The sequence below is a fragment of the Arthrobacter sp. SDTb3-6 genome, assembly GCF_013376095.1.
Classification (GTDB): Bacteria; Actinomycetota; Actinomycetes; order Actinomycetales; family Micrococcaceae; genus Specibacter.
The window spans coordinates 57,672-114,886 of record NZ_JAAMFN010000002.1; the positions used below are offsets into that span (position 1 = coordinate 57,672).

Sequence of the window (57,215 nt, forward strand, 5' to 3'; positions counted from 1 at the left end):
TCCGGGTGGGAGCCGGCACCCCGGGGCTGCACGCTGGAGCACGTTTCCGTCGGTGCCAGCACCATCGGGGCAAACGTGCTGCCGGCGGCCGCAGTGTTTGCCAGCGCGGCCGGTGAGATCGAGTTTCTGGGCCGGAGCCGCGAGGCGGCACGCCACGCGGAGCTTGCCCGCCGTTTGGCGGAGCTCGACGCCCGGCTGGCGGCATGGGCGCTGCGCCGGCCCCTGGAACTGCTCAAGCAGGGCGATGACGCGCTCACTGCCGCGCGCGTGGCCCTCTGGCTGGCCGCCAACCCGAGACCGGGGATCTACCTGCGGCAGTTGTCGCTTCCGGGCGTGCACACCAAGTTCGTGGAGACGCACCGCCGGCTCATCGACGAGCTGCTGTCCACACTGGAGCCGGGGCGGGTCCTTGGCGGGAAGAATTACGCCCGGCGGCACGGTTTCCTGGCAGCGCCGGACCGGGTCCGTGTGCGGTTCCTGGATCCCGCCCACGCGCCGGCGCCCGGCATGGCGGACGTCGAGGTCACGGCCGCCTGCTTCGCTGCGCTGGACCTGGACGTGGACCGGATCATCGCCACCGAGAACCTGGTCAACTTCCTGGCCCTGCCGGATGCGCCGCGGACATTGGCTGTCTTTGGCGGCGGCTACGGCTTCGAAGGGCTGGGCGACGCCGCCTGGCTGCGCGGCACCGAGGTGCTCTATTGGGGCGACATCGACACCCACGGCTTCCATATCCTGGACCAGTTGCGCGCCCGCCACCCGCACGTGCGCAGCATCCTGATGGATGAGGAAACGCTGATGGCCCACCGCGCCTTTTGGGGCCGCGAGGACACGCCGACACATGCGGCCCTGACGCGCCTGACCGCTGAAGAGTCTGCACTGTACGCGGCCCTGCAGGCCGGCACGTTCGCGCCGCTGTTGCGCCTGGAACAGGAACTGCTGCGCTGGGACCATGTGCTGGAGCGCCTGCCCTAGGCCGTTGGGCCGGGGTGCCCGGTTCCGGCAGTTACCCGGGGTCCCCGGCCGCCGCGGCAATGGCCTGGCGAAGTGCGGCAAACCTGGCACTTTCCTTCCCGATGCTGGCCACCTCCCGGGGCACATACCCGGCAGCCTCAAAGTCACCGTCCAGTGCCGCACAGGCCTGCCGGAAGCGCCCAATCGCGGCGTAGAACGCCTGCCGCCGGGGTGACCGTTCCGCCGCGGACTGTTCCGTGGACCCGCAAAAATAAGAGATGTACTGCTTGGCCTGCATGGGTACGGGCACGTCCTCGCACAGTTCCCGCAGCTCCCCCGCGGCTTCCTCGAGTTCCTCACGGCGTGCTTCCGGGTCAAGTCCAGTCATGCTTCCATCATGCACCAGCTACGGCCCCACGTTCGCCGATGCCGGCTGCACCGGTTCCCGCGCCGGTTCCTGCGCAGCTTGCTGAGCCGCTTCCCGCGCGGCGGCGGCATTCGCGCGGGCGCGTCCCCGGGCCGCCCCCAGCACCAGGTACACCACCGCTCCGGTCAACACGCCCCAAAACGGTGCCACGACGCCAAAGGGCGCAATGCCCGAAGCGGTGACGATCAGGGTGGCAAAGGCGGCCTCGACGGCGGCCGGTCCCTTGCGCTCCGTCTTGAGCATGTCCAGCATGGACGACTGCAGGGCCCCCAGCAGGGCCACCCCTGCCATGGCCGTGATGAGCTCGCGGGGAACCGCCGCAAACAGGTCAAGGATGGTGGAACTGAACAAGCCAAAGCCGATGAAGAACACGCCGCCGGCGGCCCCGGCAACATAACGTTTCGCGGGATCCTCGTGGGCCTCGCGGCCACAACAGATTCCAGCCGTAATCGCCGCCAGGTTGATCGCATGGGAACCGAACGGCGCAAAAAGCACACTGGCCACGGAACTTCCGCCGAGCAGCAGCCTGTCATTGGGCTCGTAGCCACTGGTCCGCATCATGACCAGGCCCGGCCCGTTCTGGCCGGCCATGGTCACAATGAGCAGGGGAATGGAAATGCCCATGACGGCCTGGATTGAAAACGTGGGAAGCGTGAACACCGGCTGGGTCAGTGCAAGCGTCAGCTCGGGGCTGTGTGCCTGCCCCACCGCCACGGACAAGAAAACGCCCGCTCCCAGCGCCACCGGCACTGCGTACTTCGGGCACAGGCGGCGGGCCACAAAATACGCCGCCACGAGTCCGCCGGCAACCACCGGGGAGGCCAGCACGGCACCGGTGGCATTGAGCACGAACGGCAGCAGCACCCCGGCCAGGACCGCGGCCAGGATCGGCCGGGGAACCGCGGCCAGCAGACGGCCAAACAATCCGGTCAGGCTGAGCACCAGTCCCAGCAGGCCGGCCACAATGTAGGCGCCAACGGCATCGGAAAAGCTGTAGTTTCCCAGCACCGTCAGCAGCAGCGCCGAGCCGGGAACCGACCAGGCCACCACGACGGGCTGCCGGGTGAACAGGCTGAGCACCAGGCCCACGATCCCGCTGCCCACCGAGACTGCCCAGACCCATGAAGCGGTCTGTGGCTGGCTCAGGCCGGCCCTTTGGGCGGCCTGCAGGATGACCAGCATCGGACCGGCATAGGAAACCGCCACCGCGATGAGTCCGGCACAGACGGCACTGAGCGAAAGATCGCCCAGCAGCCCGGGGGCCCTGCCTCGGACGGCGGCTCCCGCCTTTTTGCGTTCCGGCACGATGTGGCCGCCTTTCCGATGGTGGGAAACCGGTCGCAGCTGCGCCCCGGGCGGCGCGTGGCCGGACAGAAGTTGCGGGGCACGGACCGTGTCCGGCCCAACGTTACGGTGCCGGGGAAACACAGACAAATACCAAAAAAGTCATGATTCATACCTGAAACACACTATTGAGGAACCCCTGGCCAAGCCTAGGCATATGTCCAGTGTGAGGTGCCCCACATGATGTCAAGGTGGACTCCATGGTCTTTCCACCCATCGGGTGGACCAGGGCGTCAGCGCCACTACGAAGGATGGAGCATACCATGACTGAAACTTTAGACACCGTCTCGGCCCTGCTGGACGACGCACTCGTCGACAGCCCGGAGACCGGCAAATTCCGCGCCAACCGAAGCATCTTCACCGACGAGGAAATCTTCGAGCTTGAGATGAAGCACATTTGGGAAGGCAACTGGGTGTACCTGGCCCACGAATCCCAGATCCCCAACGTCGGTGACTACCTCACCACCAACATCGGCCGTCAGCCGATTGTCATTTCGCGCAACAAGGAGGGCGTGCTCAACGCCATCATCAATGCCTGCAGCCACCGCGGGGCGATGCTTTGCCGCCGGAAGACCGACAACCGCACCACCTTCACGTGCCCGTTCCATGGCTGGACCTTCAACAACTCCGGCAAGCTGCTCAAGGTCAAGGACTCCCGCGGCGCCGGCTACCCCGAGGGGTTCAACAAGGAAGGCTCGCACGACCTGACCAAGGTGGCGCGCTTCGAATCCTACCGCGGCTTCCTCTTTGGTTCACTGCGCGAGGACGTCAAGCCCCTGGAAGAACACCTGGGCGAATCCACCAAGATCATCGACATGATCGTGGACCAGTCCCCGGAAGGCCTTGAAGTCCTGCGTGGTTCCTCCACCTACACCTACGACGGCAACTGGAAGCTCCAGGCTGAAAACGGCGCCGACGGCTACCACGTCTCGGCCACCCACTGGAACTACGCGGCCACGCAGGCGCGCCGCGCGTCCGGCGAGTCCAGCAACGAGACCAAGACCATGGACGCCGGCGGCTGGGACAAGCAGGAAGGCGGCTACTACTCCTTCGAGAACGGCCACCTGCTGCTGTGGACCCAATGGCTGGATCCTGCCAACCGCCCCCTGGCCGAGAAGCGCGACGAACTGGTTGCAGCCCACGGCGAGGCGAAGGCCGACTGGATGATCGGCATCTCCCGCAACCTCTGCCTCTACCCGAACGTGTACCTGATGGACCAGTTCTCCTCGCAGATCCGCCAGTTCCGCCCGGTCGCCGTGGACAAGACCGAGGTCACCATCTACTGCATCGCCCCCAAGGGCGAGTCCGACGAAGCCCGCGCCAACCGCATTCGCCAGTATGAGGACTTCTTCAATGCCTCCGGCATGGCCACCCCGGACGACCTGGAGGAATTCCGCTCCTGCCAGAAGACCTACATGGCCACCGCCGCCAAGTGGAACGACCTCTCCCGCGGCCAGGCCCACCAGATCACCGGCGCTGACGAGAACGCCAGGAAGATCGGCCTCGAGCCAATCTCCAGCGGGGCGCGCACCGAGGACGAGGGCCTGTACCCGATCCAGCACGGCTACTGGCTCAAGACCATGCGCAATGCCGTTGCCACCGAACAAGCCGCCGCAGCGAACTAGACGTAAGGAAGCACACCATGACCGCCATAGCCACCACCGAGTTCCAGGCCAGCACCGGAACGGTGACACTTCAGGACGTCAAGCAGTTCCTCTACCAGGAGTCCCGTTTCCTGGACGACCGCGACTTCGACCGATGGATCGACTGCTACCACCCCGAGGCCACTTTCTGGATGCCCGCCTGGGCCGACGACGATGCGCTCACCGAGGACCCCCAGCGGGAGATCTCGCTGATCTACTACGCCAACCGCGGCGGCCTGGAAGACCGCGTTTTCCGCATCAAGACCGACCGCTCCTCGGCCACCAGCCTGCCCGAGCCCCGCACCGGGCACAACGTGACCAACGTGGAAATCGTTGCCAGTGACGGCGACAGGGTCGATGTACGTTTCAACTGGTTCACCCTGTACTACCGCTACCAGAATGTCGACACCTACTTTGGCACCTCGTTCTACACCATCGACTATTCCGGCACCCAGCCGGTGATCATGGCCAAGAAGGTTGTGTTGAAAAACGACTTCATCCACCACGTCGTGGACATTTACCACATCTAACCAGTCCCCGTCCCGTGAAGGGGCCCGGACTGGTTGCGGGGGCGGCGACGCCCCCGCAACATTTCCAGGTACCAACGGCCGTACCACCTGCACTATTTTGAAAAGAGCCCCCCTCATGACCTATCAGGTTGCCCTCGCCTTCGAGGACGGCATTACCCGGTTCATTAAAGTTGGACCGCGCGAAACCGTTGCCGACGCCTCCTACAAGGCCCGCATCAATATTCCGCTGGACTGCCGCGACGGCGCCTGCGGCACCTGCAAGTCCTTCTGCGAGTCCGGAAAATTCGACGGCGGGGACTACATCGACGAAGCCCTCACCGAAGACGAGGCCGAAGCCGGCTACTGCCTGCCGTGCCAGATGGTCCCCGAGTCCGACCTCGTGCTGCAGATCCCCACCACGTCCGACGTCGCGAAGACCGCCGCAACCACCTACTCCTCGACGTTGACCGAGATCCGCCGCATCTCCGAAACCACCTACGCCTTCAGCCTTCACGTCGAAAACCGGGGGGACCTGAATTTCCTGCCCGGCCAGTACGTGAACATTGAGGTTCCGGGCTCGGGCGGGCAGACCCGCTCCTACTCCTTCAGCTCCGGCCCGGAAGTGGAGACGGTCTCCTTCCTGATCCGCATCACCGACGGCGGATTGATGTCCACCTACATGCGCGACGTGGCCCAGGTCGGGGACGCCATCAATTTCACCGGCCCGATGGGCAGCTTCTTCCTTCGCGAGCCCAAGCGCACCTCCCTGCTGCTGGCCGGCGGCACCGGCCTGGCCCCGCTGCTGGCCATCCTGGAGAAACTTTCCGGCATGTCGAACCCGCACCCGGTCCACCTCATCTACGGGGTCAACACCGACACCGACCTGGTCGAAATCGACGTCCTCGAGGACTACCGGGCGCGCATCGAAGGCTTCACCTTCGATACCGTCGTCGGCGACCCGGCCAGCAGCGCGGAAAAGAAGGGCTACGTCACCAACCACTTCCAGCCGCACCACCTGGCCGACGGGGACGTGGACATCTACCTCTGTGGCCCGCCGCCCATGGTCGAGGGTGTCCGCCGCCATCTGGAGGGGGAGGGCATCAAGCCGCAGAACTTCTACTTCGAGAAGTTCGCCCTGGCGGTTGTCCCCGATGCCGCCCCCGCACCGCAGGCGCCGGCTGCCGCAGCTCCGGCAGCGGAAGCAGCAGAGCCGCCGTCCACCCTGCCCGCCTATGAAATCGGCGAGGAGCACGCAACATTCCAGGCGCAATTCGACGCCCGCATGGCCTTGGAACTGGCCATCGTTGAACTGACCATGGGCAAGCTGACGCCCGAGCAACTGGTCGAGTTCAAGGTCCTGGCCCAATTGGCCGGCAAGACCCTGGACGGCGAGAAGTTCGTGAACGCCGAGGAATTCACCGTCACCAACGAGGCATTCCACCAGTTCCTGTTCAGCTGCGTCGGCAACGAACACCTGTTGCAGGCCTACAACCGCCTCGAGGTCCCCGCCACCATGGCCAAGGTCCTGCGCCAGGAGCACTGGATTGACGGGGCCGTGGACGCCGACCACCTTCAGATCGTTGCCGCGTTTGAAAACAACGACCTGGCCGGCGCCCGCAAGGCGATCATGGCCCACAACGAGCACGCCAAGGCAACCATGGCCGCAGCCTCCAAGGCGGGTGCCAAGTGAGCGCCAACGCGAACGCCACTGCGGCCGCCGGCCTGCCCACGTCCTTCCACGCGGACCGGTTCTCCGGCAAGGTCGTGATGGTCACCGGTGCCGCCCAAGGCATTGGCTGGGCCGTGGCCCGCCGCATTGCCGCCGAGGGCGGGGAACTGGTGCTGGTTGACCGGTCCCCGCAGGTCCACACGGTGGCCGAGGGCCTGCGCAGCCACGGCGTGCACGCGCTGAGCGTGACCGCCGACCTGGAGGCCTTCGAGGGTGCGATGTCCGCGGTCGTCGCCGCACTCACCGAACACGACCGGATCGATGTGCTCGTCAACAACGTCGGCGGAACCATCTGGGCCAAGCCGTTCGAGCACTACTCCCCTGAGGAAATTCACCGGGAAATCCAGCGCTCGCTTTTCCCGACCCTGTGGATGTGCCGTGCGGTGTTCCCTGAAATGATCAAGGCCGGCGGCGGCACCATCGTCAATGTCTCCTCCGTGGCGACGCGCGGGGTCAACCGCGTCCCCTATGGCGCGGCCAAGGGCGGGGTCAAGGCCATCACCTCGGCCCTCGCAATGGAGGGCGCTGCCCATTCCATCCGTGTGGTGGCGACGGCACCCGGCGGCACCGAGGCACCCGAACGTGTCGTCAAGCGGGGTCCGGCCCCCGAAGGCGAACAGGAAAAGGCCTGGTACCAGCAAATCGTGGACCAGACCGTCGACTCCTCGTTGATGAAACGCTATGGCAACCTTGACGAACAGGCCGGCCCCATCGCGTTCCTGGCCTCCGATGAGGCGTCCTACATCACCGGAAGCGTCCTTCCGGTGGCCGGAGGGGACCTGGGCTAGCAGGTCCTTCCCTTCCCCACGCATGGGGCGGCCTGTGGCCGCCCCATGCGGCATTTTCAGCACCCAGCCATTCCACGGCCCGCCGTCCGGAGCCAACTTTCCGGGCTACGGCCTCCACACCGCAGGCACCCGCCTGTGGAGCTTGTTCGTGCCCAGACACCCGCACAATGCCGTGCGCCCGGGCCCATGAGTCAACGGAGCAAATCGTGAAATCACCGGACCAACGTGCCGCCAGGAAACAACAAAGCACCATCCTCTGGGTGGTGGCCATAGCAGCCCTCGCCCTCGTGTTCGACGGATACGACCTCGTAGTCTACGGAACTGTGGTTTCCACGCTGCTGGGCGATCCAACCCAGCTCGGCGAGATCGGTCCGGCCACCGCCGGCGTCCTGGGCAGTTGGGCGCTTCTGGGCGTCATGGTCGGCGCGTTGGCCACGGGCGCCATTGGGGACTACCTCGGGCGCCGCAAGATCATGATCACCGGCATCACCTGGTTCTCCCTGGGCATGGGCCTGACCGCACTCGCCCCCAACGTCATGGCGTTTGGCGCCCTGCGTTTCGCCACCGGGCTGGGGGTCGGCGCACTGGTCGCGACCGCTGGCGCGATCGTGGCCGAGTTCGCCCCCCAGGGCAGGCGCAACTACTACAACGCCATCGTCTACTCCGGCGTCCCGGTGGGCGGGGTGCTGGCGTCGCTGCTGGCCATAGTCCTGTTGGACGCCGTCGGCTGGCGCGGGCTCTTTCTCATCGGCGCCACACCCATTCTCTTCCTGCTGCCCATGGCCCTGGCCAAGCTGCCGGAATCCCCCGAGTGGCTGATGGCCCGCGGCCGCACCGAGGACGCCTGGCGCGTCTCGATCCGCGCAGGTGTCCCGGTCCCCGTCCCGGAGGCCGCCGCCGCCACTGCCAAGGCACCGGTTTCCGCATCCTCCGGTGCCAAGATCGGCTTCCGCGCCCTGGCGACCCGGAAATATGCGCTGCCCACCATCCTGCTGGGCCTGATGAGCTTCGCCGGACTGATGCTGACCTATGGCCTGAACACCTGGTTCCCGCAGATCATGTCCCAGTTCGGCTACGGCAAGTCCTACTCGCTCGCTTTCCTGCTGGTGCTTAATGCCGGTGCCGTCTTCGGCGGGTTGGTTGCCTCCGTGGGCGCCGACCGAATCGGTGCGAAGCGCGTGGTGGCCACGACCTTCTTCCTTGCCGCGGTGGCCATGGCACTGCTGACCATGCAGCTTCCCCTCGGCATCCTGCTCGGGCTGGTTGCGGTGGCAGGCGTGGGCACCATCGGCACACAGGTGCTGATCTACGGTTTCGTCTCCAACTATTACAACAGCGCCGCACGTGGCGCCGGGGTTGCCTGGTGTGCAGGGTTTGGGCGGCTGGGCGGCATCTTCGGCCCACTCATTGGCGGGTTGCTGATGGCGGCGGGCGTCCAAAACCACATCGCCTTCTACGTCTTCGCCGCAGTTGCTATCGTTGGTGCATTGGTGACAGCCTTTGTCCCATTGCACCACTCCGAGACCAAGCGGCCGGCCGCCCCTGCGGCCGTGGCCGCCGCGTCCAGATGACCACAGGCCGGGTGAAATACCGGCGGTGGGGCTGCCCGGACAACGTTGGCCGGGCAGGCCCGGCCACACCTAGTGAAAGGCTGGAAACGGCGCCTCCATGCACCAACAACGATCGCAGGCGTTCCTGGCACGGCTGTTGCACCTGGCCGAGTCCGGCGCCGCCCAGTTGGTGGTGGTCAGGGGTCCGGCCGGCTGCGGCAAAAGCACGCTGGTCCGGCGTTTCCTGGACACCAACAAGCATCTGGCCACCTGGAACTCCGCCGGTGCCCGCTGGGAAAGCGGCATCCCGGGTTCCGCCCTTCAGGAGCTGCTCCCCCCGGCCCCGGAAGCGCCGGACGTCGCGCTGGGTGACAGGCTGCTCGCCTTCCTCCAGGAGGCCGGCAAACACACCGGCATCCTGGTGGTCGAGAACCTGCAGTGGACCGATGGCCAGTCGCTGGCCGCGCTGCTCTTTGCCTGGCGGCGGCTCCGGGCCGAAAAGCTGCTTCTGGTCCTCACCCTCCGCGAGGAGGAAGCCGCCTTCATGCCGCATGGCGCACGCGAGTTGCTCGAAGCCGCACACGGCACCACGCTCGAGCTGGAGCCTCCCACCCCGGCCGGTCTCCAGGAGATTGCCGCTTCGCGCCTTGGGGCCGAACTCTCGGCGGCCGCGGCCGACCAACTGTTGGCCTACACCGCCGGCAACATCGAGACCGCACTGGAGCTGATCCGCGAAAATCCCGGGCACACCTGGAACCAGCTCAACCAACGCTTTCCCGCGCCCCGGGCAGTGGCCGCCGAGGTGGCCGGGCTGCTTGAAACGCTCTCGGTCCCGGCCCGCACCTTCATCGAGGCGGCAGCCGTCCTCGGCCGGCAGCCGCGCCTGGACATGGTCGTCGCGCTGTCCGCCGCCGGGGATCCCCTGCCGCTGATAGAGGAATGCGTGTCAACGAAACTGGTGGAGGTGGCCGGCAGCGGCGGAAACCACTCCGTGCGTTTCAGCGGGCACATCCACCAGATGGCCGTCTATCATTTGATCCCGCTCTCGCGGCGCCTCGCACTGCATGCCGCCGCTGCTGCCCTGGGCGAGTTTGCGGGCGATCCCCTGGCCCACCGGGCCGATGCCACGCTGCTCTCCGACCCGGGCCTGGCCCACCAGCTCGAAAGCCGCGCCCAGGAGCAGTCTGCCCGCGGGGAATGGTCCTCGGCTGCGGCCTCCCTGCACCGCGCGGCACAACTTGCCACGGATGCCTCCCAACGCGGGCCCCTCCTGCTCAGGGCCGTCGATGCCACGGTGGCCGCCGGTGAGCTGCCCCGCGCCCTCTCCTTTGCCGGGGAACTGGCCGCCATGGCCAGCAGCCCCACCCGGGACCTGCTGTCCGGCTACATCGCCATTCTCCAGGGCAGGTCGCTGACCGCCGACCGCTGGCTCACCAGGGCCTGGGCCGGGGCCGAGCAGACCGGGGACACCGAGCTCATGGCCACCGTTGCCCAGCGCCGCGTCCTGCACTCGCTGGGCCGGCTGGAAGGGGACGCGCTGGTCGAATGGGCCGAGCGGACGGCAGAACTCAGCGCCCCTGAAAGCACGCTGTCCGTGGAGGCCTCAGCCATCCAGGGACTGGGCCTGGGCATGCTGGGCCGAAGGCGTGCCGGCGAGGACATCCTGACGCGCATGCTTTCCGCCCTGCCGTCGGGCGCCCAGCGCCAACGCGCCGAAATGGCCATGGGCTGGCTGCACGTGGCCGGGGACCAAATTGAGACTGCCCGCCACGAACTGGCCAATTCCAGCTCCACGGACTTCAGCGAGGGTTCCCACCGCATCGCCCTGTGGGCCCGTGCCTGGCTGGCCAGGGCCCACTATGCCGCCGGGGACTGGGACCAGGCGCTGGAAACCCTGCGCACCGGTATCGCCCTCCAGGAAAAGTCGGGCATCGAACTGATGCGTCCGCTGCTCCACCTCACCGCGGTGCAGATCCACTCGATGCGCGGGGAACCGCTCGAAGTCGAGGGCCACCTTGCGAAGGCCTGGGCGCGGACCGGCAGCTACGAGGTCATGCAGGTGCCCTACCGCATGGCCCGGGCTGAGGCCGCCCGCGCCCGGGCGGACTATGACGAGGTCATCCTGGCGCTGGAACCGTTGCTGGCAATGGACCGCTCGCACGGCATCGACGAACCTGGGTTCTGGCCGTGGCACGACGTCTACGCCGACGCGCTGGTGCGCAAGGAGCGCCTGGACGAGGCGGGGGAATTCCTGGCTCCGCTGCTGGCGCAGGCCCGGAAGCGCAGGCACCGCTCCAGCATCGCCCGCCTGCTGGTGGTGCGCGCCCAGCTGTTGGCGGCACGCGGCGACCTGGAAGGGACGCACGATTGTTTTGAGGAAGCGCTCACCTCGTTGCAGGGCCTGACCCTGCCGGTGGTGCGGGCCAACGTTGAATACTCGTACGGGCAGTCGCTGCGCCGTGCGGGAAAGCGCGGAGACGCTGTCGGGCCGCTGACGCGTGCGCTGGCCGGCTACACCCAGTTGGGCGCCACCATCTACATCGAGCGGTGCAACCGCGAGTTGCAGGCCACCGGCATCAGTGTTCCGCGCCGGGACACTGCCGACTGGTCCACCCTGACCGCCCAGGAAAAAGCTGTCGCGGCGCTGGTGTGTGCCGGGGCGAGCAACAGGAAGGCCGCCGAGGAATTGTTTATCGGGACAAAGACCGTCCAGTACCACCTGACGCGGATCTACGCGAAGCTGGGCGTGGCCTCACGCACCGAGCTCGCGGCCCGCTACCGCGACTCCGACAAGTAGGCCAAGGCCGCCACGACGGTGCGCAATGTCAGTGCCGGTGGGTGCCTAGCGGCTGGAAGGACTGTGCACCGGCAAACCAGCTTTCACCCCGGCGCTCCCCGAGCTGTTCACCGAGGCGGTGGAACACACCCGCGTGAAAGATCAGCGGGGCGGCATCGCAGACTGTCAGCGAGCGGACTTCGCCGACCACAATGACGTGGTCGCCGCCGTCGTAGTTGTTCCAGGCCCGGCATTCCAGCGTGGCGGCATTGCCTGCCAGCACCGGGACCCCGCCGCGAAGGTCCCATTCCGGCCGGCCGTGCGTGGGCCGGCCGGCAAAGTGCCGGGCCACCTCCAACTGCCTCTCCGAGAGGATGTTGATGGCGAAGGACGATCCGTCCAGGTGCCGGGCTGTCCGGGAACTGCGCGTCAACGTGATCTGGGCCAGCGGCGGATCCATCGAGACGGCTGCGAAGGCGGTCACCATGGCGCCGTAGGGCTTGCCGTCGGTGCCTTGGGTGGTGACCACTGTGACGCCGGTGGCGAACCGGCCGAAGGCGCTGCGCAATTGGCGGGCATCCATGGTGGCCCGCACGGCTTCCTGGGTCATGGCTGGTCCTCTTTCACGTCGATGCACCCCTGGGGTGCGTGGGCCTGGTTCTTGGGCCTTCCCGGCGGCGTGGGCCGTGGGACTGCCGGGGAATGGGAACGGCGGGGCTCCCGGACATTTCGCCGGGAACCCCGCCGTCGCGACAGGCCGAAGGCTACTTGGCTTCGGGGTCGAGCACGAAGTCGTAGGTGACCTGCTTGCCGTTGCCGGACTCGGCCGGCTGGATGTCAAGCAGGAGTTCCGGCTTCACCGCAGTGGCGATGTCGTCGTCATTGTGCGCGTCGCCCGGGAAGTAAAGCTGTGCGGTCAGCAGTTCGTGGCCGGGGGCCGAGACCTTCAGGTGCAGGTGGGCCGGGCGCCATGCGTGCCAGCCGGCCGCGGCAATGAGCTGTCCGCAGGCACCGTCGGTCGGGATCTGGTACGGGGCCGGCTGCATGGTGTCGATCTGGAATTTGCCCTCCGCGTCGGCAATGAACGTGCCGCGCAGGTTCCACTCCGGGATGTTCGGGGCGAACTGGGAGTAGAAGCCCTCTTCGTCGGCGTGCCACAGCTCAATTTTGGCGTTCTTCAGCGCGGAACTGTCGGTGGAACGGACCTGGCCCTGGAACAGCAGCGGCGTGCCCTTCTCGTCGTCGCGCATGGAGATCTTGGCCGGGGAGTCCTGCGACGGGGAGCCGGGGACGTAGTACGGACCCTCGATGGAGCCCTTGTTGCCTTCGCGGTGGCTGGTGGCAACGTCCTCAACGGAGTGTTCGAGCCAGACGTCCAGGAACAGCGGCCATTCGCCGTCGTCGCCGACCTTGATCAGCCAGGCCTTCAGGGCGTTGAACTCGTCATAGCTCACGCGCTCTTCGAGCACGATGTCGTTGGCGGCCTTGATGAGCTTGCTGGCCAGCAGGTTGACGCGCTCGACGTCGGCGGCGATCGCGCCGGTCTTGCCGGACTGGCGGAAGCGGTCGGTGGCCGCGTTCCCTGAAGCTGCGGCGCTTGCCGTGGTCTCGGTGGTCATGGTTACTCCTTCGTAATCTCCTGCTGGAGGGGTTTTGGTGTGCTGGGACTAAATCACATGGTGCCGTGATGGTTGTCACAGCGGCTTTCCATGCATTCAATCTATGTCTCTTATTGAGCCGTGTGAAATACTTTTTTCCGCCTGATTCAGATGTTTTACATATCAGTCGGCGGGGAAGGCAAGCCCGTCCCGCCCGATTAGCGGATCGAATTCGGGTGCTTGGCGAGCGGGGTGACCTTGATGCGCATGTAGGGGTACATGGGGAAGCCGCTGAGGATCTGGTGCAGCTCGTCATTGGACTCGACGTCGAACAGGGAATGGTTTGCGTATTCCCCCACGATTCGCCAGATGCCTGCCATCTTTCCGCTGCGCTGCAATTGTCCCGAGTACTCCTTCTCACGGACCTGGAAGTCCGCAATTTGCGCCTCGGTCAGGTGGGCCGGGAACGATACGTCCATGCGGGCGAGGAATTTCATGCTGTTCTCCTGGATAGGGCGTGGTTGGGGGTTAGTTTTGGCGGTAGCGCGCGAGCTTGTCTTCGTCGATGCCGGCACCGACACCCGGCACGTTGCGCACGGAGATCCGTCCGCCGCTGATCCGGATGGGTTCGGCGATCAGGTCGTCCGACATGTCCAGGAAGTTGGACAGTTCCCCGGCGCTGCGGGTGGTGGCCTCGTGGGCGGCGCCGAAGGTGACGGTGGCCAGCGATCCGATTTGTGTGTCGATCTGGTTGCCCATGGTGACATCCACACCCAGTCCGGCGCACAGGCCCAGGATTTGCCCGGCCTCGGTGAATCCGCTGCGGGCGGTCTTGATGCAGATCGCGTTCGATCCCCCGGCGAGCAGTTCGCGCGAGACGTCCCCGGCCGTGGGAACCGACTCGTCGCCGACGATCGGGATCGGCGACTTCTCCACGAGCCTGCGGCGGCTCATGGCCTCCTTGGCGTCGCACGGCTCCTCAAGCTTGGTCAGGCCCAGGCCCTCGGTACGGCGCAGCACCTCAAGCGCCTCGTTGGCGGTCCAGCCGCGGTTGGCGTCCAGGTAGATCTCCACGTCGTCGCCCAGCCCGGCGCGCAGCACATGGCAGGCCTCGATGTCCAGGGCCAGCGGACGGCGCCCCACCTTCAGCTTGAAGGTGGTGATGCCGTAATCCTCGCCAAAGCGCAGCGCCTCCTCGAGCAGTTCCTCCGCAGGGCGGAAACCGAGCATGTGCGAGACGCGCATGGAATCGGCATAGCCGCCGAGCAGCTTGTGGACGGGGGTGCCCAGGGCCTTGCCCAGCAGGTCCCACAGCGCAATGTCAATGGCACCCTTGGCAACCTGGTTGTGGATGGTCCGGTCCAGCACCTCGTGCACCTTGCCGCGGTCCAGCGGGTCAAGTCCGATCAGTTGCGGGGAGAAGACCTTGTCGATGATGGACATGATCGAGTCCTGGGTTTCCCCGTAGGTGTAGGGGCGCGGCGGGGCGTCCGCCTCGCCGATGTGGCCGTCGTCGGAGTGGATGCGCACCAGCACGTGTTCGGCATCGGTGACCTCCCCGCTGGCAAATTTCAGCGGGTGGGCATAGGGGATTGAATAGGGGATCGCTTCGATGCGTTGGATCTTCACGACGGGTTTCCTTCCGTGGGGGCGGGGGTCTCAAAAAGGTCCAGGAACTTGTTCAGCAGGGCTGTCTCGCTGCCCGTCTTCCACGCCACGGCCAGGTCGACGGCGGGCGCGTGCCGCAATTGGCGGAAAACGATGCCCTGGAGGGCAAACATGCGCCGGGCAGTGGGGACCAGGGCCACGCCCATGCCGGCGGCGACGAAGGAGAGCAGGGTGGAGGTCTCGCGGGTTTCCTGCACGACCTGGGGGCTGAAGCCGGCCTGGCGGCAGGCTTCGGTGGAGATGGCGTTGACCGCGGACGTCAGCGGATAGGCAATGAACGCCTCCCCGGCCAGGTCCGCGAGGTCCAGCAGCCCGCGGGAGGCCAGTTCATGGTCTTCGGGCAGTGCCACGACCAATTCGTCCTTCTCCAGGAATTTCAGGCTCAACTGGTTTGACCGGATCGGCGGGCGCAGCACGGCCACGTCCACGCGCTGCTCCTCCAGGGCGATTTCCATTTCCGGGGTAAGCATTTCCCCATGGACGCTCAGGCGCAGGCCGGGCATGTACTGGCGCGCCGACTGCACAATCAGGGGCATCAGCCGGTAGGTCGCCGTGCCGGAAACCCCGACCCGCAGGACGCCGCTGGCGCCCTCCCCCACGAGCTTGACGTCCTGTTCGAGCTTGTCGATCTCCGCCAGCAGCAGGCGGGCGCGGGCCAGCAGCAGCTTTCCGGCCTCGGTGAGGTCCACCTTGCGCGTGGTGCGCACCAGCAGCTGGGTGCCCAGCTGCTCCTCCAGCTGCTTGATTTGTTGCGACAGCGGAGGCTGCGCCATGTGCAGGCGCTGTGCGGCGCGGCCGAAGTGCCGTGCCTCGGCCACGGCAATGAAGTAACGCATCTGACGCACTTCCACGTCGTCCACCCTCCGGTCGTGGGCACCGTTGTGCTCCACTGCCAGATTAGGACGCAAAGATTACTTATGAGAAATACATATATCGGCTCGATTCAGAGCTTTGAACTATCAGTGCGTGCCGGCAGAGCCCCGGGGACGGGAGCGGCGGCCGACTCCTCGATGTAGCGCTTGGGGTTGATCATGACGGCGCCGGTCATCATGACGACCAGGCACAGGCCCAGCGTGGCGAACGACCACGTCCAGGACCCCGTGGCGTCGTGGATGGTGCCGAAGAACAGCGGCGCTATGCCTGCCCCCGCGTACCCCACGCCCTGGCTGAAGCCGGAAAGCACGGAGGAGCCGTGCGTGGTCCGCGAGCGCAGGTTCACCATCAGCAGTGCCGTGGCGAAGGTGCCCTGGCCCAGGCCGGCAGAGGTGACCCACAGCCAGGTCCCGGCAGTGGGCGCCAGGTAGAGGCCCAGGTGCCCGATGGTCCAGAACATGGCAAAGAGTGAAATGGCGATGATCGGGTTCTTCATGCGCGGCACCCACAAGGGAACCAGCAGGCTGACGGGCAGGCCCAAAATCGCGAAATAGGCCAGGGCCGAGCCTGCCGCTGCCGGGTCCAGGCCCTCGCCGGCCAGGTAGGGCGGCAGCCAGGTGAAGTAGACGTAGGTTTGTGCCGAATTGCCGGCCAGGAAAATGGCCAGCCCCCACGCCACCCGCGAGCGCCACGGCACCAGCTTCGGTACGGCGGCCTTCACGGCCGCACCGGGGCCGGTGGAGGCAGTGCCGGGTGCCCGGCCGGCGTCGTCCGCGGCGCTGCGGCGAACCTGTCGGTCACGCAGGGCCTGCGCGGCCCACGGGAGCAGCACCAGGAAGCTGACCGAGGCCCACAGGCCGATGGAGACGCGCCAGTTGGTGAGTCCGGCCACCGGGACGGCCAGCTGCGGGCTGGCCGCCGTGCCCACCGCCAGCAACGTCACGTAGCCGGCCGTCACCACGCCCACGCGGTCCGGGAAGTACTTTTTCACCAGCGGCGGCAGCACCACATTGCCGATCCCGTAACCGGCCATGACCACGGCGCTCCAGCCGAGGAACGGCCACACCTGCCCCGTGGCCGCGCGAACCAGCTGCCCCACCACGGCCAGCACGACGGCGGCCACCAGCACCCTTTCGAGGCCAAAGCGGCGGATCAGCACCGGCGTCAGCAGCCCGAACACGGCGAAGATGAGGGGCGGGAGCATGGCCAGCAGGCCGATCGTGCCGGCGTCGAAGCCCAGTGCGGAGCGCAGCTCCCCCAGCAGGGGTGGCACCACCGAGACGGCCGCACGCAGGCTCACGGCCATGACCATGATGCCCAGCAGCGCCCCGATGCGGCCGGTCCACGGCTTCTTCACAAGATAATTGCTCACTTGACAAGAGTAGTCACTGCCACGACACCACCCGGGCAGGTCTTGTTGACCGGCCCCGGGAGCGGACATACATTGGGAATTGGCCGCCACCCCTGCGGTCCACCCGCCCCGGCCGCCCCCGGCCACCCACGGCAAGGACGCCCATGGACGCAGCACAGCAGCCCGCACCGCCCACCACCCGGGAGGCCTGCCTGGCCGCCGACGCCGCCGACCCGCTGCGCCGCTTCCGCGACGACTTCCTGCTGCCGGGCGGTGTCATCTACCTGGACGGCAACTCGCTCGGGGCCCGGCCGAAGGCCTCCCTGGACGTGGCCGCCCGCGTGCTCGAGCAGGAGTGGGGCACGGGTCTGATCCGCAGCTGGAACACGGCCGGCTGGTTCGGGCTGCCGGGCCGGCTCGGCGACAAGCTGGCTGCGCTGGTCGGCGCCGGCCCCGGTGAGGTGGTGGTCACGGACACCACTTCACTGAACCTGTTCAAGTCGCTGGCCGCGGCGCTGCGCATCCAACAGGCTGCGGACCCCGCCCGGAAGGTGATCGTGACCGAACGTGACAACTTCCCCACGGACATCTACATGGCCGAGGGAATCGCGGACTTCCTGGACCAGGGGCATTCGGTGCGCCTCATCGATGCGGACCTGCCGCTGGAGGACGCGCTGGGAGCCGACGTGGCCGTCGTCGCCCTTTCCCATGTCAACTACCGCACGGGGGCCATGTGGGACATGGCGTCCACCACCTCCCTGGTGCACGACGCCGGCGCCCTGGTGGTCTGGGACCTCGCCCACGCGGCCGGTGCCGTGCCGGTGGACCTGCGTGGCGCCGGGGCGGACTTCGCGGTGGGCTGCACGTACAAGTACCTCAACGGCGGGCCCGGCTCACCCGCGTTCATCTGGGTCAACGCCCGCCACCAGGACCGGTTCTGGCAGCCCCTCTCCGGCTGGTGGGGGCACGCGCGGCCGTTCGCCATGGAGGATGCCTACGAGCCGGTGTCGGGGATCGGCCGGTTCCTGTGCGGGACACAGCCGGTGGTGTCGATGGCGCTGGTGGAATGCGGGCTGGACATCAGCCTCGCGGCGGACATCGGCGCGGTGCGGGAGAAGTCCCTGGCGCTGGCGGAGCTGTTCATCGCCCTGGTGGACGCCCGGCGCGGGGACCATCCGCTGGAGCTGGTCACGCCGCGGGACCCGGGACTCCGCGGCAGCCACGTCAGCTACGCCCATCCCGAGGGCTATGCCGTCATGCAGGCCCTCATTGCCCGCGGCGTCATTGGCGACTACCGCGAACCCCACGTGCTCCGCTTCGGCATCACCCCGCTGTATCTGGGCCGGGCCGACATCTGGGACGCCGTGGAGGCACTGTTCGACATCCTCGACAACCGGCTCTGGGACGCGCCGCAGTTCCGGGAGCGGCTGGCTGTCACGTAGCGGCGGTCCCGCCGAGATCGGGGACAAGCCGCGAGAAAGGCGTCAACCAACACCGTTCTCGCGGCTTGTCCCCTTCCTCGGCGAAAGCGGTAGGGACGGCCCGTTATCCACAATTGCCGATCCCGGCCTTGAAGCCGTGACGGGCCCGCGGAAGACTCTGCCCATGGGAGACGAGAAACTGCTGGAGCGGATCGGGCGCGCGTGGCCGGCGGGCGCGCCGGTGGCAACCACGGCCCAGCTTGCCGCCGCCGGCGTCGGCGACCGGGTGCTCGCCGCCGCGTTGAAACATGGCTGCGTGTACCGCCTGCGCCGGGGCGCCTACGTGCAGGCAGCCCTGTGGCACGAACAAAAGCCCTGGGACCGGGACAAGCTGCGGCTGTATGCGCACATTCTGACCGCACGCGGCAGGCCGCGGTATTCCTACTTCAGCGCGGCCCGCCTGCACGGCCTGTTCATCTGGAATTGCGGGCCCAAGGTGCATGTGACGGCATTCTCCGCCGCCTCGGGAACGGGCACCGCGAGGGACGTCGTCCCGCACCACGACGAGCTGCCGGCCGGAGACACCTGTACCATCCGCCTGCGCAACGGCATGGAGGTGGTGGCCACCACGCTTGAACGCACTGTTGTCGATTGCGCCCGCATGGGCAGGATCGCCGAAGCCGTCGTCATCGGCGACCACGCACTGCGGCGCGGCGCCCGGCTCGAGGCCATGTGGGCCATGCTTGCGGCAGGCACCGGGCGCCGCGGCGTGCGCCGGGCCGCAAAGGTCCTGCGGGCACTCGACCGGCGGAGCGAGTCGCCCGGGGAGAGCCGGACCCGCCTGATCATTGCGGCAATGGACATCCCGCAGCCGGAACTGCAACTGGAACTGCGCGTTGACGGGCACCTGTACCGGCCGGACTTTGCCTGGCGGGAACAAAAAGTCATCGTGGAGTTTGACGGCGATGTCAAGTATTTCGACTTCGGACCCACCCGGGAGGTCCTGCTGGAGGAGCGGAAGCGGGAGAAGAGGCTCATGGAGGCGGGCTGGCGGTTCGTCCGACTGGAGTGGCGGGACCTGTCACGGCCGGCGGACGTCCGGCGGCGGATCCTCGCCGCGCTCGGCTCGATGCAACCCGCCGCCGCAGCCTAAGTGCCGAGATCGGGGACAGGCCGCGAGAAAGGCGTCAGCCAACACCGTTCTCGCGGCTTGTCCCCTTCCTCGGCGAAAGCGCGGCCCGGCCTGCAGGATCGTGCAGAATTCTGCCACCGGCGTTCTAGGATGGAGGCAGCATCTGCGAAAGGAGCCGCACGGCATGGATGCAGCACAGCTTGGCGCCGCCCTGCGTGCCCGGCGCCGCGAACTGGCGCTGACCCAGATTGAGACGGCGGACCTCGCCGACATTTCCACGCGCGTGCTCAGCGACCTGGAAAACGGCCGGGAAACCGTGCGGCTGGACATCCTTTCCGCCGTGGCCAACGCCCTGGGCCTGGCCGTGACGCTTGAGGTGCAGGCCCCGTGAAGAACCCCGAGGACGCCAAGAAGATCCACCACGCGGTGGTCTACAAGCAGGGGCGCCCCGCCGCGACCCTGGTCCGCCACGCGCGTGCCGGCGTTGTTTTCTCCTACCTGCCCGCCTACCTGAACTCCGGCGGCCCGGCCATCGCCTCCACCCTGCCACTGCTGGACATGCCGGTGACGCTGGCCCACGGCAGCGTGCCGGCGTTTTTTGCCGGGCTGCTGCCGGAAGGCGAGCGCCTGGCGAAACTGCGGTGGGCCGTGAAGACCACCATCACCGACGAATTCTCGCTCCTGCTGGCGGCCGGCCAGAATCCCGTGGGCGACGTGCGGATCGTGCCCGCCGGTGACCCCCTCGAGGACGTGCCGCCGCTGCTGGCCGTCACCAAGACGATGGACACCGTGCACTTTTCCAGCTATGCCGCCATCCCCGGCCCCGTGGACCCGTCCGCGCTGCCCGGCCTGCAGGACAAGGCCACCGCCTCCTACGTCCACGACAAGGACACCTCCCGGGCCTACATCCTCAAGTTCAACGACGGCAGCCACGCCCGCCAGGTCGAAACCGAATACCTGATGCTCAACAAGGCGAAGGCGCTGTCCATCCCGGTGGCCGCATCCCGCCTGGTGTACGACGCCGAGCGCCAGGCCGCCCTGCTCGTCTCCCGTTTTGACCGGTCCCCGGCCGGGCCCCTCGCCACCGAGGACGGCGCGCAGCTGCTGGGCCTGCCGCCCTCTCGCAAGTACAGCGTCCCGGCCGAGGCGGTGGCGGCTGCCGTGGCGGCCATGTGTTCGGCCCACGTGCTCGCCGCCCGCAACGTGTTCCTGCAGTTCCTGTTCGGCTGGCTGACCGGCAACGGCAACCTGCACGCCAAGAACATTTCGGTGGTCCGGCACCCGGACGGGGAATGGTTTGTGGCTCCCGCCTATGACCTGCAGTGCACGCTGGCCGCGGAGATTGAACAGGGCTTCGCCGCCGGCGTGCCCGGCGGCATCCTCACCGAGCTGACCGACGGCGACCCCTCCCGCGACCCCGGCATGGCGCTTCCGGTGGGAGGCAGCGCCGGCAGCCGGACCGGGCTGGGACGCAACGACTGGCTGCGCTTTGCCCGCACCCTGCACCTGCCCGAGCGGCTCGCGGCCAAGAGCATTGACAAGGCCCTGGCCGCGTCCGCGCTGACCGCGGCGGAGCTGCCGTTTGGGCCGGACGTCAGCGCCGCCGTCGTCCGCGTCCTGGGCATCCGCCGCGCGGCCATGCGGCCGTAACACAATCCACACGCCCGACCAGTTTTTTTACTGACGGAATGACGGTAAAATAGGGGCATGCCACGAATAGCCGCCCCCACCAACGCGGCGCAGCGCGAGCAGACGCAGCGCAAGATCCTCGACGCCTTTGGCGAGCTGCTGTTCAGCCACGGGCTGCCCGGTCTCACCATGACGGATGTCGCCCGCACCGCCGGCGTCGGCCGCACCGCCGTATACAACTACTATGCCGACCTTGAACAGCTCCTGGTGGCGTACGCGCTGGATGAAACCGGCCGCTTTGTCACGGAGCTGAAGGCCGACCTGGACAGCCTCGGCAACCCGGTGGACAAGCTTGCACTGTATGTCCGTTCCCAGATGGAGGACCTCAGCCGCCGCCACCTGCCGCCGGGGCCCGCCATGCGTTCGGTGCTGTCCGGGGAGTCGTTTGCCAAGCTGGCCGTCCACGTGGGCGAACTGAACCAGCTGCTTGCGGACATCCTGCGCGAGGGCATGGACCAGCACTTCCTGCCCGAAGCGGACGTCGACGGGCTGGTGCAGCTGATCCACGGCTCCCTGACGGCCAGTGCCTCCCGGCGCAATCCCGACACCCCGGACGAGGACCGTGCGGCCGCGGCCATCCGGTTCATCCAGGCCGGGGTCGGCGCCGTGTTTGACGACGACGGGCGCCCCGCCACCATCGCGTAGCAGCCCGGCGGCGTCAGCCTTTCGCGGCGGGCGTTGCCGGCTTGGCGGTGGGCGCCGCAGGCGTGGGGCCCAGCCGCGGGCAGGAGAGCGGCCCCGGGGTCTGGTCCACCTTCCTGGCATCGATCAGGCCGTCATAGCTGCTGGTCACAATGAAGTCGACGGTGGCGTCCTTGCGGCTGTCCTGCACGTACTCGGCACCCTGGACATTGCGCTGGAGGTTGAAGGCGGCGGCCCGCCCGGCAGCGCCGGAGACCACCACCACGGGCGCGTCGTACGGGGTGCTGCCGTTGGCAACCGCCTTGACCTTGTAGCCGCGTTTCTTCAGCTCAGCCGCAACCTGGCCGGCCAGGCCTTCCTCGCTTCCGCCGTTGTACACGTTGACGGTGACGGTTTTGTTCGCCGGGTAGTCAAAGGGCCCGGCCGGGCAGCTGTCGGGCGTGGCCACCGGCCTGGGCGTGCCGAAGTGGAGCACCAGCTCGCCGCGCTGGATCATCCCCGCCACCACCACGCCGGCCACCACCAGGGCGAGCAGCAGCACCAGGGTCACGCCGTGGGTTATGCGCCGCCGGACGGTCCGGGCGGAGTATTCGGCCGTCTCCGGCTCGGGAAAGGCCTCCGCGAGCCCTGCAGCGTCAATGACGTGGTGGCCGTGCCAAAACTGCACGTCCTTGGACCGTTTGCGGGCCAGGCGTTCCTCATACGCTGCATCCTTGACCTGGCGCTTCGCTTCCCGCGCGGCCCGGCGCGCCTGGCGTGCGGTGAGCTGGACGTCGTCGTCCGGGGCACCGTCAGTCATCGATCACCAGCACCCGGGCGTGCAGGATGGTGCGCTGGTGCAGCGCGGTGCGCACGGCCCGGTGCAGCCCGTCCTCCAGGTAGAGGGTGCCGCGCCACTGCACCACATGCGGGAAAAGGTCGCCAAAAAACGTTGAGTCCTCCGCCAGCAGCGCCTCCAGGTCCAGCTGTGCCTTGGTGGTCACCAGATCCGCCAGCCGCACCTGCCGCGGGGGCACCGACGCCCAGTCCTTGGGCGTTACATGGCCGTGGTCAGGATAGGGGCGTTTGTCGCCAACTGCTTTGAAGATCACCACACCAGACTATGGAGTGGGGCTCCCCATGGGAACTTCACCCGGTCCGAGCCGCGGGTGTGTTGCCAAATGGTTACAGTCAGGTTCGGCCCCCGGGGGCGAAGGCTGCAATCATGGTTCCATGACGAGAGAAACCCCGCCGCTGGCCCTTTTGCTGGACGTGGACGGCCCCATTGCCAGCCCCGTGACCCGCACCGTGTCCGCCGAAATCATCGCGAGCCTGATCGCCCTGGTCCGCGAGGGCATCCCGGTGGTGTTCAACACCGGGCGTTCGGACGCCTTCATCGCCGAGCAGGTCATGGGCCCCATGATCGAGGCCGGCATGCCCGCCCGTTCCGTGGTGCACGCCATTTGTGAAAAGGGCGCCACCTGGTTCAGTTTCACGGCCAACGGCCCCGGCACCGTCCATCTGGACCGAGAGCTGGCCATGCCGGCAGCCTTCGCAGACGATGTCCGCACGCTCGTGGCCACAAAGTATGCCGAGTTCATGTTCTTCGACGAAACCAAGCGGGCCATGGTGTCCGTGGAGCAGCAGGTCACGGTGGACAGCGCCGGCTACCTGGCCCAGCAGGACCGTTTCGACGCCGACGCCCTGGAGCTGCTGGCCCGCCACGACCTCGGCGCCGTCCGCCTGGACCACCGCGCCCCGGCCTCCTCCGGGCGCGTGGACTACCGCGTGGACCCGACCATCATCTCCACCGACATCGAATCGGTCCGGCTCGGCAAGGACCTCGGCGCCAGCCGGGCCGTGGAACTGCTGGCCGGGCAGGGCATCGTCCCCGAGGCGTGGCGGACCATGGGGGACTCGAGGACCGACTACGCCATGGCCGACTGGCTGCACCACCAGGACCACGAGGTCAAGCACGTGGACGTGCGCCCGGCCGACGGCGTTCCCGCCAAGCCCTACCCCATCCTCACCTCGGTGGACCTGGGCCTGGACCGGAACTTCATCCACGACGACGCCGGCGCCGCCTTCCTCAAGGCCTGGCTCGACGCCGTCACGGCCTAGCGGGCGAGCGCTGCCTCCACCGCGGCCACCAGCTCGGGTGAGTCGGGCGCAACCGCGGAGGCAAAGCGGGCCACGAGCGCGCCGTCGTGGTTGAGCAGGAACTTCTCAAAGTTCCACCTGACGGGCTCGGCACCGCCATCCGTGAGGGCGGCAAAAAGCCGGTGGGCATCCGGGCCGTTGACGTCCGCCTTGGCGGCCAGCGGGAAGGTCACACCGAAGTTCTTGCGGCAAAATTCGGCAATCTCGCCGTCGGTGCCCGGTTCCTGTCCGCCAAACTGGTTGCAGGGCACGCCCAGGATGACCAGCCCGCGGTCCTGGTACTTTTCATGGAGCGCTTCGAGGGCGTCGTACTGCGGGGTGAATCCGCACTGCGAGGCGACGTTGACCACCAGGACGGCCGTGCCGCCCAGGGCGGCGAGGCTGCTGGCGGTGCCGTCGTTGAGGGTCAGGGGAATGGTCTGCAAGGTTTCTGTAGTCACGTTTTGATTCTATGGCCCGGCGGTTCAGTTGTTGCGCCCGCGCGCAGCCACGGCCCACGTCCCCGCCGGCGCGCCGTCCCGGACCACCACCAGCTCGTCGGCGAGGTTGACCGCGGCGCACACGTGGTTGGGCACGGCCTGCAGGATGTCCCCGCGGCGGGGCATCGGGACGCCGTCGGGAATGGCGACGGTGGCATGGTGCTCGGAGAGGGCCGTGATCCGGGCGCCGGGCATCCCGAGGATCCGCCCGCCGCCGGTGGCCCAGGCTGGCTGGTCGGCCCCGAGGACCTTGCTGCCGGCGTCGAGGATCACGCTGCGCCCGGTGCTGCTGACCACGGTTGCGACGGCGGTCAGGGCCACGTCGTCCCATCCGCAGCTGCCCAGTTCCACCTGTTGGGCGTCGTTGAAGGCGTACACGCCGGGGCGCAGTTCCGTGAGCACGCCGGCGTCCGCGTCCGCAGCGGTGGGGGTTGACCCGCCACTGACGGTGCCTGCCGGGATGCCGGCGGCCACCAGGGAGGCCGCCGCCGTGGCGAGTGCCGCCGCCTCCTGGCCGGCTGCCGGCCCGCGTTTCCCCGGCCCATAGCCGTGGCCGGGGAAGGTGAAGACGCCCGCCACGGCGAGCCCGTGGTCCAGGGCCGCCTGCGCCACGGTGCCGGCGTCGTCCGGGCGGCAGCCGCTGCGGTGGTGGCCGCTGTCCACTTCCACCACCACCTGCACGCCGCAGCCGGCGACGGCCTGCCCCAGCTCGCGGGCAGCTTCCACGGAGTCGACGCCGATCCGCAGGGCGGCACGGGCGGCCAGCGACTTGATGCGCGCCGCCCGTGCCGGGGTGACCCACAAGGGGTAGGCCAGGAACAGGTCCGTGCAGCCGGCAGCGGCGAACACCTCGGCCTCGCCCAGCGTGGCGACGGTGAGCCCGACGGCGCCCAGCTCCAGCTGGCGCCGGGCAATTTCGGGCACCTTGTGGGTCTTGGCATGCGGCCTGAGGGACAGGCCGGCCGCCGCGGCCCGCCCGGCCATGGCCGCGAGGTTGCGGTCCATGACCTCCGCATCGACGCACAGGAACGGCGTGGAGGGAAATTCGGGGGCGGCAAAGTTCGTCTGGTCCATGGCACCATGATGCCATCCGCGCCGGTGCGGCCGGTTCCAGGGCGGAAGAAATGATCCACCGCGGGTGCGGACGCTGTTTAAGGCGGCGACGTCACGGCCATGGAAAAGCAAAAAAGTGGTCCCGCTCCATGCCTGGGGCACGGTGCGGGACCACTTTTCATTCTGTGCGGAGGATGGGGGATTTGAACCCCCGAGGGCGTTAACCCAACACGCGTTCCAGGCGTGCGCCATAGGCCGCTAGGCGAATCCTCCAGCTGCCGTGGCGAACACGGCAGGTTCAAGAGTACCTGACGAAGTGCCGAAGTCACGAATCGGGGCCTGCCGGTGCGGGCGGAGGGCAAGAAAGAGGGGTAGTGGGGCCCCGTTCAAGCTCCACTACCCCCATTTCCCATGCGGTCCATCGGAAGGCAGACCCTCTTGCTGGGGACTGGCGCCGTGGCGCCTGTCCCTGCACTCCGCCGCGGTGCTCCCTCCGCGGGTGGCGTGCATTCGCAACTTTACAACATTGTCACGCAGCTGTGACATATTGCGGCAAATATTTCGCGAGTTGAAACATGGGCGGTTTGGCGCGGCCGCGGACGAACCCGGAAAGGCCCGCAGCCGCGGCCGGGCGGCCCGCCAGGGTGCCTTGACCGGCGTCGTGTCCCACTACCGCAGGCCGTGCCGGACTGCCAGGGCGGCGGCAACAAAAGCGGCAATGGCAAAGAGGAAGGTCAGGATCCACAGCAGCGCCTGCTGGTCGCCGTGGTGGCGCACCTTCTGGGTGCTTTGCGTCGAGAAGGCCTCGACGCGCAACATGGCGGATATGCCGCAGATAAAGGCGAGCGCCATGAATATCCATTGAAAAATTCCGTAGATCATTTTGACCGTCATCTCCTCATGGCCTCGGGCGGCAGGGGCAGGTCGGCCCGGGACCTTTTTCGCAGCTGTTAAAGAAGGAGCGTCCCTCTCGCGAACGTACCACCCCGCCCTGAAAATTGGTATGGCACGGGCGCCGGTCCCTGCCCCGGCACGGATTCGCCCGTCCCGCGTCCGTCGGGTAAGCTGATTCCCGGCCCCTCATGTGGCGTCACCCTGTGAACTCCCCCAGGACCGGAAGGTAGCAAGGGTAAGCGGGCTCTGGCGGGTGCATGGGGGGTCTTTATTTTTTCCCTGGACTTATCCCCAACCTCGCCCGATTCCGCCGGGGCGACGGGCGGTTTGTCAGGCAGATTGGATAGGGTTTTATCTGTGAGCGCACCAACAGCCCTTTACCGCCGGTACCGTCCCGATTCCTTTGCGGACGTGATCGGCCAGGAGCATGTGACCGCCCCGCTCATGGCCGCCCTGGAAAAGAACCGGGTCAACCACGCCTACCTGTTTTCCGGCCCCCGCGGCTGCGGAAAGACCACGTCCGCCCGCATCCTGGCCCGCTGCCTGAACTGTGCGCAGGGCCCCACCTCCCACCCGTGCGGCGAGTGCGACAGCTGCATCGAACTGGCGCGCGGCGGTGCCGGTTCCCTGGACGTCATCGAGATTGACGCGGCCAGCCACGGCGGTGTCGACGACGCCAGGGACCTGCGCGAACGCGCCACCTTCGCCCCGATCCGCGACCGCTACAAGATCTTCATCATTGACGAGGCCCACATGGTGACCTCGGCCGGCTTCAACGCCCTGCTGAAGATCGTTGAGGAGCCGCCGGAGCACATCAAGTTCATCTTCGCCACCACGGAGCCGGACAAGGTCATCGGCACCATCCGCTCGCGCACACACCACTACCCGTTCCGACTCGTCCCGCCGGAGCCCCTCATGGCGTATCTGGCACGGTTGTGCGAACAAGAGGGTGTGCCGGTGGCCCCCGGGGTCCTGTCGTTGGTGATCCGCGCGGGCGGCGGTTCGGTGCGCGATTCGCTCTCGGTGCTGGACCAGCTCATGGCCGGTGCCGGGGCGGCGGGCCTGGACTATGAGCTTGCCGTCGACCTGCTCGGCTATACGCATGCTTCCCTGCTGGACGACGTCGTGGAGGCCCTCGCCGCCGCCGACGCCGCCACCGTGTTCAAGTCCGTGGACCGCGTCATCCAGACCGGGCATGACCCCCGCCGCTTTGTGGAGGACCTGCTGGAGCGCTTCCGCGACCTCATCATTGTCCAGGCCATGCCCGAAAGTGCGCACGCCATTTTGCGTGGCACCCCCGACGAGCTGATCGCCCGCATGCAGACGCAGGCCGCGCAGCTCGGCGCCTCCGAACTTTCGCGCGCCGCCGACGTCACCAACAGCGCCTTTAACGAGATGACGGGCGCCACCTCGCCCCGGCTGCACCTGGAACTGCTCGGCGCACGCCTGCTGCTGCCCGGCGCCGACGCCTCCGCCCGCGGCATGGCGTCCCGGCTGGATGCGATGGAACGGCGCCTCAACTATGGCGGCGCCCCGGCCGGCACGGACTCCGGGCCGGGCCTGGAGGCTGCCGCCACTGCCCCCAGTACGATGCCGACCCCCATGGACGCTCCCCCCGTCGCCCCGGGCGGCGGGCTGGCTGCCGTGCGCGCCCAGCTCGCCAAGGCCAAGGCCGACGCCGGCGCGCAGGTTGCCAGCCGCCATCCGGAAAGGGTGCAGCATGCCCCGGTGCCGGCAGGGGAAGCACCGGTGCCGGCTGGGGAAGGACCGGTGCCGGCTGGGGAAGGACCGTCGGGGGTACCGGCCGGTCCTTCCGGCGAGCCCGAGGAACGGCAGGACCGCCCGGATCCGGCACCCCACCGGCAGCCCACCTGGGGCGACCTCGATGTTGCGCCCGCTCCAGAGCCGCCCGCTCCACAGCCCGACGCCGGGCCATGGCACACGACTGCCCCCTCCTCCCGGCTGGCGGACGCAGGGCACCGCGCGACTCCGCGGCAGCAGGCATCGGCGCCAGCGGCCGCCCCGCAGGAAACGGCAGTCGGTGAACCGGCAGCACCGCCCGTGCAGCAGGCCTCCGCACCCACAGGTCCGGGCCCGGGTCCGGCCTCCGGCGGCACCGGCATCGAAGTCATTCGGCGCGCGTGGCCGGAAATCCTGGCCAACCTCAGCAACATCCGCAAGGCGTCGTGGGCCATGGTGAACCAAAATGTGGTGCCCCGTGCCTTTGATGGCGAAACCCTGCGGGTGGCCCTGCCCACCACGGCACTGATCCAGACATTCGGCAACAGCGGCCACGCCGAGAACCTCCGCCAGGCCATCCACACCACCCTGGGCATCAGCTGCCGGCTCGATCCCATCACGGGCGACGCCCCGAACCCGGGATCGAGCGCTGAGCCAAACCCAAAAGAACCGGCTGACCCGGGGCCCCCCGGCAGCGCCGGCCGCCCTCCCCTGGGCCAGGCCCCTGCCACCGCGGCAGCCGGCAACACGCCGCCTTACGGCGCTGCACCGGCCATGCCTGCCCCCGCCGGCCCGTCGGCCGGCGGCACCAGCCCGTCCCCTGCCGCGCAGCCGCGCCCCACGGCGCCCGTCCCTGCCCGGCAGCCGGACCTGGCACCTCAGCCGGCCCGTGCCCAGGCCGTTGCACCCTCTGCCGCCTCTCCCGCCGTGGAAGCCACACCCACGCCGCACCCAGCTCCAGCGGCAGCTCCAGCGGCAGCGCCGGCGCCCGCCCCCTCCGCACCGGAGACCCGGAATGGGCAGCCGGCAGGCGGGGCCCGCCCCGGTGTTCGCGTGTCGGAGTGGGACGGGCCCATCCCCGAGGAGCCGTCGTGGGACGACGAGCCCCCGTTCGACGACTGGTCGGAACCCGTTCCGCCGCAGTTCCGGGAATCGGCGCCACCGCCTGGCGGACCGCATCCGGCCCGGGCGCAACAACCGCCGGCCGCACCGGGGCAAGCCCTCCCCGCCCCGGCACCTTCCTCTGAGCCGGCCAGGGAACAGCAACCGTCCGCCGCGGCCGTCGCCGCCCAGGCAGGCAGCGCAAACAGCGCAACCGGGCCTGCCCCGGCAGCTGCACCGGAACCCTACCGGCCCAAGGTTTCCCCCATTTCCGCATGGACCACGGGCTGGGACATGCCCTCCGACCAACCGTCGGAGGCACCCGCATCAGCGCCGGAAGAACCTGCGGTGCCCCGGCGCAGCCAGCTGCTGGCAGCCCAGGCAGGGCAGTCCGCCGGCCGGAACAACCAGCAGGACGCCCCCCAGGACTGGGGCGTCTCCCTGGGCGGCCCGTCGCGAAACACCGTGGCCGATCCCGGCTGGGGCGCCCCTGCCGAGGCGCCCGACTGGGCCACGCCCGCACCGTCCCCCGCCGGTACTGCCGCCCCCGGTGCGAATTCCGCCCAGCCGGGGACCGGCAGCCGGGACCTTGGCAGCACTGATGCCGCCCCGGCGGGCACCACACAGGCACCACCCGGCGCACCCGCGGCCGCCCCACGACCGGGCACGCCCGCAGCCGCCCCACGAAACGGCGACACGCCCGCAGCGCCAACGCGCGACGGCGGGCAGGACGTGTCGGGGGGAACGCCGTCGTCCGAGGCACGGCAAGCCCCGGCAGCCGGCGAAAAGCTGAGCATGTACCAGCGCCTCTCCAACAGCGCCGAGGCCCAGGCCGGACGGAGCCGCGTCCAGGCACGGCCGGCGGACGCCCCGTATGTTGAGGACGTGCCGAGCGAGGACGACGTCACCATCGAGGAATCGGGCGTGGCCGGCCAGGCCGCCGTGGAGCGTATCCTTGGCGGGCAGCTGGTGGAGGAACGCCCCCTCCACGGCAGCAGCTACTGACCGGCCGGCACTTCCACCCACCCGTTTTGGATCCAGGAGAATTGAGTAAAAGTGTACGAGGGAGCAGTCCAGGAGCTCATCGACGAACTGGGGCGCCTGCCCGGAATCGGCCCGAAGTCTGCCCAGCGGCTGGCCTTCCACATCCTGGAGGCGGACACCGAGGACATGCAGCGGCTGGTGCGGTCCATCATTACGGTGAAGGAACGGGTCAAGTTCTGCACGATCTGCGGCAACGTCACCGAGCAGGAAACCTGCAACATCTGCCGGGACGAGCGGCGTGACCCCACCGTCATCTGCGTCGTGGAGGAATCCAAGGACGTGCTGGCCGTGGAACGCACGCGCGCGTTCCGGGGCCGGTACCACGTGCTCGGCGGCTCCATCAACCCGATTGCCGGGATCGGCCCGGACCAGCTGCGCATCCGCGAACTGCTCACCCGGCTCAACGACAGCAAGATCGAGGAGATCATCATCGCCACCGACCCCAACCTGGAGGGCGAGGCGACGGCCACCTACCTCTCGCGCATGCTCAAGACCATTGGCATCACCGTGACCCGGCTGGCCTCGGGCCTGCCCGTCGGCGGCGATTTGGAGTACGCCGACGAGGTCACCCTGGGCCGCGCCTTTGAAGGCCGCCGGAACGCCCTGACGTAGTCGGCCCTATCGGCCTGCAAGCCCGGCCAGCCGCTCCTTCGTCGGCGTCCCGGGCGTGGGTACGTACAGCACAAAGTGCAGCTCCGGCGCGTCGGAGGGCACCAGCCGGTGCTGTTCAAACACCAGGCTGCCCACGGCCGGGTGCAGGAACACGCGCTGCCGCGAGGCGAACCCCTGGACTCCGCGCCCGCCCCAAATGCCGGCGAACTCCGGGCTGGCCGCGGAGAGCCTGTCCACGAGTGCCGTGTGCTCCGGCGAACCGATGCGGGAGCCGGCCTCGGCCCGGAACTCGGTCACGAAATGCCGCGATGTCACCTCCCAGTCCGGCAACATCTGCCGCAGCTGCGGGTCGGTAAAAACGAGCCACAGCAGGTTCCGTTCGGAGGGGTCCACCTGGACGATCCGTGAGTACAACAGCGCGTACGCGGCGTTCCAGCCGGCAATTCCCCAATCCGGGGCGACCGCGAACGCCGGAAAATCCAGGGCATCCAACAGGGCCTGCAAATGGGGCGGGATGTCATCAATGGCCCGGGACCCGGACGCGTGCACGGGTGCGTGTCCGCCCAGCGCCAGCACGTAGTCCAGTTCGGCCACGCTCAGCCGCAACACCCGGCCCACTGATTCGAGCACCTGGCGCGAGGCGTTGATGTCGCGCCCCTGTTCAAGCCACGTGTACCAGGTGACGCTGACGGCGGCGAAGGCGGCCACCTCCTCGCGGCGCAGTCCCATCGTCCGGCTCCGCCCAATGGGAGGCAGGCCAAGGTCCGCCCGAAGCAGCCCGGCGCGGCGGCCGCGGAGAAACTGGCCCAGCTCCCGGCGTCGTTCTTCATTCATTGCTCCTAATCTAGCACCGCCACTACTAGTATTGGCGCCGTCTTCTGCGCGGGCGGGAATGCTGGTTGACTGTCACCATGCCTCCTTTACGCTCACGCACAGTCACCCACGGCCGCAACATGGCCGGCGCCCGCGCCCTCATGATGGCCTCCGGCGTCGCCAAGTCGGACATCGGCAAGCCGATCATCGCCGTCGCCAACTCCTTCACCGAGTTTGTCCCCGGACACACGCACCTTGCCCCCGTAGGCCGGATCGTCTCCGACGCCATCCACGCAGCCGGCGCCATCGCCCGCGAATTCAACACGATCGCCGTGGATGACGGCATCGCCATGGGCCACGGCGGCATGCTCTACTCGCTGCCCTCCCGCGACCTGATCGCCGACTCGGTCGAGTACATGGTCAACGCCCACTGCGCCGACGCGCTCGTGTGCATCTCCAACTGTGACAAGATCACCCCCGGCATGCTCATGGCCGCCATGCGCCTGAACATCCCCGTCGTGTTTGTCTCCGGTGGCCCCATGGAGGCCGGCCGCGTCACCCTGACCGACGGCTCCGTCCGCTCCCTGGACCTGGTGAACGCGATCTCCGACGCCGTGGACGAGGCCATCTCCGACGCCGACATCAACCTCATCGAGGAGAATGCCTGCCCCACCTGCGGTTCCTGTTCGGGCATGTTCACGGCCAACTCGATGAACTGCCTGACGGAAGCCATCGGCCTGTCGCTGCCCGGCAACGGCTCCGTGCTGGCCACCCACACCGCCCGGAAGGCGCTGTACGAGCGCGCCGGGGCAACCGCCGTCGAACTGGCCCGCCGCTACTACGAGGACGACGACGACTCCGTCCTGCCGCGCAACATCGCCACCCCGGCGGCGTTCGACAACGCCATGGCGCTGGACATCGCCATGGGCGGCTCCACCAACACGATCCTGCACCTGCTCGCCGCGGCACAGGAAGCCGGGGTGGACTACGACCTGGCCGACATGGACGCCCGCTCCCGCCAGGTGCCCTGCCTGGCCAAGGTGGCCCCGAACGTGGCCGGCAACAAGACCTACTACATGGAGGACGTGCACCGCGCCGGCGGCATCCCCGCGCTGCTGGGCGAGCTGAACCGCGGCGGGCTGCTGCACCAGGACGTCCATTCCGTGCACGCCGGCAGCCTGAGCGCCTGGCTGGACGACTGGGACATCCGCGGCGGCAAGGCCACCGGGGAAGCCCGGGCGCTGTGGAATGCGGCCCCCGGGGGCGTGCGGTCCTCGACGGCATTCTCGCAGTCGAACGAGTGGACCTCGCTGGACACCGACGCGGCCGGCGGCTGCATCCACGACGTGGCCCACGCCTACTCGAAGGATGGCGGGCTCGCGGTGCTGCGCGGCAACGTGGCCATGGACGGCGCGGTGGTCAAGACGGCCGGCGTCGACGAGTCGATCTGGACCTTTGAGGGCCCGGCCGTGGTCTGCGAATCACAGGAAGACGCCGTGACGAAGATCCTGGACAAGACCGTCAAGGAGGGCGACGTCGTCGTCATCCGCTATGAGGGCCCCAAGGGCGGACCGGGCATGCAGGAAATGCTCTACCCGACCTCGTTCCTGAAGGGCCGCAGGCTCGGCAAGGCCTGCGCCCTCATTACCGACGGCCGCTTCTCGGGCGGCACGTCGGGCCTGTCGATCGGCCACATCTCCCCCGAGGCGGCCGCCGGTGGCACCATCGCCCTGGTCGAGGACGGAGACCTGATCCGCATCGACATCCCCAACCGCTCCCTGGAGCTGGTAGTGGAGCAGTCCGTGCTGGATGCCCGCCGCGAACGGCTCGAGGCGACCACGGGGTACCGGCCCGCCAACCGCCAGCGGGTCGTGTCCGCCGCGCTGCGCGCCTACGCGTCAATGGCCACGAGCGCGGACAAGGGTGCAGTGCGCCAGGTACCGGAGAACACGGTGCTAATGAAGGCCCCGCAGACCGCGGCCGCCGTCGGCTAGCCACCCCGGCCGGACTTCCGGGCAGGGTGCAAAAATGCGCCCGTCCCCCACGAATGCGCCCCGTCCACAGGGCGCATTTTCGGGAGGCGGGCGCATTTTTCGATGCGTGGCCGCGGTCCGGTGTCCGTCATGTGGACGCCCCAATTCCAGATCAGCAGCGCGCTGGGTCTAAACTGGGTGCAACTGCCCAACGCGCCACCTTTGCCGCACAGGCCGCGCGCGTGGCGCTGTTCGGGGGCGAACGGCAGCGAATGAATTCCCGTAAATAGATGAGTGTGCACCCATGAGCTTGATCGTCCAAAAGTACGGTGGATCGTCCGTGTCCGATGCCGCGGGCATCCTCCGTGTTGCCCGCCGCGTGGTGGCGACCCAGAACGACGGCCACGAGGTGGTGGTGGTGGTGTCCGCCATGGGCGACACCACCGACGAACTGCTGGACCTCGCCGGGGAAGTGGCCGAACACCCGCCGGCGCGCGAACTGGACATGCTCATGACCGCCGGCGAGCGTATTTCCATGGCGCTGCTGGCCATGGGCATCAGCGCCCAGGGCGGGGTGGCCCAGTCCTTCACGGGCAGTCAGGCCGGCATGATCACCGACGGGATCCACGGCAAGGCCCGGATCATCGACGTGGACCCGCACCGCGTGCGCACCGCCCTGGACAAGGGCAAGGTGGCCATTGTCGCCGGCTTCCAGGGCATGAGCCGCACCACCCACGAGATCACCACGATGGGCCGCGGCGGCTCCGACACCACCGCCGTTGCCCTGGCCGCAGCCCTGAATGCGGACGTCTGCGAAATTTACACCGACGTGGACGGCGTGTACACGGCCGATCCGCGGGTTGTCTCCACGGCACAGAAGATCAGCAAGATCTCCAGTGAGGAAATGCTGGAAATGGCGGCCTCCGGCGCCAAGATCCTGCACCTGCGCTGCGTGGAATACGCCCGCCGCTTTGGCCTGCCCATCCATGTGCGGTCGTCCTTTAGCGACCATGAAGGAACCTGGGTGCTGCCCAGCCCCGACGACAAAATCAAGTTCACAGAAGGAGTTGCCTTGGAGCAGCCCATCATCTCCGGCGTGGCGCACGACCGGTCCGAAGCCAAGGTCACCGTGGTAGGCGTGCCGGACATTCCCGGCAAGGCAGCCATGATCTTCGGCATCATTGCCGGCGCGCGCACCAACATCGACATGATCGTGCAGAACATCTCCACGCAGGGCTCGGGCAAGACGGACATCTCCTTCACCCTGCCCATGGTGGAGGGCGAGGAAGCGCTGGCGGCCCTGCGCGGCCGGCAGTCCGACGTCGGCTTTGAGGACCTGATCTACGACGACAAGATCGGCAAGCTCTCCCTGATCGGCGCCGGCATGCGCTCCAACCCGGGCGTGTCCTACAGCTTCTTCAAGGCGCTGTCCGACGCCGGGGTGAACATCGACTTGATCTCCACCTCCGAGATCCGCATCTCCGTGGTGACGCGCGCGGACCTGCTGGACACGGCCGTGCGCGCCGTCCACCAGGCCTTCGGGCTCGACGGCGAGGATGAGGCCACCGTCTACGGCGGCACCGGCCGCTAGGCTGACGCCCGGGACGGGCAGCACACCAGGGGTGCCGGCCGCATGGTGGCGGCCGGCACCCCTGGTGCATTTCATCCCGCCCCGTCAGGCGGTTTCTTCGTCCTTTTCAACGGCGTAGTGCTGCCCGTCGGATCCGGTCCGCTGTTCAAAGTGGGCAAGCTGTTGTTCGCTTGCTTCCTCAAAGGCATCATGGCGGTGCACCACGGGGGCGTCCGAGTCACCTTGGTCGGCGGGGCCAAAGACCTTCTGGAACTTTTCCGTGGCGTGCATGAATTTGATGACGAACTTCTCGTCGCGAGCCATCATCAACACCCCCTCTCCGGCTGGACGCGTGTGATAGCTATCCCATAATCCTAAACGACCCGGACCCAAAAAGATAATAAAAATATGCCCTAATTGACGGCCGAAAATGCCGCGGCCCCGGCTATCGCAGGGAACGGTCGCCAGGGTCCTTGGGCACCAGGTAGCTTGTCCCGTCGGCGCGCGTGACGGTGGTCCACTGCGCCGTTGCTTCCTGCTGGCGGGCCAGCAGTTCCTTGTTTTCAGCTGTCATTTCATGGTCCAGGGGGCTGCTGTGGGCCGGGCCGAAGATGAGGCGCAGGCGGCCGGTGAAGCGCATGAACCGTTGGACCCGGGAGTTGTCTGCCATGGTGGGGTAATCCTTCACTGTGGAGGCGGCGATGGCATCCATAGTACCCTTTTACTTAGTGCACTAAGTAATTTCCGCCCACCCATTCAAGGAGACTTCCGTGTCCGCCCAGGAAAACGACCTGCTGCTTGAACGCCAACTCTGCTTTGGCCTCAGCGTCGCCTCACGCAGCGTCATTGCAGCCTACAAGCCGGTGCTCGCCAAACTGTCGCTGACCCACCCGCAGTACCTGGTCATGCTGGCGCTCTGGGAGCAGGCCCCGCGCCAGGTCAAGGACATCGGCGCCGCCCTGCTGCTGGAGCCGGCCACGCTGTCGCCCCTCCTGAAGCGGCTCGAGGTTCTGGGCTATGTGAGCCGGCACCGCTCGGCCGAGGACCACCGCGCCCTGGCCGTGGACCTGACCCCGGCCGGTGCCGCCCTGCGCGGGAAGGCGTTGTCCGTGCCCGGGACCATGATGGCGCGCCTGGGCCTGGACCGGGAGTCCGCCATGGCCCTGCACCACAGCATGATGGCACTGATCGAGGCCGCCACCCGCGTCGACGCCATGGCGGATAATTAGACCATGACCCCACCCGCGCCGGAGCTCCTTGACCAGGACACGTGGCAGGCCAGGGAGGCCGCCCACCACGAGCGTGTGGACCGCTACGCCGTTCCCTATCTGGCGCGCCGTTCCGTCGGCCGGAAGCACCCCGTGGAGGATTTCCTCTTCACCTACTACACGCAAAAGCCCGGCCAGCTGCGCCGCTGGCACCCCGGCGCCGGCGTGGTTCTCCGCGGCCAGGGGGCCGCCGAGCGCCTGGACTGGAGGTTCTACCGCCCCCACCCGGGTGCCGGCGTCGGGCTTGACGCCGGGCAGTTTCTGGCACAGCGCAGGAAGGCCGTGGACTTTGCCCGGGTCATCCTGGGCCGCACGGCCGCCCGGCCCGCGCAGTTCGGCTGCTTCGGGCTGCATGAATGGGCCATGGTGTACAGGCAGGAAGCGAACCAGGTCCGGCACGAGTACCTGGACCTGCGGCTCGGGCCGGCCGGCACGGACGCCGTGGTGGAGGAAAGCAGGATCCGCTGCACGCACTTCGACGCCTACCGTTTTTACACGCCGCAGGCCGCAGGGCTCAACGAGCTGCGGCCCACGCGGGAGAACCAGCGGGACCTGGAACAGCCCGGCTGCCTGCACGCCAACATGGACCTCTACAAGTGGGCGTACAAGCTCTCGCCCGCGCTGCCCAGCGAACTGGTCATGGACTGCTTTGAACTGTCGTGGCGGATCCGGGCCATGGACATGCAGGCCTCCCCGTACGACCTCGCCGAGTGGGGCTATCCGCCCATTCCCATCGAGACGGCGGCCGGCAAGGCGGACTACGTGGCCCGGCAACGCGCGTTCAGCGCCGAGGCGGAAGTGCTGCGGGCCCGGCTCAGCGAGGCCCTGGACCGCCTCGACGCAGCCCCCTGACAAACGCTCGGTTGCAATCGGGGCGCTTTCCCGCAACGCCCGGTTGCAACCGGGGCACTATTTAGCAACGCTTTCGCCGCTCGCGCGGGAGGGTTTGCAATAATCGCCCCGATCGCGCGGAAGGGTCGGGAAAAACACCCCCGATCGCGCGGGAGGGTTGTTCACGCGAGGGCGGCGGCGAGCCGGGGTGCCAAACGCGCGGCCATGATGGCATAGCCGGCCGTGTCCGGGTGCAGGGTGTCGGGCAGGCGCTCGAAGGCCTCCTGCGCCGTGAGCACGGAGGCGCCGTCGATGCAATGCAGGCGTGAATCGCCCCGACGGCGCAGCTGGGCGACGACATTGGCGGTGGCCGCCCGGTAGTCGGCGAGCGTCCAGCCGACGGCGTTGGGCTTGTCCTCGCGCGGCAGGGACAATACGGGGCTGATGACCACCATCGGCACGTGCGGGTGTGCCCGGCGGACCGTGGCGATGAAGCCTTGCACGGCGCCGGCGTACGTCCGTTCGGAGAACGTGGCCGCGTTGTAGCTGTTGATGCCAACGCACAAGGAGATGATGTCGGCAGGTGTTTGGGCGATGGTGTCCGCCGCGGCGGGGTCCAGCTGGCACTCCCCGGCCAACCCCAGGTTGGTCAGCTGCCACCCGTTGCGTGCGGCCACGAGGGCCGGCCAGGTCTGGGTGGGTCCGTCGGCCTGCTGGCAGTGCGTGATGGAGCTGCCGTAGGTGATCCACCGCGGCCCCTCCTCGAGGGCGGGGGTGACGGTCCCGCCCTCGAACGTCGCCTGCTGCAGCGTGAAATCGCCAAAGTGCGGGAGCCACAGAACAACGGTTGAATGTGGCGGCACATCCGCCAGGTCGACCTCGTGGAGGTGCGGTCCCGCCGCCGGGAGACGATGCATGCGCCGGCCGTTGACCACGACGTCGTAAGGAGCACAGCCTTCAGCCCCGTGGCCGGCAACCGTGAGCGTGCCGCCATTCGTGCGCCAGCCGGCACGGACGCCGGCGGGCATGGCGGCCCGGTTGGCCAGGCCGTCGGTGGACGGCGGCAGGTAGCCGGAGGGGTCCAGGCGGAGGAAATGCCGGGCACCGTCGTCGTCCGTGTCCATCCGGAACAAGCCGGTCCACTGCGCTGGAACTGAAACCATGGGAGCAGTCCTATCGATGGTGGGGACGGGGCCGCCCCGCCGTGCGGCGGCGCGACCCCGTCCCCGGCCTGCCTTACGGGGTGACGTGGAAGGCCCCGTACGAGACCTGACTGCCGTCCTTGTCGAGCAGGACCAGGGTGTCCTGGCCGTTCTTGGTGCCGTCCGGCACCGTGAACGTGATGGTCCCGTGGGCGTCGGCCAGGAACCAGCCAAAGCGCTGCCCGTGCTGGTTCAGGTAGAGGTAGCTCCACTGGTGGGCGGCGGCGCCGTGCACCGTGACGGTGTCGCCGACGCTGTATTTGCCGCCCTGCAGGCCCAGGTCGACCGGCGGCCGGCCATTGAGGTTGGCCCGGTCGACGGCGGGGCTGGACGCCGGCTTGGGCGGGAGCACCGGCAGGACCAACGCCGCTGCGGCGGGCCCGACGGCGGCCGTCCTGGCCCCGTTGTGCCCGGTGGCGGCAACGGAAGTGGCTGCCACCTGCCCCGCCGCCAGTTCCGCCGCGGTCACGGTCCGGGTGGACGTGAAGGTTGCGGATTCCCCGGGTGCCAGGCTGGCCACCGGGGAGGCGGTGCCGGCCGCGGCCACGTCCGTGAGCGGCACGTTGCCGGCGTTGGTGACGGTGGCGGTGGTGGTGACCGTGTCGCCGGGGTTGGCGAATCCGTTGCCGTCGACGTCGTTCCAGGCCATGGACGCCGTGCCGGTGAGCCGCGGGTTGCGCACCATCAGGTCAACTTCGTCGCCCGTGATGGTGTAGTCCTGTGTTGCCGCGCCGGTGCCCGTGACCTGCCAGGTGGTGGCCGGGACAAAGAAGCCCTGTGCCGCCTCGCCCGCAGTGACCACGTGCTTGGGCGTGATGCAGTTGTAGCTGCCCCAGACGGGCAGGGACAGGTAGCGGCAGTTGCCGGGTCCCGGCGGCAGGAAGGGCGCAAAGTTGCCGGACTGCGGCACCACGGCCTCGGTGATGTTGCCCGTGCTGGCCACGGCGAAGGAATAGGGCACGGCGTCCCCGGCAACGTAGGGGTCGGCCGCCAGGTCGCGTCCGGCGTCGTTGCGGGCGCCGGTGATCGGCGCGCCCACAATGGTCTCGGTGGCGCCGCCCGTGATGGTCACGGGAACCGAGGCGCTGAGCACGTGGCCCAGCACGGTGGCCTGGGCGGTGATGCTGGTGCTGCCTGCCTTGGCGTAGGACGGGATGGTCACGGGAACCGTGACAACCGCCTGGCCGCCGGCCTGGATGGTGGGGACCTGTACGGAGCCGAACTGCCAGCCGGGCAGGGGCGCGAACGTCGCCGTGGCTCCGTCGATGGCCTTGGCCGAGGTGTTGGTGACGGTGAGGGAGGCCGCCACCGTGGCGCCGTTGTTCCCGGTGACCGGTGCGGCCGCCAGGCCGGCGTCGCAGAAGGCATCCACCCAGCCGGCATTGAACTTGCCGAAGGTGATGGTGTTGGAGTCCCCCTCATACAGGATCCCAAAGCTGCCGTCGGAGAGGGCCGTGATGGTGGAGTAGCTCATGGCGCCGGCCTTGAACTGCTTGCCGGCGCTCCACGTCGTGCCGTCGTCGCAGGAGTAGCGGACGGTGCCGTTGGTGCGGCTGGTGCTGCTGTTGGAGTTGGAGAACAGCAGCACCTTGGCCTTCCGGGTGCCCTCGGCGGCGTCCGGGAACATCCGGGTCAGGCCGGCGTTGTTGGTGGGGTCCACCAGGGCCGAGTCATAGTGGACGGCGCCGTAGCTGGCGCCGCCGTCGGTGGAAATGGCGATCTTGCGGCCGCCGCCGCGGGAGCTGTCGCGCGAGTTGAGCATGACGCGCCCGTCGGAGAGTTCCACCACCTTGTTCTCGTCCATGCCGGTGCCGACGAAGGCCCCGCGCTGCCAGGTCTTGCCGTGGTCGTCCGAATAGACGCTGTAGGCCTGGATTTGGGTGCTGCCGTCGGCCTGCCTGACCTTTCCGGCATACTGCTGGATCAGGCGGCCCTTGAATTGGCCGTACTTGAGCTGGATGCCTTCCCCGGAGGAGGCGAACATGCCGGCCACACCGCCCACGTTGTCCACGCCGTTGACCGTGGCGCCTGCCGGCTTGGCCACCGAGGTGACCAGCGGGCCGGCGAACCCGGAATACGCGGATCCGGCCGGGTAGCCGGCCGGGACGGGCAGCGAGGGCATGTTGGCCGGGTCCGTGGACCAGCTCAGGCCGCCGTCGGTGGAGACGGAGACCTCGGTGCTGATGACCTGGCGGTCGGCGTCGTCGTTTCCGAAGGTGCTGCCGGCAAAGCCCTGGTCCTTGGAGTAGACGTGGAAGTTGAAGACCGTGCCGGTCTCCTTGTCCACCACGTAGCTGGGGTCGCTGAAGCCGTAGCGGAGCACCCCCGGGGCGGCGACCTGGCCGCGGGCTATGTAGCTCGGCGCACCCCAGGACTTGCCGCCGTCGGTGCTGCGCCGCTGCACAATCGAGTTGGGCGACGGCGAGTCCCCGCCGTCGGGGCGGCCGTCGTAGGCCGCCAGCAGCACGCCCTTGCCCAGGTCGGCGAGGGCAACGATGCGGTAGTACTTGCCCAGCACGGGGTCAATGGCGTTGTCGCCGTTGCTGGCAAGCACCTGCTCCGTGTAATTCGGGGTCGGCACGGGGACGGGAGCCGCGGGAACGGCGGCCATGGCGGGCGACACCATGGTGGCGAGCAGGCCTGCACCCAGGACGCCGGCGGCGGTGGTCCGTGGCCAGCCCTTCCATCGGCGCAATTTATCGGTGGACTTCATGTGATCCTTTCAAGCGGCCCCCATCGGCCGCACAGAGATGGATGTGGCACATCCCGCACGGTTGCCCGGCCCTCCAACCTGGGAGGTGGGATGTGGTACCAAGGTACTATGTGATGCATCACATTGACAGCGTCCCGCCCAAACCGCCCAAATGTTTCTCCTCCCGCCCGTCCCCCTCCCGGCAGCGACGGGCGAATGCGAGGCACGCCACACCCATTCCTGGAGTTTGGAATCACTCGGTAGAATGAAAGGGCAAGCTCGCGGAGCGTTTCATCTTTCAGGCCCTTGGCCTGGCCAAGGACGGCGTAAGACGGCAATCCGTGGCCACCCCCCTTTAAAACAGGAGTCCAGCGGATGCCCCGGATCGTTGTCGATGTCATGCTCAAGCCCGAAATCCTTGACCCGCAGGGAAAGGCCATTGTTGGCGCACTTCCCCGCCTGGGTTTCACCGCATTTTCCGGCGTCCGGCAGGGCAAACGCTTTGAACTGACAGTTGACGGCGAGGTGACGGACGAGATCCTCGCGCAGGCCCGGGAGGCGGCGGAAACCATGCTTTCCAACCCGGTGATCGAAGACGTGGTCAACGTCGAGGTTGTGGCGGACCGGGCATGACCGAGACCCCCCTGATCGGCTCATACCAGGGCGCCCCCGCCGATTCCCGCCTGGCCGGCGCCCGGATCGGCGTCGTCACCTTCCCCGGCACCCTCGATGACCGCGACGCCATCCGCGCCGTGCGCGTCTCCGGCGCCACCGCCGTCGAACTGTGGCACGGCGACACCAGCCTGGACGGCGTGGACGCCGTCATCATCCCCGGCGGCTTCTCCTACGGCGACTACCTGCGCGCCGGCGCCATCTCGCGCTTCGCGCCGCTCATGACCGAGATCGTCAAGGCAGCAAACTCCGATGCCAGGCTGCCCGTGCTGGGCATCTGCAACGGCTTCCAGATCCTCACCGAGGCACACCTGCTCCCCGGTTCCATGATCAAGAACGACCACCTGAAGTTCCTGTGCCGCGACCAGGTCCTGCGCGTGGAAAACAACACCAGCGCCTGGACCAACGCGTACCAGCCCGGTGCGGAAATCACCGTTCCGCTGAAAAACCAGGACGGCCAGTACATCGCGGACGAGAAGACCCTTGACGCCCTGGAGGCAGAGGGCCGCGTCGCCTTCCGCTATGTGGGCGCCAACCCCAACGGCTCCCGCCGCAACATCGCCGGCATCGCCAACGCCGCCGGCAACGTGGTGGGGCTCATGCCGCACCCCGAACACGCCGTGGAGGCCGGCTACGGCCCCGGCCACACCGGCACGGACGGCCGGGGCTTCTTCACCTCTGTCCTGAACACGCTTCTGGGAGGCAAATAAATGTCCGAGATCTCAAGCGCCCCGGTCGCCGGGGAAACGAAGAAGTTCAACATCGACACGGTGGAAAACGCCGCCGCGACCCCCGACGTCGAGCTGCCCTGGGCCGAGCTGGGCCTGAAGCAAAACGAGTACGACGACGTCGTGAAGGTTTTGGGGCGCCGCCCCACCGGCGCGGAGCTCGCCATGTACTCGGTCATGTGGAGCGAGCACTGCTCCTACAAGTCCTCCAAGAACCACCTGCGCCAGTTTGGCGACAAGGTCACGGAGGAAATGAAGAAGGACATGATGGTGGGCATCGGCGAAAACGCCGGCGTGACCAACCTGGGGGACGGCTGGGCCGTCACGTTCAAGATCGAAAGCCACAACTCGCCGTCGTTCGTGGAGCCCTACCAGGGTGCCGCAACGGGCATCGGCGGCATTGTCCGCGACATCATCTCCATGGGTGCGCGCCCGGTGGCCGTCATGGACCCGCTGCGCTTTGGCGCCATCGACCACCCGGACACGGCCCGCGTCATGCACGGGGCGGTCGCCGGCATTGGCGGCTACGGCAACTCGCTGGGGCTGCCGAACATCGGCGGCGAGATGGTCTTTGACCCGATCTACCAGGGCAACCCGCTGGTCAACGCGCTGGCCGTGGGCGTCATGCGCCACGAGGACATCCGCCTGGCCAACGCGTCCGGCCTGGGCAACAAGGTGGTCCTGTTCGGTGCCCGCACGGGCGGCGACGGCATTGGCGGCGCCTCGGTGCTGGCCAGCGAGTCGTTCGATTCCACCAAGCCGTCCAAGCGCCCCGCCGTCCAGGTGGGCGACCCCTTCGCCGAAAAGGTGCTCATCGAGTGCTGCCTGGAGCTGTTCAAGGGCTCCCTCGTGGAGGGCATCCAGGACCTGGGCGCCGCGGGCATCTCCTGCGCCACCAGCGAGCTGGCCTCCAACGGCGACGGCGGCATGGAAGTTGAGCTGACGTCCGTGCTGCTGCGCGACCCGACCCTGACCCCGGGCGAGATCCTGATGTCCGAGTCGCAGGAACGCATGATGGCCGTGGTCTCCCCCGCGAACGTCGCCGCGTTTGAGGCCGTCATGGACAAGTGGGCCGTGGAGTACTCCTGGCTCGGCGAGGTCACCGGCACCGGCCGCCTGATCATCAAGTGGGAGGGCGAGGTCATTGTCGACGTCGATCCCCGCACCGTGGCACACGACGGCCCGGTCTACGACCGCCCGTACGCCCGCCCCACGTGGCAGGACGCGCTGCAGGCGGACACCTTCACCGGCTCCGTGCAGGACGCCGGCCGCCCCTCCACGCCGGAGGAGCTGAAGGCCGCCGTGCTGGAACTCATCGCCTCCCCCAACATGTGCTCAAAGGACTGGATCACCAACCAGTACGACCGCTACGTGGGCGGCAACACGGCCATGGCGTTCCCGGACGACGCCGGCGTGGTCCGCGTCGACGAGGAAACCGGCCTCGGCGTGGCCCTGGCCACCGACGCCAACGGCCGCTACACCTACCTTGACCCGTACCACGGCGCACAGCTGGCACTGGCCGAGGCCTACCGCAACGTGGCCACCTCCGGCGCCATCCCCATGGCCGTCTCCGACTGCCTGAACTTCGGCTCCCCCGAGGACCCGGACGTCATGTGGCAGCTGGCCGAGGCCATCCGCGGGCTCTCCGACGCCTGCATGGAGCTGGGCATCCCGGTCACCGGCGGCAACGTCTCCCTGTACAACCAGACCGGCGCCACCCCGATCCACCCCTCCCCCGTGGTGGCCGTCCTGGGCAAGTTCGACGACGTCGCCCGCCGCACGCCGTCGGGCTGGGCCGAGGACGGGCAGGCCATCTACCTGCTGGGCACCACGGCCGCCGAGCTGGACGGCTCCGAGTGGGCCAACCTGCGCGGCCACCTGGGCGGTGCCGCCCCGAAGGTGGACCTCAAGCGTGAGCGCGAGCTGGGCGAGATCCTGATCAACGCCTCGCGCGACGGCATGGTCGACGCCGCCCACGACCTCTCCGAGGGCGGCCTGGCAGCCGCGCTGGTGGAGTCCTCGCTGCGGAACAACACCGGCGCCCGCGTGGCCCTGGACGAGGTGGCCGCCCGCGACGGCGTGGACATCTTCACGCTGCTGTTCTCCGAGACGCAGGGCCGGGCCATCGTGTCCGTCCCGCGCAGCGAAGAGGTCCGCTTCAACGACATGTGCACGGCCCGCCGCTTCCCGGTGTCCCGGATCGGCGTGGTGGACGCCGCCGGCGGCGCCCTGGACGTCCAAGGGCTGTTCACCGCCCCGCTCGACGAGCTCCGCGAGGCACACGAGGGGACGCTGCCGAAGCACTTCGGCTGACCCCCGCCGCTGTCCAACTGGGTCGCAGTTGTTGCCATCAATCAACTTATTTCGGTTGATGATATGGCAACAACTGCGACCCAGTTGCTTAAGTGAGGGAACGGGCTGCCTGCAGGTATGATTTCGTGACGTTCCGCTGGGTCAGCTTCGTGACCGGGGCGCCCAGCTTGAACAGCAGGCCCGAGGGCCGGCTGAACGCCAGGAGGCGGAAGTACACGCCGCCATCGGAGGCCTTCATGGCCACAAACGCCTCCTCGCCCAGGGCCGGGTGTCCCGGAAGCGTGCCGTAGCCGAAGCCTGCCAGCTCCACCTCGGTGCCGTCGCTGCGCAGGGCACCGGTCGGTTCCAGTGCCCAGACCACCTGGCACGGGACCGGCATCCGGAGGTCGCCGACGCCGAAGCCGCTCACCACCCGCGCCCCCACCACGGCGCGCGGGGGCGCTGCCACCCGGAGGCCGGCGCGGCGCTGGATCTGCCATGTCAGGATGCCCTCTGCCAGCGCCTTGAAGACGGCGTCCCCGGAGCCGACGCGGATCTGCCGGTCCACGTGGCCAAAGCCGTCCGGCCACCGCGCCTGCCCTGAGGGCAGTTCCGCGTTCAGGCGGGTCCGTCCCAGTTCGGGGTAATTCAAGCCGCCACGGCTAGTCTTTGGCAACACGGGCACTCCACTCCAGGGCTGATTGTTGTTTTCGCGGCAGTCCGGCCACCACCAGGTCGTAGGAATCCTCGAGCATGTCCAGCACCATCCCCGACTCCACCACGGAACAATCCACGGTGTTCCAGTGCCGTTTGTTGAGGTGGTAGCCGGGGATGATGCCCGGGTTGGCCGCACGCAGCTGTGCGGCCAGGAGGGGATCGCACTTGAGGCTGATGGACAGGACCTCCTGGCCCAGGTCGCCCAGCGCAAACACCTTTCCCACCCAGCGGTCACCGCCGCTGCTGGGCGCCCTGACCTTGAAGACCGATGTTTCCGGGCCAAAGGGGAAGTCTTCGTAGCTGCCGGGGAACTTCAGGGCCGCGGCCCGCAAGGCATCGGCTGAGATGCTCACGGGCCCACCGGCGCTGCTTTTTTCACGGCGTAGCTCAGCTGGGCAAACTGCCCGAACATGTCGGCGCCCCGCAGTTCCAGGCGGTCCGGACCCAGGTTGCGTGGCAGCATCGGGGCCCCGCCGGCCAGCAGGGCGGGTGCAAGGGTGACCACCAGCCCGTCGAGGGCGCCGATGTCCAGGAACTGGCCGGCCAGCTCGCCGCCGCCCACCACCCAGACGTCCTGCTCCCCCGCCGCCGCCACAATGTCCGGCAGGGCATCCGCGACGGGGCCGCGGACAAGGCGGACGTCGGCGCCGTCGGGCACGGGCAGCGCGCGCGTGGTGAAAACGTACGTGGGCCTCGTCCCGTAAAGCTGCTGCCATCGCGCGGGATTTTCCAACAGCTTCTCCTCGCGCAGCACCCATTCGTAGGTGGTGGAGCCCTCCACCAGGACACCCATGCCGTCCATGAAGGCGGCAATGTCCGGTGCGCCGGCGTCGTCCACGGCAAACAGCCAGGCAAGCGAGTTGTCCGGGTCGGCCAAAAAGCCGTTGAGCGTGCTGGCGGTGTAGTAGACGGTCCTGGTCATGTTTCCAAGGCTACCCGTCCGGCACGGCGCGGGGCACTACGCGGGGCACGGCCGGCCCGGGCACCGGCCCTAGCTGACGCCCAGGTAGTCCTCGAGCAGCACCACCTTCAGCCCGGCGGCCTTTTGCGCCTTCACAAAGGCGGCCAGGTCCATCGGAAATTCGGGCCGGAAGTGCATCAGCACAATGTCGCCCGGGCGCAGCACATGGCCCACCTGGTACTGCATTGAGCCTGCGTTGGCCCGCGCCTGCCAGTCGATGATGGCCTTCATGCCGCATTCGGCCGCGGCCCGGCGCACGGCCTTGGTGTACGGTCCGCCCGGCGGCCGGAAGAAGACCGGCCGGCGGCCAAAGTACTTCTCCTCGTAGTCTGCCATGCCGCAGATCTCGGCCTTGACCTGCGCGTACGGGAGCTTGACGAACCCCAGGTTGTGGGTCAGGGTGTGGTCTTCGATCCGGAACCCGGCATCAAGGTAGGCCTGGTAAAACTGCGAGTGCCCGGCAATGAACACGTGCGCCAGGAAAAGAGATGCCTTGAGGTGGTCCCGCTCCAGCAGCGCCAGGTCCGATTTCCGCTTCACCTGGCCGTCGTCAATGGTCAGGAACACCACTTTTTGTTGGGTGGGGATCCTGGTGATGACCGGGACCATGCCGTTTTCAATGGGCGGCAGCTTGTAGTCGGGCACCATCCCGTCCACGGCGCCGGGCCGCGTCGTCCGGAGCCCCTCCGGCCGGCCGCTTGGCGGGGACGACGCCGGGGCGCCCGTTGCGCCGGAGGTGCCGGCCGGCGTCGTGCGCTGGCCCAGGAAGCGCACCGCGCCGAGGGCCAGGACGGCGAGCACCACCACCACGGCGGCGCCCAAGGCAATCCGGCGGGCGGTGTTCGGTGCGGCGCGGAGGTGGTGGGGCATGTCGGCTTTCGCAGCTTCCTACAGGCCCAGGGCCCGGGCCTCGATCATGGGGCAGGTGTCCATGACCACCTCCAGCCCGGCGTCCTCCGCACGGCGCGCCGCGGCTTCGTCGACGACGCCCAACTGCAGCCAAACGGCCTTGGCGCCCACGGCGATGGCCTGGTCCACCACGGCCCCCACCTTGGTGGAGTTCACGAAACAATCGACGACGTCGATGGCCCCCGGGATGTCCGCGAGCAGCTTGTAGCCCTTGGCCCCGTGGACGTCGTCGCCCTTCAGGCTCACCGGGATGATCTCCTGGCCCAGGTGCTGCTGGAGGAATAGCGAGACGCCCACCGCGGCCCGGAGCGGGTTGTTTGACAGTCCCACCACGGCCCAGCGGGCCGGCGTTGTCAGCAGGCGGTGGATCGTTGCGGGGTCGTTGACATGTGCCATGGAACCAACCCTACGGCCCTGCCGGGCCTACCGCATCCAGGCCCGCCGCCGACGCGGGCGCGAAACGGGCCGCAATGATTTTGGCAGGCGGCCCCCGCCTTGGCAGAATGGTTCCGACCATCCCGAGCGGCCGAGAGATCTGGCTCAGCGACGCCGCAGCAACCCTCCAAGGCCCACCCTCCACCGGGTGGGCGGCGGAACGGTGCTACCGCCAGAAACGATGGAAAGGACTCCACCCGTGGCTTTAAACACCGACCACATCCGCACCACCCATGCCGGCTCCCTGCCCCGCACCCCCGCCCTCCTGGCGGCCAACGCCGAGCGCGGGGCCAGCGGCGACACCGCCGGCTACCGGGACCTCCTCACCGAATCGGTGGTGGACATCGTGGCGCGCCAGCAGGCTGCCGGCATTGACATCCCCAACGACGGCGAATACGGCCACACCATGTCCAACGCGGTCGATTACGGTGCCTGGTGGAATTACTCCTTCGGGCGCCTCGGCGGCCTGGAAGCGACCAACGTGGACCGCTGGGCCGACGCCGAGGTGCACCGGTCCTCGCCCGGCAACGTGGTGCTGACCTCCTTTCCGGACCGCCGCGACCGGCAGAGGTTCAACGAGGCCTACAGCGACCCGGCCTCCGGCATCCTGGCCCACCGCAAGGCCACCACGCAGCCCAAGATCGTGGGGCCGCTGACATACACCGGCCAGACCCAGGTTGCCTCGGACGTGGCCAACCTGGGACGGGGCCTGGCTGCGGCCGGCCTGTCCGAGGGCTTCATGGCGGCCCTGTCCCCTGGTTCCTGCGCCCGGCTGGCCAACGACTACTACGCCAGCGACGAGGAACTGCTCTATGCCTGTGCCGACGCCATGCGGGAGGAGTACAAGGCCATCATCGACGCCGGGCTGACCGTCCAGCTCGACGACCCGTCACTGGCCGAAAGCTGGGACCAGGTGAACCCGGAACCGGCCCTGGCGGACTACAAGAAGTTCATCCAACTGCGGGTCGAGGCCACCAACCACGCCTTGCGCGGGCTGCCGCAGGAGAAGATCCGGCTGCATGTGTGCTGGGGTTCCTGGCACGGGCCGCACACCACCGACATCCCCTTCGCGGACATCCTGGACGAGGTGCTGGCCATCAACGCCGGCGCCTATTCCTTCGAGGCCGCCAACGTGCGCCACGAGCATGAATGGAAGATCTGGCAGGACACGAAGCTGCCGGAGGGCAAGTCGATCATCCCCGGCGTCGTCTCCCATGCCACGAACGTGGTGGAGCATCCGGAGCTGGTGGCGGACCGCATTGAGCGCTTCGCCTCCGTGGTGGGCCGGGAGGCGGTCATCGCCTCCACCGACTGCGGGCTGGGCGGACGCGTCCACCCGCAGATCGCGGCGGCGAAGCTGCAGGCCCTCGGGCAGGGTGCGGAAATCGCCTCGCGACGCCTCTGGCGGTAAACGCAGAGCTGGGTCGCAATAGTTACAGCACGTCAACTGGAACCAGTTGATAAAACCGCAACTACTGCGACCCAGTTGCGGGGCTGCGGCAGCGCCAGGGCTCCGGGAGGCTAGGCGACGCTGAACGACTCGTCGGCGCCGGGGCGGTCATTGTCCCCGGTGTCGGTTTCGCGTTCTTCCTCTTCCTCATCGTCAAGGTCGTCGAAGTCCACGTAATCGTCACTGGTCAGTTCCTCCGTGTACAGGGACCAAAACTCGTTGAGGCCCGCGGCCGGCGGGTCCAGCACCTTCAACTGCGATTCGAAGGACTTGCGGACTTCCGAAAACTCCTCGTCGTCCTCGGGGCCGGGGACGTCGCGGTCAATGGCCCCCCAGGCGGTCACGATTTTCACAAAGGTGTCCAGGCTGGAGGCGATGAGGGACTCGTCATCCTCGCAGACAAAGTGCACGGAGCCCTTCTTCCGGTCGACCACCACAAACTGGAAGTCGCCGTCGTTGCACACCACGGCACGGCCGCCGGCGTCGTTGCTGTAGGGGGGCTTCAGCCATGTGCCGTCCATCGGCATGTCTTCCAACGCCGACGGATGCAGCGGCTCAAGCGCGGCCCAAATCCTGGAATCGTTCATGGTCTCCTCCTGCCCTTAATGCTGACACTAACCACGTGGACCCGTGCCGTCAATGGCATATTTTCATCCGGCCGGGACCACCGCTGAATTCCCCTCAAAGCGCCGGTTTCGCAGCACGGGCAGGAATTCGCGCACTTCCTCGATGCGCTTGTGCGTCACGTCCGCCGTGGCGACGCCTTCGGCCTCGTCGGCCAGGAAGTCCTGCGGTATGCCCATGGGGTCCAGCACGGCCGAGTGCCCGATGCAGTGGTCGCTGGACGTGCCGGCCGCGGCGATCCACACCGTGTTTTCGATGGCACGGGCCTTCAGCAGCGTCTCCCAGTGCTCCACCTTGTGGTCGCCCTTGAACCAGGCCGCGGCCACGCACACCAGGTCCGCACCGGCCACCGCCAGCGCCCGGGCCAGTTCCGGAAAACGGAGGTCGTAGCAGGTCATGATGCCCACCTGGAAGCCGCCGATCTGCACCAGCGTCACCCCTTTGTCGCCGGGCTTGATCCGGCGCGACTCCTGGTAGGAAAACGCGTCGTAGAGGTGCAGCTTGCGGTAGGTGCCCAGGATGGCGCCGTCCTCGTCCACGGCCACCAGCGTGTTGTACGGGCGGGCCTCGCCGCTGGATTCATACCCGCCGGCAACCACGGCAATGCCCACCTCCGCCGCGATGCGCGAGACGCCCTGGACGAAGGTGCTCCACGTCGCGTCCACGGCCGCCGCGAAATCCCCGGCCACGCGGCCCACGGAGAACATGGATTCCTCGGGGAAGACAACCAGGCGCCCGCCGTCGGCCCGCGCTTCGGTGGCCAGGCGGCGCATCACCGCCAGGTTGCCGGCCACCTCGCCGCCCGGGTTGAACTGTCCAACGCTGACCTTCATCGCAACTTCCTTACCGTGGGTTGACTTACCTCCAGCGTAGTCTTCCCGGCCCCCAAAAAAGGGGGGACGACGGCGGAACTTAAGTTCCGCCGTCGTCCCCCCTGGGGCGTCGCCGCCCTACGGCGCGGCCCCGGTGTCAGCCGGCGATGAGGTCGTGGCGCACGATGGTCTGGTCGCGGTCAGGGCCCACGCCGATGGCGGAGATCCGGGTCCCGGACATGGCCTCCAGCGCCAGGATGTAGTTGCGGGCGTTTTCCGGCAGGTCCTCCATGGTGCGGGCGCCGCAGATGTCCTCGGTCCAGCCCGGGAAGTACTCGAAGATCGGCTTGGCGTGGTGGAAGTCGGTCTGCGTCATCGGCATTTCGTCGTGCCGGACCCCGTCGACGTCGTAGGCCACGCACACCGGGATCTGCTCGATGCCGGTGAGCACGTCCAGCTTGGTGAGGAAGTAGTCCGTGAAGCCGTTGACGCGGGAGGCGTGGCGGGCCAGCATGGCGTCGTACCAGCCGCAGCGGCGCGGGCGGCCGGTGTTGACACCGAATTCGCCGCCGGTCTTCTGCAGGTAGATGCCCATCTCGTCAAAGAGCTCCGTGGGAAACGGGCCGGCGCCGACACGCGTGGTGTAGGCCTTGATGATGCCCACGGCGCGGGTGATGCGGGTGGGGCCGATCCCGGAGCCCACGGAGGCGCCGCCGGCGGTCGGGTTGGAGGAGGTCACGAATGGGTAGGTGCCGTGGTCGACGTCCAGGAACGTGGCCTGCCCGCCTTCCATGAGCACCACTTCGCCGCGGTCCAGCGCCTCGTTGAGGACGTAGGTGGAGTCGATGACCATGGGGCGCAGGCGCTCGGCGAAGGCGAGAAAGTACTCCACCGTCTCGTCGATGTCCACGGCGCGGCGGTTGTACACCTTGACCAGCAGCTGGTTCTTTTGCTTCAGCGATCCTTCCACCTTCTGGCGCAGGATGGATTCGTCAAAGACGTCCTGGATGCGGATGCCCAGGCGGGCCACCTTGTCCATGTAGGCCGGGCCGATCCCGCGGCCGGTGGTGCCGATGGCGCGCTTGCCCAGGAAGCGTTCGGTGACCTTGTCCAGCACCTGGTGGTACGGGGCCACCAGGTGGGCGTTGGCGGAGATGCGCAGCTTGGAGGTGTCCGCCCCGCGCGCCTGCAGGCCCTCGATCTCCTCGAACAGGGCCTCCAGGTTCACCACGCAGCCGTTGCCGATGACCGGTGTGGCGTTGGGGCTCAAAATGCCCGCGGGAAGGAGCTTGAGCTCATACTTCTCACCGCCCACCACCACGGTGTGCCCGGCATTGTTGCCGCCATTGGGCTTCACCACATAGTCGACCCGGCCGCCCAAAAGGTCCGTGGCCTTGCCCTTGCCCTCGTCGCCCCACTGGGCTCCGACGATCACGATTGCTGGCATGGGATCCTCCCCCTTGCTCATAAGTTGAGCCGGCCGCTGCATGGCTCGGCGGTTGTTCCGCCGTACACCGTCCGGACACGAAAATGCCCCTTGTCAACGCACCGGCCGTCTCCAACAGGGATTGGCGCCTGGCTGCGCTCAAAGGGGGTCTTGCGTCCCAAGTTTACCGGACGGGCGCGGCGGCCGCACATTAAGGCGCCGGATGCACGACGCCGGCACCCGCCTTCCCCGTTCGGCCCGCCCCTGCGGGGCAACGGTTTCGGGGCCTGGCGTCCTGGCGGAGATCCGGACCGAGGTGGGCGGGCAGGCGTCGGCCGTGTTCCTTTTCGCCGGACCGGCGGGATCCTTCTTCGTCGCCGCGGCGGTCACGGCGGCCCCGGACGGTGCGGGCCGCCGATGAGCAGCGTGGCCAGGTACCGGTGCGGGTGCCGGCTTCGGAACGCCGCGCCCAGGACCTGCCGGAGCGCCTCCGCCTCCGGGCCCGGCGCGGACAGCGCCGCCTGCGCCCGGGTCTGCAGCAGGGCCAGCCGGCCCGCTTCGTGGCGGACGGCGTGATACTCCTCAAGCGATTCCAGGGGCGAGCCGCCACCGAGCACCGCAGCCAGCCGGGAGGCGAGGTCCACGGCGTCGAGCATCCCCGTGTTCAATGCGGAACCGCCGGCGGAAAACACGTGGGCCGCGTCCCCGGCGAGGAACACCCGGCCGGTCCGGTAGCGTTCGGCCAGGCGGCTGTTGGCCACCGTGGACCGCAGCCACTGGCCGCCGCTGATCGGCAGTTCCCCGCCCAGCACACGGCGGATGCTGTCCTTCAGCTCCTGCAGTGGCATTTGCGCCTCCGCCGCCTGGCTGCCCCGGGGCTCGTGCGTGGCGATGACGTACAGGTCCTTGGGCGCGCCGCGGACCAGCGCCGACACCGGGGCGATCGTGAGGGAACCGGCCGCCGTGTGGTTGGCCTGGAAGAGCGCCAGCCGCCGGCCGCCGGGAAGTTCCACGGCGTTCCTGCGCCGGCGCAGTGCGCCGGGCGGGATCGTGACGCGGCCGATCCGCACCAGTTGGCTGCCCGTGGTTCCCGGGAAGCCGACGCCGAGATGGTGGCGGACGAAGCTGTGCGCGCCGTCGCACCCCACCAGGAATCCGGTGTCAAGGGAGCAGGCCCTGCCGTCGAAGGCGACGTCCACGGCCACCCGCCGGCCGTCGTCGTGAAATCCGGTGACGGCGTGCCCGCGGCGGATGTCCACGCCCGCGGCCCGGGCCCGTTCCTCCAGCAGCGCCTCCAGCCGGCGCTGCGGGATGGGCAGGATCCGCAGGGCGTTGGGCCGCAGCGGGTTCAGCCGCAGCGGCAGCGCCCCGAAGGAGTAGCGGGGCACGGGGATGGCGTGCACGCCCTGCTGGCCGCGCAACAGCCCCCGCTTCGCCAGCAGGGGCACGATCCCGCCGACCAGGCCGTTGCCCTTGGGCATGGCATCGGGCTCAAGGGCACGCTCCAGGACCGTCACGGCCACCCCGGCGGCGGCCAGTTCACAGGCGAGCATCAGGCCGACGGGCCCCGCCCCGGCAATGGCCACCTGGGTCCGGTACGGCTCCATCCGGTCCCTCCTCCCCGACGGGTCTTTGCATCAGCCTGCCGCGAACGCCTGCGCGTGCCCCGCCGGGTCCCGGCCAAGCTTGAACGCGACGGCATCGCCGTGGAGGCAGCCAAGTGCCTTGCCGCCCACCATCAGCGACACGGCGCCAAACATTGTGCCGACCGTGACGCCGGCATGGGCAACGTCCGCGGCGAGGGCGTCAATGGCGGCGGCGGCCCGTGACGGCACAAGTTGTTCCATCCCTGAATCATGCCCGACGCAGCCCCCGCCGTCGAGGGGGCCGCGGGGCGGGGCAGCCTGGCCGGAACTGGCGGTGCAGCCAAAGTGGCCTGGCGTCCCTGAACGCCACACGAGCTGCACCGCCGAAATCCCCGGCCCAAGGGAACGGTGCCAGGGTCAGCCGGCCACCTTGAACACGCCGCGGGCGCCGCGCTCGGCGTCGACCATGTAGTGCGAGACGAACGGATAGCTGCCGGCCTGCGGGAAGGTGAGCTCCACGAACCCGCCCTGTGCGGGGGCCAGCGCCAGGGCCTGCGAGCCCGCCGTCGGGTCGGAGCCGTCCAGCAGGTAGCGGCCCTCGCTCCACACCGTGCTGAACTGCCCGCCCACCACGTGGAAGGACGTGGCCCGGTTCGGCCCGGCGTCGAGCACCCAGATGCGCACCTTTTCGCCCACCTTGGCCGTCAGCGGGCGGAAGCCGTACTGGTTGGCGTAGCCGTTGAACACCACTGCGTCCGGCTTGTCTGCCTGGATTTTCGCCAGGTCTGCGACGCCGTCCTGCGGGCCCAGGTACAGCTCGGACTGGATGAGCACGTATTCCTTGTCCACCGGCGGCAGCTTCGGCGGGTCGATGATGACCGCGCCGAACATGCCGTTGGCGATGTGCTCGCTCATGGGCATGGTGCTGCAGTGGTACATCCAGATGCCTGCGCGCGTGGCCGTGAACGTGTATGTCAGCGACTCGCCCGGGTTGACGGTGCGCATGGGCTGGTCGGGGGCCAGGGAGCCGGCGTGGAAGTCGATCGAGTGGCCCATCGTGGCGTCGTTGGTGAGCGTGACGTTGAATTTGTCGCCGACCTTCCCCCGCAGCGTGGGCCCCGGCGCCGTGCCGTTGTACGTCCACAGCGTCTGCTTCACCCCGGCGGCCACCTCCGTCAGCTGGTCGGTGACCTTCAGCGCCACGTTGTGCACGGTGCCGGCAGGCAGCGGCGGGATCACGGCATTGTGTGCCTTGAAGCCGGCCGCAGGCTGCTTCATGAAGTCCAGCAGCGACGCCGCACCGGGAGACGCTGCACCGGGAGCCGTGCCGGATGTCCCGCCGGACGCCCCGTGGTCCATGCCCGGCATGGCCGTGGGCGCCGGAGCCGCGCCCGTGGCGACGATGCTGAACACCATGCCCTGCTGCCGGTGCCCCACAATGCTGCACCAGCCGTCCAGGTTGGCAGCAATCACGCCCGCGTCCACGGTGGCCTTCTCCCCGGGATACAGCCGCCCGGATTCCGCACCGCCCGCCGTGACGAGGTCGTGCACCATGCTGTCCACGTTCGTGACGTGGATGACCAGCCTGTTGCCCGCCGGCACGTCCACCGTGGACGGGTGGAAGCGCATGTCCTTCATGGTCATTTCCACCGTGGTGGTCTGGCCCGTGGCGTGGACGGCGGCCTGCGTGCCCGCCTGGCTGGGCCCGGGCAGGGACGACGGGTCGGCCACGATTCCGGCCACCACCACCAGTACGACGACGGCCAGCCCGGCGGCTGCCATCCCCCACCGGCGGCCGGGGGCCGGGTTCCAGGCGGCGCGCGGGGAAGGGGCGCCGGCACCGGCGGCCGGGGCGGCCGGCCGGGCACCCGGCGTCGAACTTTCCAAAGGTTTCGCCAGCAGCGCCACGCCCAGCAGCGGCAGGAACCAGGCCAGGCCCGCCAGGACCAGGAAGGCGGTGCCCACCCGGACCAGGCTGGGCACGGGCAGCAGGGACGCCACCAGCGCCACGTTGACCAGGACCACGCGGAACACGGCCGCCTTGTCCAGGATGGCGGTGCGCTGCCTGACCCGCGCCGGGCCGCCGCCCAAAACCACCGGGAGCAGGTAGCTCAGGGCCGCGCCGAGCACCTGGGCGGCAAAGCCCGCCGCCAGCACGGGCGCCACGGATTCGATGCCCTGGTGCAGCGCCGTCCAGGACCCCGCGGTTGCCGTCAGCCCGGCCAGCCGGGTGAGCGAGACCGCCAGCCACACGATCGCGGCGATGGCGGACAGCGGGGCGAAGTTGACCGGCGGCTTGCCGCGCACGGCCTTCGCCAGCGGAATGCACACGTAGACCACCCCGCCCAGGTAGGCCAGCAGGCCCACGGTGCACAGGAACATGACGCCGGCGGCGGCCCCGGCGGCCGTCAGGAGCACCCCGGCCAGCAGCGGGAAGGCGCCGTGGCGGGCCACCTGGTCGGCGCCGTCGGCCACGCGGGTGCGCAGCATGGTGGGCAGCAGCGTCATCAGCGTGCCCATGACGGTGAGGCCCACAAAGCCGAGCACGTTCACGGAGAGGTGGACCAGCAGCAGCCGTGCGTGGGCCTCGCCGGCAACGTTCGCGGCCAGCGCGGCACCCACGCCTGCGCCGACGGGCAGCAGCAGGCAGGCGGCAACGTAATACCAGACGGTGGCGCCGAAGCGGGACGGCAGGGCCCGGCGGGCGCGCAGGCCCAGCACCACGGCGTGCGCGGCCACCACGGCGCCGACCAGGATGCTGCCCAGCAGCGTCAGCAGCCAGATGTCCGCCACCATGGACACCACCACGGCCAGCACCGCCACGTTGAGCAGCACCAGCCGTGCGGCCATGCCGCGGGAGTCCGGGGTGGGCCCGCGCAGCAAGGCCTGGGCGAAGTGCCAGCTCCACACGAGGATCGAGTTGGTGACGGCGCCCAGGAACAGCAGGTGCACCATGAGCCAGCCTGAATCCGGGACGTTGCGGTGGATGAGGACCACCACCACCAGCGCCACCAGCCAAAACACGGCAGGGGCGTTGGCGCGCAGGTGCCAGCCGGCCCGGTTCATGCCGCCGGGACCTTGCGGGGCTGCGGGTTTCC

General features: G+C 68.5%; 52 protein-coding genes, 1 tRNA gene, 1 other RNA gene and 1 riboswitch (2 of these 55 cut by a window edge). Of the genes, 24 read left to right on the plus strand and 30 right to left on the minus strand.

What is annotated here, in order from left to right:
- A protein-coding gene (locus tag G6035_RS01225; protein WP_176615251.1) for a Wadjet anti-phage system protein JetD domain-containing protein crosses the window boundary here: on the plus strand, positions 1–975 show its 3' portion. 189 nt of this gene lie to the left of the window's left edge; the window shows 975 of its 1,164 coding nt (coding positions 190–1,164); its start codon lies off the left edge, out of view; its stop codon occupies positions 973–975.
- A gap of 31 nt (positions 976–1,006) precedes the next feature.
- Here G6035_RS01225 and G6035_RS01230 read toward each other — a convergent pair whose 3' ends face one another.
- On the minus strand, positions 1,007–1,342 hold the full coding sequence (locus G6035_RS01230; RefSeq protein WP_176615252.1) for a hypothetical protein: 336 nt from the start codon (positions 1,340–1,342) through the stop codon (positions 1,007–1,009).
- Positions 1,343–1,360: 18 nt separating this feature from the next.
- Entirely contained in the window at positions 1,361–2,686 is a 1,326-nt protein-coding gene (locus tag G6035_RS01235; protein ID WP_176615253.1) for a benzoate/H(+) symporter BenE family transporter, read from the minus strand.
- Between the two features lie 302 nt (positions 2,687–2,988).
- Between G6035_RS01235 and benA the strand changes: the two genes are divergently transcribed.
- From benA to G6035_RS01265, 6 genes are all read left to right on the plus strand, one after another.
- Positions 2,989–4,350 carry a benzoate 1,2-dioxygenase large subunit gene (gene benA, locus G6035_RS01240; protein ID WP_176615254.1) on the plus strand — a complete coding sequence of 454 codons (1,362 nt, stop codon included), beginning with the start codon at positions 2,989–2,991 and terminating at the stop codon, positions 4,348–4,350.
- A 17-nt stretch (positions 4,351–4,367) separates the two neighbouring features.
- Entirely contained in the window at positions 4,368–4,898 is a 531-nt protein-coding gene (benB, locus tag G6035_RS01245) for a benzoate 1,2-dioxygenase small subunit (RefSeq protein ID WP_176615255.1), read from the plus strand.
- A gap of 115 nt (positions 4,899–5,013) precedes the next feature.
- Positions 5,014–6,567: a benzoate 1,2-dioxygenase electron transfer component BenC gene (gene benC / locus G6035_RS01250; RefSeq protein ID WP_176615256.1), complete on the plus strand. Its 1,554-nt coding sequence runs from the start codon at positions 5,014–5,016 to the stop codon at positions 6,565–6,567.
- The gene (locus G6035_RS01255) at positions 6,564–7,394 is read left to right on the plus strand and encodes a 1,6-dihydroxycyclohexa-2,4-diene-1-carboxylate dehydrogenase (protein WP_371130764.1); all 831 of its coding nucleotides are present in this window, start codon (positions 6,564–6,566) and stop codon (positions 7,392–7,394) included. Before benC ends, G6035_RS01255 begins: the two co-directional genes overlap by 4 nt.
- 206 nt (positions 7,395–7,600) lie before the next feature.
- Positions 7,601–8,965, plus strand: a complete 1,365-nt coding sequence (locus tag G6035_RS01260) for an MFS transporter (RefSeq protein WP_371130765.1) — start codon at positions 7,601–7,603, stop codon at positions 8,963–8,965.
- Positions 8,966–9,062: 97 nt separating this feature from the next.
- The gene (locus tag G6035_RS01265; protein ID WP_176615258.1) at positions 9,063–11,741 is read left to right on the plus strand and encodes a LuxR family transcriptional regulator; all 2,679 of its coding nucleotides are present in this window, start codon (positions 9,063–9,065) and stop codon (positions 11,739–11,741) included.
- A 28-nt stretch (positions 11,742–11,769) separates the two neighbouring features.
- On the opposite strand, the gene G6035_RS01270 is transcribed toward G6035_RS01265, so the two are convergent.
- The 6 genes from G6035_RS01270 to G6035_RS01295 form a co-directional block, all read right to left on the minus strand.
- Positions 11,770–12,330, minus strand: coding sequence for a flavin reductase family protein (locus G6035_RS01270; protein WP_176615259.1), 561 nt, complete (start codon positions 12,328–12,330; stop codon positions 11,770–11,772).
- 154 nt (positions 12,331–12,484) lie between these two features.
- On the minus strand, positions 12,485–13,339 hold the full coding sequence (gene catA / locus G6035_RS01275) for a catechol 1,2-dioxygenase (protein WP_176615260.1): 855 nt from the start codon (positions 13,337–13,339) through the stop codon (positions 12,485–12,487).
- A 197-nt stretch (positions 13,340–13,536) separates the two neighbouring features.
- Complete coding sequence (gene catC / locus G6035_RS01280; RefSeq protein WP_176615261.1) at positions 13,537–13,815, minus strand: muconolactone Delta-isomerase; 279 nt, start codon at positions 13,813–13,815, stop codon at positions 13,537–13,539.
- A 31-nt stretch (positions 13,816–13,846) separates the two neighbouring features.
- Positions 13,847–14,947: an enolase C-terminal domain-like protein gene (locus G6035_RS01285; RefSeq protein WP_176615262.1), complete on the minus strand. Its 1,101-nt coding sequence runs from the start codon at positions 14,945–14,947 to the stop codon at positions 13,847–13,849.
- The gene (locus G6035_RS01290) at positions 14,944–15,876 is read right to left on the minus strand and encodes a LysR substrate-binding domain-containing protein (protein WP_256882284.1); all 933 of its coding nucleotides are present in this window, start codon (positions 15,874–15,876) and stop codon (positions 14,944–14,946) included. The genes G6035_RS01285 and G6035_RS01290 overlap by 4 nt, the downstream gene beginning before the upstream one ends.
- A 53-nt stretch (positions 15,877–15,929) precedes the next feature.
- Complete coding sequence (locus tag G6035_RS01295; protein ID WP_256882283.1) at positions 15,930–17,231, minus strand: CynX/NimT family MFS transporter; 1,302 nt, start codon at positions 17,229–17,231, stop codon at positions 15,930–15,932.
- Between the two features lie 143 nt (positions 17,232–17,374).
- Here G6035_RS01295 and kynU point away from each other — a divergent pair, with 143 nt between their 5' ends.
- The 5 genes from kynU to G6035_RS01320 all read left to right on the plus strand — a co-directional run bounded on the left by kynU (position 17,375) and on the right by G6035_RS01320 (position 22,097).
- Positions 17,375–18,652 (plus strand): kynureninase, encoded by a 1,278-nt coding sequence (gene kynU, locus G6035_RS01300; RefSeq protein ID WP_176615264.1) that lies wholly within the window; start codon positions 17,375–17,377, stop codon positions 18,650–18,652.
- Positions 18,653–18,815: 163 nt separating this feature from the next.
- On the plus strand, positions 18,816–19,784 hold the full coding sequence (locus tag G6035_RS01305; protein ID WP_176615265.1) for a type IV toxin-antitoxin system AbiEi family antitoxin domain-containing protein: 969 nt from the start codon (positions 18,816–18,818) through the stop codon (positions 19,782–19,784).
- 163 nt (positions 19,785–19,947) lie between these two features.
- The gene (locus tag G6035_RS01310; protein WP_176615266.1) at positions 19,948–20,154 is read left to right on the plus strand and encodes a helix-turn-helix domain-containing protein; all 207 of its coding nucleotides are present in this window, start codon (positions 19,948–19,950) and stop codon (positions 20,152–20,154) included.
- Entirely contained in the window at positions 20,151–21,413 is a 1,263-nt protein-coding gene (locus G6035_RS01315) for a HipA domain-containing protein (protein WP_176615267.1), read from the plus strand. The genes G6035_RS01310 and G6035_RS01315 overlap by 4 nt, the downstream gene beginning before the upstream one ends.
- 57 nt (positions 21,414–21,470) lie before the next feature.
- On the plus strand, positions 21,471–22,097 hold the full coding sequence (locus G6035_RS01320) for a TetR/AcrR family transcriptional regulator (RefSeq protein WP_176615268.1): 627 nt from the start codon (positions 21,471–21,473) through the stop codon (positions 22,095–22,097).
- A 13-nt stretch (positions 22,098–22,110) separates the two neighbouring features.
- Here the strand turns inward: G6035_RS01320 and G6035_RS01325 are convergent, their stop codons facing one another.
- Both G6035_RS01325 and G6035_RS01330 read right to left on the minus strand, forming a co-directional pair.
- On the minus strand, positions 22,111–22,893 hold the full coding sequence (locus G6035_RS01325; protein ID WP_176615269.1) for a LytR C-terminal domain-containing protein: 783 nt from the start codon (positions 22,891–22,893) through the stop codon (positions 22,111–22,113).
- A complete protein-coding gene (locus tag G6035_RS01330; protein WP_176615270.1) occupies positions 22,886–23,185 on the minus strand; it encodes a type II toxin-antitoxin system VapB family antitoxin in 300 nt (99 codons plus the stop codon). The genes G6035_RS01325 and G6035_RS01330 overlap by 8 nt, the downstream gene beginning before the upstream one ends.
- 121 nt (positions 23,186–23,306) lie before the next feature.
- On the opposite strand from G6035_RS01330, the gene G6035_RS01335 reads away from it, so the two are divergent.
- Positions 23,307–24,194 carry a hypothetical protein gene (locus tag G6035_RS01335; protein WP_176615271.1) on the plus strand — a complete coding sequence of 296 codons (888 nt, stop codon included), beginning with the start codon at positions 23,307–23,309 and terminating at the stop codon, positions 24,192–24,194.
- Here G6035_RS01335 and G6035_RS01340 read toward each other — a convergent pair.
- The 4 genes from G6035_RS01340 to G6035_RS01355 form a co-directional block, all read right to left on the minus strand.
- Positions 24,191–24,673 (minus strand): glutathione peroxidase, encoded by a 483-nt coding sequence (locus G6035_RS01340; RefSeq protein ID WP_176615272.1) that lies wholly within the window; start codon positions 24,671–24,673, stop codon positions 24,191–24,193. The two genes, G6035_RS01335 and G6035_RS01340, sit on opposite strands and share 4 nt — an antisense overlap.
- Before the next feature lie 24 nt (positions 24,674–24,697).
- Positions 24,698–25,786: an alanine racemase gene (locus G6035_RS01345; protein ID WP_176615273.1), complete on the minus strand. Its 1,089-nt coding sequence runs from the start codon at positions 25,784–25,786 to the stop codon at positions 24,698–24,700.
- 167 nt (positions 25,787–25,953) lie between these two features.
- Positions 25,954–26,038, minus strand: a tRNA-Ser gene (locus G6035_RS01350).
- Between the two features lie 396 nt (positions 26,039–26,434).
- Positions 26,435–26,659: a hypothetical protein gene (locus tag G6035_RS01355; protein ID WP_176615274.1), complete on the minus strand. Its 225-nt coding sequence runs from the start codon at positions 26,657–26,659 to the stop codon at positions 26,435–26,437.
- A gap of 177 nt (positions 26,660–26,836) precedes the next feature.
- Between G6035_RS01355 and ffs the strand changes: the two genes are divergently transcribed.
- The 3 genes from ffs to recR all read left to right on the plus strand — a co-directional run bounded on the left by ffs (position 26,837) and on the right by recR (position 31,156).
- An RNA gene (gene ffs / locus G6035_RS01360) (signal recognition particle sRNA small type) lies at positions 26,837–26,932 on the plus strand.
- An 84-nt stretch (positions 26,933–27,016) separates the two neighbouring features.
- Positions 27,017–30,505 (plus strand): DNA polymerase III subunit gamma and tau, encoded by a 3,489-nt coding sequence (locus G6035_RS01365; RefSeq protein ID WP_176615275.1) that lies wholly within the window; start codon positions 27,017–27,019, stop codon positions 30,503–30,505.
- Between the two features lie 51 nt (positions 30,506–30,556).
- Positions 30,557–31,156, plus strand: a complete 600-nt coding sequence (gene recR, locus G6035_RS01370) for a recombination mediator RecR (protein ID WP_176615276.1) — start codon at positions 30,557–30,559, stop codon at positions 31,154–31,156.
- Positions 31,157–31,162: 6 nt separating this feature from the next.
- On the opposite strand, the gene G6035_RS01375 is transcribed toward recR, so the two are convergent.
- Complete coding sequence (locus G6035_RS01375) at positions 31,163–31,990, minus strand: helix-turn-helix transcriptional regulator (protein ID WP_176615277.1); 828 nt, start codon at positions 31,988–31,990, stop codon at positions 31,163–31,165.
- A gap of 77 nt (positions 31,991–32,067) precedes the next feature.
- Between G6035_RS01375 and ilvD the strand changes: the two genes are divergently transcribed.
- On the plus strand, positions 32,068–33,963 hold the full coding sequence (ilvD, locus tag G6035_RS01380; protein WP_176615278.1) for a dihydroxy-acid dehydratase: 1,896 nt from the start codon (positions 32,068–32,070) through the stop codon (positions 33,961–33,963).
- A gap of 283 nt (positions 33,964–34,246) precedes the next feature.
- Entirely contained in the window at positions 34,247–35,533 is a 1,287-nt protein-coding gene (locus G6035_RS01385; RefSeq protein WP_176615279.1) for an aspartate kinase, read from the plus strand.
- A gap of 84 nt (positions 35,534–35,617) precedes the next feature.
- On the opposite strand, the gene G6035_RS01390 is transcribed toward G6035_RS01385, so the two are convergent.
- Positions 35,618–35,839 (minus strand): hypothetical protein, encoded by a 222-nt coding sequence (locus G6035_RS01390; RefSeq protein WP_306295615.1) that lies wholly within the window; start codon positions 35,837–35,839, stop codon positions 35,618–35,620.
- A gap of 118 nt (positions 35,840–35,957) precedes the next feature.
- Positions 35,958–36,182, minus strand: a complete 225-nt coding sequence (locus tag G6035_RS01395) for a hypothetical protein (protein ID WP_176615375.1) — start codon at positions 36,180–36,182, stop codon at positions 35,958–35,960.
- A gap of 100 nt (positions 36,183–36,282) precedes the next feature.
- Between G6035_RS01395 and G6035_RS01400 the strand changes: the two genes are divergently transcribed.
- Together G6035_RS01400 and G6035_RS01405 are read left to right on the plus strand one after the other, a co-directional pair.
- Entirely contained in the window at positions 36,283–36,741 is a 459-nt protein-coding gene (locus G6035_RS01400; RefSeq protein ID WP_371130767.1) for a MarR family winged helix-turn-helix transcriptional regulator, read from the plus strand.
- Between the two features lie 3 nt (positions 36,742–36,744).
- Positions 36,745–37,632, plus strand: coding sequence for a 3-methyladenine DNA glycosylase (locus tag G6035_RS01405; protein WP_176615280.1), 888 nt, complete (start codon positions 36,745–36,747; stop codon positions 37,630–37,632).
- A 161-nt stretch (positions 37,633–37,793) separates the two neighbouring features.
- Here the strand turns inward: G6035_RS01405 and G6035_RS01410 are convergent, their stop codons facing one another.
- Both G6035_RS01410 and G6035_RS01415 read right to left on the minus strand, forming a co-directional pair.
- Positions 37,794–38,774 carry a GDSL-type esterase/lipase family protein gene (locus tag G6035_RS01410; RefSeq protein WP_176615281.1) on the minus strand — a complete coding sequence of 327 codons (981 nt, stop codon included), beginning with the start codon at positions 38,772–38,774 and terminating at the stop codon, positions 37,794–37,796.
- A 73-nt stretch (positions 38,775–38,847) separates the two neighbouring features.
- Positions 38,848–41,526, minus strand: coding sequence for an exo-alpha-sialidase (locus tag G6035_RS01415; protein WP_176615282.1), 2,679 nt, complete (start codon positions 41,524–41,526; stop codon positions 38,848–38,850).
- Positions 41,527–41,880: 354 nt separating this feature from the next.
- On the opposite strand from G6035_RS01415, the gene purS reads away from it, so the two are divergent.
- The 3 genes from purS to purL are packed head-to-tail and all read left to right on the plus strand — an operon-like array spanning position 41,881 to position 45,218.
- Positions 41,881–42,138 (plus strand): phosphoribosylformylglycinamidine synthase subunit PurS, encoded by a 258-nt coding sequence (gene purS, locus G6035_RS01420; protein ID WP_176615283.1) that lies wholly within the window; start codon positions 41,881–41,883, stop codon positions 42,136–42,138.
- Entirely contained in the window at positions 42,135–42,887 is a 753-nt protein-coding gene (gene purQ / locus G6035_RS01425; protein WP_176615284.1) for a phosphoribosylformylglycinamidine synthase subunit PurQ, read from the plus strand. The genes purS and purQ overlap by 4 nt, the downstream gene beginning before the upstream one ends.
- Positions 42,888–45,218: a phosphoribosylformylglycinamidine synthase subunit PurL gene (purL, locus tag G6035_RS01430; RefSeq protein ID WP_176615285.1), complete on the plus strand. Its 2,331-nt coding sequence runs from the start codon at positions 42,888–42,890 to the stop codon at positions 45,216–45,218. It abuts the gene before it with no gap.
- A gap of 88 nt (positions 45,219–45,306) precedes the next feature.
- Here the strand turns inward: purL and G6035_RS01435 are convergent, their stop codons facing one another.
- The 5 genes from G6035_RS01435 to G6035_RS01455 all read right to left on the minus strand — a co-directional run bounded on the left by G6035_RS01435 (position 45,307) and on the right by G6035_RS01455 (position 48,180).
- Positions 45,307–45,876 carry a DUF1990 family protein gene (locus G6035_RS01435; protein ID WP_371130769.1) on the minus strand — a complete coding sequence of 190 codons (570 nt, stop codon included), beginning with the start codon at positions 45,874–45,876 and terminating at the stop codon, positions 45,307–45,309.
- Complete coding sequence (locus G6035_RS01440) at positions 45,860–46,267, minus strand: MmcQ/YjbR family DNA-binding protein (RefSeq protein WP_371130770.1); 408 nt, start codon at positions 46,265–46,267, stop codon at positions 45,860–45,862. Before G6035_RS01440 ends, G6035_RS01435 begins: the two co-directional genes overlap by 17 nt.
- Complete coding sequence (locus G6035_RS01445; protein ID WP_176615286.1) at positions 46,264–46,836, minus strand: dihydrofolate reductase family protein; 573 nt, start codon at positions 46,834–46,836, stop codon at positions 46,264–46,266. Before G6035_RS01445 ends, G6035_RS01440 begins: the two co-directional genes overlap by 4 nt.
- A 69-nt stretch (positions 46,837–46,905) precedes the next feature.
- Positions 46,906–47,745 carry a polysaccharide deacetylase family protein gene (locus tag G6035_RS01450; RefSeq protein WP_256127653.1) on the minus strand — a complete coding sequence of 280 codons (840 nt, stop codon included), beginning with the start codon at positions 47,743–47,745 and terminating at the stop codon, positions 46,906–46,908.
- Positions 47,746–47,763: 18 nt separating this feature from the next.
- Complete coding sequence (locus G6035_RS01455; protein WP_176615287.1) at positions 47,764–48,180, minus strand: CoA-binding protein; 417 nt, start codon at positions 48,178–48,180, stop codon at positions 47,764–47,766.
- A 114-nt stretch (positions 48,181–48,294) separates the two neighbouring features.
- Positions 48,295–48,407: riboswitch (SAM riboswitch) on the plus strand.
- Positions 48,408–48,418: 11 nt separating this feature from the next.
- On the opposite strand from G6035_RS01455, the gene G6035_RS01460 reads away from it, so the two are divergent.
- Positions 48,419–49,630, plus strand: a complete 1,212-nt coding sequence (locus G6035_RS01460; RefSeq protein WP_176615288.1) for a cobalamin-independent methionine synthase II family protein — start codon at positions 48,419–48,421, stop codon at positions 49,628–49,630.
- A 110-nt stretch (positions 49,631–49,740) separates the two neighbouring features.
- Here the strand turns inward: G6035_RS01460 and G6035_RS01465 are convergent, their stop codons facing one another.
- The 6 genes from G6035_RS01465 to G6035_RS01490 form a co-directional block, all read right to left on the minus strand.
- Positions 49,741–50,256, minus strand: a complete 516-nt coding sequence (locus G6035_RS01465) for an SUKH-4 family immunity protein (RefSeq protein WP_176615289.1) — start codon at positions 50,254–50,256, stop codon at positions 49,741–49,743.
- A 63-nt stretch (positions 50,257–50,319) separates the two neighbouring features.
- Positions 50,320–51,126 (minus strand): carbon-nitrogen hydrolase family protein, encoded by an 807-nt coding sequence (locus G6035_RS01470; protein ID WP_176615290.1) that lies wholly within the window; start codon positions 51,124–51,126, stop codon positions 50,320–50,322.
- Positions 51,127–51,262: 136 nt separating this feature from the next.
- The gene (locus G6035_RS01475; RefSeq protein WP_176615291.1) at positions 51,263–52,552 is read right to left on the minus strand and encodes an adenylosuccinate synthase; all 1,290 of its coding nucleotides are present in this window, start codon (positions 52,550–52,552) and stop codon (positions 51,263–51,265) included.
- 365 nt (positions 52,553–52,917) lie between these two features.
- Entirely contained in the window at positions 52,918–54,138 is a 1,221-nt protein-coding gene (locus G6035_RS01480) for an FAD-dependent monooxygenase (protein ID WP_176615292.1), read from the minus strand.
- Between the two features lie 30 nt (positions 54,139–54,168).
- The gene (locus G6035_RS01485; protein ID WP_176615293.1) at positions 54,169–54,378 is read right to left on the minus strand and encodes a hypothetical protein; all 210 of its coding nucleotides are present in this window, start codon (positions 54,376–54,378) and stop codon (positions 54,169–54,171) included.
- A gap of 156 nt (positions 54,379–54,534) precedes the next feature.
- Positions 54,535–57,215 carry the 3' portion of a multicopper oxidase domain-containing protein gene (locus G6035_RS01490; RefSeq protein WP_371130773.1) on the minus strand. Its footprint extends 25 nt past the window's final position, so 2,681 of the gene's 2,706 nt are visible here — the last part of the coding sequence; its start codon lies off the right edge, out of view — the gene reads right to left on this strand; the stop codon is at positions 54,535–54,537.

Coding starts and splice junctions, on each gene's coding strand:
- G6035_RS01230 (WP_176615252.1), bottom strand. CDS start 1,342: ATGACTGGACTTGACCCGGAAGCACGCCGTGAGGAACTCGAGGAAGCC.
- benA (WP_176615254.1), top strand. CDS start 2,989: ATGACTGAAACTTTAGACACCGTCTCGGCCCTGCTGGACGACGCACTC.
- benB (WP_176615255.1), top strand. CDS start 4,368: ATGACCGCCATAGCCACCACCGAGTTCCAGGCCAGCACCGGAACGGTG.
- benC (WP_176615256.1), top strand. CDS start 5,014: ATGACCTATCAGGTTGCCCTCGCCTTCGAGGACGGCATTACCCGGTTC.
- G6035_RS01265 (WP_176615258.1), top strand. CDS start 9,063: ATGCACCAACAACGATCGCAGGCGTTCCTGGCACGGCTGTTGCACCTG.
- G6035_RS01270 (WP_176615259.1), bottom strand. CDS start 12,330: ATGACCCAGGAAGCCGTGCGGGCCACCATGGATGCCCGCCAATTGCGC.
- catA (WP_176615260.1), bottom strand. CDS start 13,339: ATGACCACCGAGACCACGGCAAGCGCCGCAGCTTCAGGGAACGCGGCC.
- catC (WP_176615261.1), bottom strand. CDS start 13,815: ATGAAATTCCTCGCCCGCATGGACGTATCGTTCCCGGCCCACCTGACC.
- kynU (WP_176615264.1), top strand. CDS start 17,375: ATGGACGCAGCACAGCAGCCCGCACCGCCCACCACCCGGGAGGCCTGC.
- G6035_RS01305 (WP_176615265.1), top strand. CDS start 18,816: ATGGGAGACGAGAAACTGCTGGAGCGGATCGGGCGCGCGTGGCCGGCG.
- G6035_RS01310 (WP_176615266.1), top strand. CDS start 19,948: ATGGATGCAGCACAGCTTGGCGCCGCCCTGCGTGCCCGGCGCCGCGAA.
- G6035_RS01320 (WP_176615268.1), top strand. CDS start 21,471: ATGCCACGAATAGCCGCCCCCACCAACGCGGCGCAGCGCGAGCAGACG.
- G6035_RS01325 (WP_176615269.1), bottom strand. CDS start 22,893: ATGACTGACGGTGCCCCGGACGACGACGTCCAGCTCACCGCACGCCAG.
- G6035_RS01335 (WP_176615271.1), top strand. CDS start 23,307: ATGACGAGAGAAACCCCGCCGCTGGCCCTTTTGCTGGACGTGGACGGC.
- G6035_RS01345 (WP_176615273.1), bottom strand. CDS start 25,786: ATGGACCAGACGAACTTTGCCGCCCCCGAATTTCCCTCCACGCCGTTC.
- G6035_RS01355 (WP_176615274.1), bottom strand. CDS start 26,659: ATGACGGTCAAAATGATCTACGGAATTTTTCAATGGATATTCATGGCG.
- G6035_RS01375 (WP_176615277.1), bottom strand. CDS start 31,990: ATGAATGAAGAACGACGCCGGGAGCTGGGCCAGTTTCTCCGCGGCCGC.
- ilvD (WP_176615278.1), top strand. CDS start 32,068: ATGCCTCCTTTACGCTCACGCACAGTCACCCACGGCCGCAACATGGCC.
- G6035_RS01385 (WP_176615279.1), top strand. CDS start 34,247: ATGAGCTTGATCGTCCAAAAGTACGGTGGATCGTCCGTGTCCGATGCC.
- G6035_RS01390 (WP_306295615.1), bottom strand. CDS start 35,839: ATGATGGCTCGCGACGAGAAGTTCGTCATCAAATTCATGCACGCCACG.
- G6035_RS01395 (WP_176615375.1), bottom strand. CDS start 36,182: ATGGCAGACAACTCCCGGGTCCAACGGTTCATGCGCTTCACCGGCCGC.
- G6035_RS01405 (WP_176615280.1), top strand. CDS start 36,745: ATGACCCCACCCGCGCCGGAGCTCCTTGACCAGGACACGTGGCAGGCC.
- G6035_RS01410 (WP_176615281.1), bottom strand. CDS start 38,774: ATGGTTTCAGTTCCAGCGCAGTGGACCGGCTTGTTCCGGATGGACACG.
- G6035_RS01415 (WP_176615282.1), bottom strand. CDS start 41,526: ATGAAGTCCACCGATAAATTGCGCCGATGGAAGGGCTGGCCACGGACC.
- purS (WP_176615283.1), top strand. CDS start 41,881: ATGCCCCGGATCGTTGTCGATGTCATGCTCAAGCCCGAAATCCTTGAC.
- purQ (WP_176615284.1), top strand. CDS start 42,135: ATGACCGAGACCCCCCTGATCGGCTCATACCAGGGCGCCCCCGCCGAT.
- purL (WP_176615285.1), top strand. CDS start 42,888: ATGTCCGAGATCTCAAGCGCCCCGGTCGCCGGGGAAACGAAGAAGTTC.
- G6035_RS01445 (WP_176615286.1), bottom strand. CDS start 46,836: ATGACCAGGACCGTCTACTACACCGCCAGCACGCTCAACGGCTTTTTG.
- G6035_RS01450 (WP_256127653.1), bottom strand. CDS start 47,745: ATGCCCCACCACCTCCGCGCCGCACCGAACACCGCCCGCCGGATTGCC.
- G6035_RS01455 (WP_176615287.1), bottom strand. CDS start 48,180: ATGGCACATGTCAACGACCCCGCAACGATCCACCGCCTGCTGACAACG.
- G6035_RS01465 (WP_176615289.1), bottom strand. CDS start 50,256: ATGAACGATTCCAGGATTTGGGCCGCGCTTGAGCCGCTGCATCCGTCG.
- G6035_RS01470 (WP_176615290.1), bottom strand. CDS start 51,126: ATGAAGGTCAGCGTTGGACAGTTCAACCCGGGCGGCGAGGTGGCCGGC.
- G6035_RS01475 (WP_176615291.1), bottom strand. CDS start 52,552: ATGCCAGCAATCGTGATCGTCGGAGCCCAGTGGGGCGACGAGGGCAAG.
- G6035_RS01480 (WP_176615292.1), bottom strand. CDS start 54,138: ATGGAGCCGTACCGGACCCAGGTGGCCATTGCCGGGGCGGGGCCCGTC.
- G6035_RS01485 (WP_176615293.1), bottom strand. CDS start 54,378: ATGGAACAACTTGTGCCGTCACGGGCCGCCGCCGCCATTGACGCCCTC.